Source organism: Carboxylicivirga longa, from assembly GCF_050589825.1.
GTDB lineage: Bacteria > Bacteroidota > Bacteroidia > Bacteroidales > Marinilabiliaceae > Carboxylicivirga > Carboxylicivirga longa.
Genome location: NZ_JBNGOZ010000009.1, coordinates 1 through 57,671 on the forward strand (window position 1 = coordinate 1; position 57,671 = coordinate 57,671).

Below are 57,671 nucleotides of genomic sequence, written 5' to 3' on the forward strand. Positions count from 1 at the left end.
GATAGGCTGCAGGTGTAAGCGTGGTGACACGTTAGCCGAGCAGTACTAATTACCCGAAACTTTCAAGAGAGTTTTCTCTTCGAGAAATACTTGACACACATTTACGTTAGGTGATATGATTTTGATTTGCGCTGATATGTTATTAGCTATCAGGTGTTAGGTATTAGTTATTAGGAAAACTAAGTGCTAAGAACTAACGGCTAACAGCTAAATACAATATTCAGGTGGTTATTGCATCGGGGTTCCACCTCTTCCCATTCCGAACAGAGAAGTTAAGCCCGATAGCGCCGATGGTACTGCGTAGAAGTGGGAGAGTAGGTCGCCGCCTTTTTTTTTAGAGAAACCTCTTATTCAGAAATGAGTAAGAGGTTTTTTGCGTTTAGGGCCTCTTTCCTTTCCTTCATTTTTATTTGCCCCTGAATAGCACTACTTTTGGCGGAAAATATAAACGATGCGTTACCTTTTTTGCCTTTTTCTGCTTTTGAGCACCGCCGCGTTTGCCCGCAACGACTCCACACTTACCCTTGTTTTTATGGGCGATATAATGGGGCACGATGCCCAGATTGAAGGGGCTCGTATAAGCAATGCCGACCGCTATGATTTTAAATCCTGTTTTCAATATATCAGGGACGATATTGAAAGTGCAGATATTGCAATTGCCAACCTTGAAGTGACCCTGGCAGGAGCACCTTACCGTGGTTATCCATCTTTTTCGTCACCCGACACACTGGTTGACGCATTGCAATACGCCGGTATCGATGCCGTGGTAATGGCCAATAATCACTGTCTCGATCGACGCCGAAAGGGCTTGATACGTACCTGCGATATCCTTGATGAGAAGGGAATGCCCCGTACGGGTGTGTTTAAAAACGCGGATGACCGGAATAAACACAATCCTTTGATTATTGCGTCTAAAGGTTTTCGTCTGGCCATTCTTAACTACACCTACGGTACCAATGGCATTCCTGTTCAATCACCCAACATCGTTAATCAGCTGGATACGGCACTTATGGCGCGCGACATTGCCAAAGCACGAAGCAAGGGTGTGGATGAGATTGTCATGTGTCTGCACTGGGGGCTGGAATATCAAACCAAGGCCAATGGTACTCAAAGAGATCTTGCTCATTGGCTTCAGAATAAGGGCGTCCGCATTATTATTGGTTCGCATCCGCATGTGTTGCAGCCCATGGAGATGACAAAAGATCACCAGCCCACACTGGTGGCCTATAGCATGGGTAACTTTATCTCCAATCAGCGACCGGCACCGCGTGATGGCGCCGCCCTTTTATTTGTTACATTAAGTAAAGAAATGGGACTTACACGGGTTAAGAATGCCAGCTATCAGCTGACATGGGTGTATCGCGACGAAAAGGGCGAAAAAATGGCGTATTATGTATTGCCGGCACAACGATATAAAGATGCAGATTGGCTTCAGAATTCTGCGTGTGAACGCCTCAATGCTTTTATTGATGAAGCCCATGGCATACTAAAGCACAACAAGGGTGTTCATGAGCGCTGCTTTCAGCAGCCAACAGAGCCGTTAAAAGGCTTAACAATAGTATCACGTAAGCTGCGTGTGCCCGTTGAGTTAAAAGTACCCAACTAAAACAAGGTCTTGGTTCGGGCATAATTTTTTACCTTTGCAGTCATCAAAAATAGAGCTATGCAGACTAAAAAATCAATAATTGCCATCGATGGGCATTCGTCGTGTGGGAAAAGCACGCTTGCTAAAGATTTGGCCAAAGCATTGGGCTATGTGTATATCGATACCGGAGCCATGTACCGATCGGTAACACTATTTGCCATGAGGGAAGGCTTAATCGCAGATGGTAAAATTGATGAAGAAGAGCTTAAGCGACGTTTAAATGATGTCATCATTACCTTTGAGTACTGCGCACAGGAAAAGAAAAATGAAACCTTCTTAAATGGGGAGAGTGTTGAAGAGGAGATCCGTGGCCTGGAAGTGAGTAACCATGTAAGTGCCATCAGCGCTATTGGTTTTGTTCGCAGGCGATTGGTAGAGTTGCAACAGGCAATGGGGCAACAAGGCGGCATCGTGATGGATGGCCGAGATATTGGTACTGTAGTGTTTCCGGCAGCCGATTTAAAACTATTTATGACTGCATCGCCTGAAATACGTGCACAGCGCCGTTATGATGAGTTAACAGCCAAAGGTGAGTTTGTGGAGTTTGAGGCTATCCTCGATAATGTAAAAAAACGCGATCATCTGGATAGCACGCGTGTCGAGAGTCCCCTGGTAAAGGCTGACGATGCCGTGGTGCTCGATAACAGCCACTTGAATAAGGAGGAGCAGCTTCGGTGGATCATGGACGTGATGCAACAACGCAAGCTTTTATAGGCCATGATTCAGGTAGATATTGATAAGTATTCCGGATTTTGTTTCGGGGTTAAAAAAGCCATTGCAACAGCAAGTGGACTGCTCGAAGAGGGGCATCAGGTATATTGCGTGGGCGATATTGTGCATAACGAAGCTGAAGCCGAACGTCTGAAGGCCTTGGGCATGCACGTTATTACAAAAGAAGATTTGAGCACTGTCGACAGTGATGCCACTGTTTTGTTTCGTGCTCATGGCGAACCCCCGGCTTCCTATGCTAAAGTAAATAATACTGGTTCCAAGCTTACTGATGCTACTTGTCCTGTAGTGCTAAAACTGCAGGAACGTATTAGAAAGGCCTATGCCCTACAAAAAAAGCAAAACGGTCAGCTCGTAATCTATGGGCAACGAGGTCATGCCGAGGTGGTGGGTCTTAGCGGGCAAACCAACAATGAGGCTATCGTCATTGAGGATGAAAGTGAGATTGAGCAGCTCGATTTCGCCAGACCCATTGAGGTGTTTGCTCAAACAACGAAGAATCCAGAAGCCTTTCAGCAACTTGTTAAGGCAATTAAAGTACGCAGTAAGGCCGATGTGCAATGGCACAATACCACCTGCAAGCAGGTTACCGGTCGTGTGCCGCGGATTAAAGGCTTTGCCGCCAACTATCCTTTGCTCATTTTTGTAGGAGGGAAAAAGAGTAGCAACGCCAGAGTTTTGTTTGCTGCCTGCAAAGAGATGAATGCCAACGCATATTTTGTTTCTTCTGAAGATGATGTAAAGGCAGAATGGCTTCACGGCTCTGTTTCAAAAGTGGGTGTGTGCGGGGCTACTTCAACACCCCATTGGTTAATGGAAAGGGTGGCGGCACGGGTGCGCGAGTTATCCACTCGGTAGTTATTTTATTCTGTGACATTATTCTGCTGATTTTAATGCTCAAAGTGAACTCGAAAAATTAGTAGAGCTACCTGTTTCATTATTACCAGCTTTGCTTATGAAAGGTGCGTTTTGTACTATCTTAGGGCATTTTGAACACGATTATCCCGTTAAAAATTCAAAGTATCTGTTAAATTTGTGAATCGCCTTTATCACAAATCCATTTAGCACTTTTTATAACTAACTAAGTCGCATGAATCATCTAAAAATCCATCGAAGCAACTTGTCTGTCATAATTATGGTCTGCCTGCTTGTTGCTTCCTGCAAAACAAAGACGCGTCAGGGTACTTATGAAACTTATGTGGTTGATAAGGGTAATATTGAGACCTGGGAGACTACAGAAGGATTTGTTGAGCCTGCCAATGAAGTATTGTTACTGAGTCCTGCAGCAAGTATTATCACTGATATATTGAAGGAACCCGGCCAACAGGTAAAAGAAGGGGAAACGATTGTTGTGCTTAACACGAAGGCTGTTGAGAAAAGGATTGATGAGCTAACAGATCAGTTGGCGGTGCAGCAGAATAACCTGGAGAAAACCCAACTGGCAGCACGTAGCACCAAAGCCGATTTGGCGCATAGCATTGAGACAAAAAAACTAAAAATATCATCTATTAAATCCGTGTTGGCCGATCAGGAGCAGTTGCTTGAGGTAGGAGGTATATCGCCGGCAAGATTTGATAAGACCAAGCAGGAGCTGGTATTGGCTGAGAAAGAGCTGCATTTGGTACAGCAGAAAAATGCCATTCGATTGCAGCAATTGGCAGCCGATGAAAAAGGTTTATTGCTGCAAATAGAGATGCAGCAGAAGGCGCTGGTGCAGCAAAAGGATCTGCTGGAACGTATGGAGGTCAAGGCACCTTCCGATGGCATTGTGCTGGGTATTCATGGTAAGAAAGGTGAGAAGATACAGGGCGATAAACTATTGGTGAACTTGTCGGATCTGACGCGATTTAAGGTGAACGCCACCATTGATGCCCGCCATAAAAACATGATTAAAGCTGGACGTAAAGCATATGTGATGGTGGATACTGCCCGATTGGAAGGACGTATTGCCAGTATATTACCCAAGCTGGAAGATGGCAACCTACAGTTTTCGGTTTATCTTAATGATCAGCAAAGTACTAAGCTGATACCCAATCAAAAAGTGAATATTAAGGTGGTGAAAAATGCGCGTTACAATGTGCTGCGCCTCAAAAGAGGAGCGATGTTGAGCACAAAAGAAAATCAAAATGCCTATGTGGTGCGCGGTGATTCTGCTGTGAAGCAAGCTTTAACACTGGGGATGATAAGCGATGAGTATGTAGAGGTAAAAGATGGATTGAAGGAAGGTGATGAAGTAATTATCTCTACCGTTTCGCCGGTGGGTAATGATGCAGTAATAAGTATTAATCGGCTAAAGAATTAAAAATGGTGAGGCAAGGAAATTATGTTTTACTCGCCATTCTTATATCCCTCGGTATGCAGGCGGGTGCTCAAAAAACCGAAGAGGGATCCATAAATCTATCGCTTCAGAACGTTATTGATCTGGCTATTCACCAATCATCGTCGGTGCGTTATGCACAAAACCGATATGAGAATTATTTCTGGCGTTTTAAGAATTTTCAGGCGCAGTTTAGACCACAATTGGTGGTGGCGGGTAACTTGCCCAATTACTACGAGGGTACTGAGCCGGTGAAGCAGGGCGATGGTAGTATTGAATTCCGGGAAGTGGGACGTTTTAATAATAATGTTGATCTGTCGGTGAAACAATCCATACCGCAAACGGGAACAAAAATATATGTCAGTAGTTCTGTGATACGCAACCAGGATTTGCTAAAAGATGAGATCAGCTTCTCGGGTGATCCTTATAAGATAGGATTTACTCAACCTGTGTTTGCCTATAACTGGATGAAATGGTCGTTAAAAACAGAACCCCTTGTATATGACGAGGCACGCAAAGATTTTGTCGAGACTATTGAAGAGATATCCCGGAATGCCACCTGGCATTTTTTTGAGTATCTGAAGGTGCAAACAAACTACAAGTTGGCCGAAAATAACCTGGCCAACAGCGAGGATAACCTGCGTATTGCAGAGACCAAACGCGCCCTGGGTACCATCTCCGAGAATGACTATTCGCGTATTCGCTTGTCGGTACTTACGGCGCAAAAGTCATTATCACAGGCCAGTATGGATCTTAAAAATGCCGACTTTGAATTGAAATCATACATTGGCCTCGATCAGAACACCAAAATTGACCTTGTGATGCCTTTGAATATGTATTTGTTTAAGGTGGATCCGGAAAAGGCATTGAGCGAGGCACTTGAAAACCGGAAGGAAACCACACAGTATAAACGCCGTTTAATTGAGGCTGATCGTAACCTAACCAAGGCCAAGCGGGGCAATGGCTTATCGGCCACTTTGCACGGGAGCTATGGTACTTCTAACATCGCTTATGATTGGCCCGGTATTTATGACGAACCTGCCAAGCAGAAGTATTTGCGCTTGTCGTTCTCTATTCCCATACTCGACTGGGGTAAATCATCATCTAACGTAAAGCTGGCTGAGAGTAAACGCGACTTGGTGGTGTTTGATGTTGAACGCGACCGCGAGGACTTTGAACGTACGGTGATCGTTCAGGTGGAGCAGTTCGGCCTGCTCAAAGAACAGCTGGAGATTGCCCGTGAGGCTGATAATGTGGCAGGTAATGGCTATCAGATTGCCCTAAAGAAATTTCAGAATGGCGAGATTAGCATCACTGATCTTAACATATCCCTGTCGGAGCGAGAAAAGGCCAAGCGCGATTATATCCATTCTCTGGAGACCTATTGGATGGCTTATTACCGGCTGCGCGAGCTAACGCTCTACGATTTTGAGAAGGATCAAAAAATAATGTATGACAACCCCTTGCTGCACGGACTGATTAAAGACCGAAAGGAGCCTGACGCATAGTAGCTAATTTTGTTTCTTTTTGAAAGTGCTTGAGATGGAATAAATGAAATGTTTATTAGCAGGTGGGTGCAAATGAGTAAAAATAACTATGGACGGAAGACAACGCAATAATATTCAACCGGGTGTGCAGGTGCAGATTGTGCTTAAGCAGCACCAACGAAGTGGGCAGTTAACGGCCGGCGTGGTAAAAGATATTCTTACAAAAAGTGCTTATCATCCACACGGTATTAAGGTTCGCCTGAGTGATGGGCAGGTAGGTCGCGTAAAAGAAATTGATGAATAGGTTTTATAGGAGCGCAGCCTTGTAGGCAAGCTGCACATCCTGATGTGTTCCTGATTTTCACCTTTGCTGTGTGTTTTAATTGGGCGACTGTTGAAAATTATAGCTAACTTGAAAAGAAAAAATCAAGGTCAGCGATTCTCTTTTCAAAACAGTTGTAGATTCCATGCGTTTAAGTCTGAGCATATTATTTCTTGTCGCCTTGCTATTAGTGGCCTGTACCGATATTGATAGCGATCGGATATCTGATTCTTTCCATTATCGGCCATCGCTTTCTGTGCCACTGGGTAAGCTAAGTCTTCAATACGATGATATGGGGGAGCTGCCTGTGCCACCTTCTGAAACCGATACAAGCTTAACCTGGCAGGAGCGAGACACCTTGTATTTTGATATGAGCGGATCATTGGGTGAGCGTCAGCATATTCTCGATCTCCTCTTGCAGTTTGATATTACCAACGGCTATCCGGCTATCATTGATGTTGACCTGTATTTCATTGACGACAACGGATGGGATGTGTACCTTATTCCATCACCCATTGAGGTTAAAGCGGCTGCTATTGCCGAAGATGGGCGGCTGGTTAAGGAGCAGCATAGTATTCCATATCCCTACCAGGTTCCTCTAAGTAGCGGTCAGATCGATGCCTTGCTTTTGGCTCGTCAACTGGTAATTGTTGCGCGTGTTAATGATCTGCCACTTAGCAGTGATATCGTAAATAACTTTCCTGATTACAATTTGTATGCTGCCCTGGGGATTCAGGCTCGTTTGGAAATACCTGTTAACGACGATTAAATGAGCAAACAGCGATCTCATATCATCATACTGATGTTGTTAATGAGCAGGCTGCTTGTGGCGCAACAAAATCTTACACTCTTTTTGATGCACGACGTGCCGCAAGCCGGCTTTGTTAATCCGGCGGTGAGTGGTTCCATGCCCTGGATTATTGGAGTTCCGGCGCTGGCATCTATACATGCTAGTTATGCTAACAGTGCTTTTTCAATGGATGAAGGGCTTCGATACGATGCCGCTGTGGATTCTTTTTATCTCAATTTTGATGCTGTTGTTAATGGTTTCAATTCCACGGAGACTGTGATGTCATCGATTCATTACACCCCCCTTTTTGTTGGTTTTTGGGTGAAGGAGAATTGGGTGAGCATTTCGTTAAGCGAGAAGGTGACATCGTTTAATACGATACCGCGTGAGGCTGCCCGGCTGGCCTGGTATGGCAACACACCTTTTGTGGGACGCGAAGCCTCGCTGGATGGTTTGCGTGCCAATGCGTATCATTATCGCGATTATGCCCTGGGTCTTGCACGCAATATGTCGGCGCGTTGGAGTATTGGACTGCGTGCCCACCTTTTATGGGGTAAAGGAGCCGTATATACGCCCCGCACTCAAGGTGGCATAAGCACCAATGCCAACAACTTTGGTCTTTTGATTAATCTGGATAGCCGGGTGCACTCCTCTTTACCCATAGAGGTTGGAATGGATGCAGAGGGTTATGTTGATCATATTGATTGGAAAGAGGATATTGATTGGAAGGATTACCTTATGAACCGACGCAATATGGGGGTATCTTTTGATCTGGGTTTCATCTATCGTTATGACGATAAAACCACTTTTTCGGGTAGCTTGCTTAACCTTGGCTTCATTGCCTGGAAGACTTCACTAAACACCTTTGTTTCGTCGGGTACCTTTGCCTTCACCGGCACCGATTCTTCCACTGATTTTAATGGAGGCGATTATGCCGAGGCGCTGGCCGACAGTCTGCGGGGTCAATTTTTACCATCGCCCAATAGTGAGCGCTTTACTACACGGCTCGCACCAGAAATATATTTGGGAGCCACGCGTAAACTAAGGCCTCACTTAAATGCCGGCACTGTATTTTATGGGCGTATATTGCGTAATAAGTTGGTGCCTGCCTTTACGCTCTCAGTCAATACCTTGGAGTATAAAACCCTGAATGCCTCGCTTTCTTACACGGCCATTAATGGCGATTATTTGAATATTGGAGCGGGAATTGGACTAGCACTCGGTATGTTTCATCTGCATGCCGTGGCCGATAACGTGCCAGGCCTCTTTAGACTGGAGAAGCAGCGCAACCTAAGCCTTCGCTTGGGTTTGAGTATTGTGCCAGTGCGTAATGGAGAAAAAGAAGAAAAGGCAATGAGGCAGAAAGGTGTTGGTGCTATACCTTGTTACCATAGTCCGTACAAAGGAGAAAGGAAGAAGAGGAAACGCTGATACCTGAAAGGTTGAGTTAATGACAGAGTAAGATTTTCATGTAAAAAAACTGCCGGAAATTTCATAATCCGGCAGTTTTAGTTCTTTTTTTATTTGAGCAGCTTATCCATTTGTGCAGCTTCCTTATTCTGATCGAGGCGCAGATATACGTTCTTGAGGTATTTCATGTAAGCGCGATTCGACGGATCCATCTCGTGCAGCTTAATAAAAGTATCACGGGCAATACGATAGTGTACCGAAATCTTTTTTAAATCACGACGCAGATAAGCGTAGGAAGTGGCATTCTTATTTTTGTTGTATTTTGCCATCTCGTATTTATATCGTTCTTCGGCTTTGTTATAGTAGTATTTGGCTTTCCACTCAAGGGCATCCTGGTAGTTGGGGTGTGTTTTCAGTAAATCATTACAAGCTTTGGCGGCTTCCACTTCTTTTTCAATACCGGACAAGGCGTTTACATAGGCCAGGTGTGCTTCTTTAGTCACGCTTACATCGCCTTTGTTTTCAAAAACCTCAATCACTGCATTGTGGTTCTCTTGAATGGCATTTAAGGCGATCAATCGCTCTGTTTTTAAGCTTTGCAGCTTTGCCTCTTTTATCTTATCAGCTTGCTCATTCCACAGCTTTAATTCGGCATCCTCACGTCCAGCATCTTGTAGCATCTGAGCATAGTCGATTAGTAGGTCGATGTTATTCTCGTCTTGCAGCAGCTGATCGTAAAGGGATGCTGCTTCGTCTATTTTGTCCAACTTTGCACAAGTGTGGGCCTGATTAATAAGTATGGATTCATCAAGGATGGCATTATTGTCATTGGCCAGGTTGATGTATTCGGCATATAGCGTGTATGCTTTCTCGTAGTTTCCATTGTCAAAAGCATTGGTAGCATTTTCCTGAAGGCCGGGCAGTTTTGCCAGGGGGTTACAGGCTGTAAGTACTGCTGCTGAAAGGAGTATTAATAACTTCTTCATTTCAATCGTTTTTTGGAGTTTATGCAGCGAAGATACAATCAATGCTGAACTATCGAAAATGGGAAACAGGTATCCTGTCCTTTTTAATTATTTAAAGATGACCGCACTTGCATTCGGATCAGTGCCGCTATACCCGGATAGTCGCTTATTTTGATGTATGCTTTTCTTGTTTTTTAGGCAGGGTTATATGTGGGGATATTTTATGATTTTCCAGTGTAGCATCCTTTGACTTGAGTTTGTTGGGAGGAGCTGTCTTTTTGTTCTCAGACATTACTTTTTCAATGCGCACCCTGCAAAGGCCGGCCTGCAGGAAGCCCAACTCCCGTGCGGCTCGCTGGCTAAGGTCGATGATGCGGTTTTTCACGAAGGGCCCCCGGTCGTTAATGGTTACCACTACTGTTTTTTGATTGCTTAGATTGGTCACTTTCAGACGGGTGCCAAAGGGCAGGGTAGGGTGTGCTGCCGTTAGCTTATGGTTGCTAAAAGGTTCTCCGCTGGCTGTTGGCCGTCCCTCAAATTTATTGGCGTAGTAGGAGGCCAATCCCTCTTGCTGAAATTTTTGAGCGGAGGCCTCACAGAAAACGATCGTGAGCATTAGTAAACAGTAGCGAATCATCTTATTTGATTTTGGCAACGCCACCGGAGACGATAAATTTCATCACGTCGGCCGGATGGGCATCGATGAGTTGAACATGTTTGGCCGGAACCACATATAATTCGCCCAAAATACCGTAAGAACTGGGCAGGTAAACAGCTATTTTATCGTGGATACCCAAGGATTTTAGTTCTGTGGCCGTTATAAAACCAAAGCGTTGCATTACACCGGCCTCGTCGAGGGTGACCAGTACAGGCTTTTCAAATTTACGTTCCTTGCCCACAAAGGCCGATAGCAGATCCTTCACCGCACTGTAGATCACTTTGATTAGCGGAGCCTTCTTTAGGCCGCGTTCAAAACGGTTTTCAATGGGCGAGGTGATTAGTTTTTGCCCGATAAAGCCGATGAAGGTAATAATGATTAGGATGGCCAGCAGTCCCAGTCCGGGAAAGTTAAAGTCCACAAACGGTGCCCTTTGAAAGATGGATAAATCGCGTAGGAGACCATCCAGCCAAAGGAAGGCAAACACGATTACATAAAGAGTTACAGCCAGGGGTACCACATACAGTAGTCCCTGAAAAAAGTATTTGGCGAGTTTCTTCATTTTTTCGTATCACGATTAAAGTATCAGGATTTTTTTGTCTTGTCTCCTTCCACTTGTGTTATAGTCCATTTTCTGCTCTGGCCTTCTTTGTAAGGCTGTTAACAATCAGATTGTAGGAGTGGTCAATTAGTTCTTTTAAAAGATCTTCGTCAATGGAACCATCCACATTTATGGTGTTCCAGTGTGTTTTATTCATGTGATAACCCGGTTGTATGGCCGGATAGGTTTCGCGAAGTGTTATGGCTCGCTCGGGATCGCATTTTAAGTTAATGGCAAAATCCTTGTCCAGACTGGTAAGGGCAAATATCTTTCCGGCCACTTTAAATACAAGTGTTACCTCGTCGAAAGGGAAGCATTCCGTTACGACAGGTTTGCTTATGCAGTAGTCTCTAAATTCTTCAATGTTCATAATTTGATGATATAGTGAGTTGGTAAGATAGTGATTTAGTATATAAGTAAGTTAGTTTTAAGGCAGAAGGTGTAAGAAGAAAGCCGTGGGGAAGGAGGATGAAGCTGTTGTATGCTTTTCTTATGAATGCCATTGTTTTAACATATAGTGCTAACAGTAATAAGTCATTAGCTTTATTTTACAAGGTCGGATGAAATGCTTCATCAATATGCTCAATAACCCAGTCATCACCGTTGGGTATCAGGGTCACCACATCAAAGCGCACCTCGTTCTCAATATCCATTTCATTGATATAGGCCTCGGTGGCTTCCACAATAAAGCGTATCTTACTTTTGGTAATGGCCTCCTTGGGATTTTCCCAGCCATCCGTAGTGCGTGTTTTTACCTCTATCACCACCAGATAATTGCCATGCATGGCAATTAAATCAATTTCTTTGTGATTGTATAGCCAGTTGCGCTCCAATATCTCAAATCCCTTTTTCTCAAGATAATCTGCTGCGATTGCTTCGCCGGTTTTGCCCAATTCATTATGTTGTGCCATCGTTAAAATATTAATTGGCAAACATCGTCAGTTACCTGCAGGTTAACATTGTGTCCCATAATAAGGGGTTGGTTAAGGTGGCTATGACCTGCCGGAAAACCAAATAATACCGGATAATCATAGTCGTCCACAGCTGCCTTAATAATGTCATATGCCGATTGCCCAAAAGGTTCGTCGTTATCTTTCATCTCGGTAAAGTCGCCCACTACCATGCCGCTTAAGTCGGCTAAAAATCCACTGATCTTCAGGTTGTGCATCATGCGATCCAGATGGTAAAGATGTTCGCCCACATCTTCGATAAACAGAATTTTACCCTGCGGATCCGTATCGTAAGGAGTGGCGCGCAGCCCATAGAGCAAAGCAAGGTTTCCTCCCGATAGTACACCTTCTGCTTCCCCTATCCGGTTATGATCATGCGGCCTTATGGTGTAGGCTGGCCGATGACCGTGCAGCACCTTAAAAAGATTGACCAGGTCTTCGTCTTCTTTACTTTTATCACAGAAATTCTTCGGCATAGGGCCATGTAAAGAAGCTATTCCCAGGCAGTTTTGCAAGGCGGCATGCAGTACGGTAATATCACTGAAGCCCACCAGCCACTTGGGTTGCTTACGGTAGTGTGTAAAGTCAATTTTATCGATGATGCGCAAGGTGCCGTAGCCACCGCGTGCACACAGAATGGTATCAATATCGGTGCGGTTAAGCATTTCCTGCAAGTCGGCCGCACGGTGGGCATCGTTGCCGGCAAAACGGTGAAAAGTATTGAACACATTTTTACCCAGCACCACTTGATAGCCCATGCTATGCAGTAGCTTCTCGGCATAATGGATGGCTTCGGCAGCTATTTTACCGGCCGGTGCAACTATGCCTATGGTGTCGCCTTTCTTCAGTGGTTTTGGGAGTATCATCTTATAAGTTTGATATTTAACAGGCTTTAGCCGGTAACGATTTTCATGACTTATTTATTTGCTGCACATTCCGTGTATAAACGCATAGTATATAGCTGTAAAAAGTTTTATCTGCGAATACCTGCATTATCGGCGGGAGCTTTCTGCAATAATACGGATACATATACGGAGACGCAAAAGCAAGTCGTTTTTTTTCTTTGTCTTGTTGATATTCAAATTTATAGGAAATAAACTATCGACTACTGACCAAAAAACTAGTCGACTATTGTATCTTTGCGCAGTTAAAGCATTAGCATGGATCATCAGGTTGGAAACGACCTATAAAATATTGCAAGCAGAATGAAACAAGCGGGAGATTTCAAAAGAACCTTGGTAACCACAGCGTTACCTTATGCCAATGGACCTGTTCACATTGGTCATTTAGCAGGAGTTTATGTGCCAGCTGATATATATGTGCGCTACCTGCGTTTAAAAAATGAAGATGTTTTGTTAATCGGTGGTTCCGATGAGCATGGAGTGCCCATTACACTGAAGGCAAAAAATGAAGGTATCACACCTCAGGATGTGGTGGATAAGTTTCACGGTATCATCAAGGATTCTTTTGAGAAGTTTGGTATTTCATTCGACGTGTATTCGCGCACAACGAGTAAAACTCATTACGAAACGGCTTCCGAATTTTTTAAGACACTTTACGACAAAGGCGAGTTTGTTGAAAAGGAGTCCGAGCAGTATTACGATGAGGAAGCCGGTCAGTTTTTGGCCGATCGCTACATCACAGGTACTTGTCCGCAGTGTAAGAGCGAAGGTGCTTATGGCGATCAGTGTGAGAGCTGTGGTACTTCGTTGAATGCCACCGACCTGATTGATCCACGATCGGTAGTGTCAGGCAGCAAACCAGTGATTAGAACCACCAAGCATTGGTACCTGCCACTGGATAAGCACGAGCCTTTTTTAAAAGAGTGGATACTGGAAGGGCACAAAGAATGGAAATCAAATGTATATGGGCAGTGTAAGTCTTGGATTGACTTAGGCCTGCAGCCTCGCGCCGTAAGCCGAGATTTGGATTGGGGTGTGCCTGTGCCTGTTGAAGGAGCCGATGGTAAAGTGCTGTATGTGTGGTTTGATGCACCTATTGGTTATATCTCGGCCACCAAAGAGCTGACGCCTGAGTGGGAAAAATACTGGAAGAGTGAAGACTCGCGCATGTTACACTTTATTGGTAAGGATAACATCGTATTTCACTGCATCGTGTTCCCGTCCATGCTAAAAGCAGAGGGTAGTTATATACTGCCCGAGAATGTGCCGGCCAATGAGTTCCTTAACCTGGAAGGTGATAAGATTTCCACATCGCGTAATTGGGCGGTATGGTTGCACGAGTATTTGGTTGATTTCAAAGATAAGCAGGATGTGTTGCGTTATACACTAACGGCCAATGCCCCTGAAACCAAGGATAACGACTTTACCTGGAAGGATTTTCAGGCACGTAATAACAACGAATTGGTAGCCATCCTGGGTAATTTTGTTAACCGTGCTATTGTGTTAACGCATAAGTACTACGATGGTGCGGTGCCCGCACAAGGCGAATTGACAGACTATGATAAGGAAACTTTAAATGAGATTCCTGTTTTGGTGAAGAAGGTGGAAGATGCTCTGGATCACTTCAAGTTCCGCGAGGCAGTGAAAGAAGCCATCAATCTGGCACGTTTAGGAAATAAATACCTGGCCGATACCGAGCCCTGGAAACTTATTAAGAGCGATGCAGAGCGTGTGAAAACCATCATGAATATTGCGCTTCAGATTACGGCCAATGTGTCCATTTTGATTGAGCCATTCTTGCCGTTTACGGCTAAGAAAATGCAAAGCATGCTGAACCTTGAAAGTTTAACATGGGCCGATTGTGGAAAACTAGATTTCGTGGCAACAGGGCATAAAATTAACAAGCCGGAGTTGTTGTTCGAAAAGATAGAGGATGAAACCATACAGGCACAGCTTGATAAATTGGCACAGACTAAAATTGACAATGAGGCAGCTAATAAAACCGCCACGCCTGCTAAAGAGAACATCGAATTTGATGATTTTGTGAAGATGGACATTCGTGTGGGTACCATCCTCGAGGCCGAGAAGGTGGCCAAGACAAAGAAATTATTGCAATTAAAAGTTGATACCGGCATCGACCAGCGAACAGTTGTTTCAGGTATTGCTGAGTTCTTCAAGCCTGAAGACATCATTGGTAAGCAGGTGAGCATACTGGTAAATCTGGCACCCCGTAAGATCCGTGGTATCGAGTCGCAGGGTATGATTCTGATGGCCGAAGATGCTACCGGCAAGCTGGAATTTGTGGCGCCTGCTAACGCAGTGAAGGAAGGTTCGGAAGTAAGATAAAGGAGTCCGAAGAACAAAGTCCGTTGTCCGGATGATCATATAGAATCGCATCATTTTTTGGTGCGATTTTTTTATGCTCAAAGGGATCAGGTTATGCAGGATCGTAGCTTAAAAATGGAGTTGTTCATCAAAGATACGATCCTTAAAGTGTTTATTTTTGGATCGTAATGATAAGTGCTTTGCATAAAGTCCGCAGTCCGCAGGATCGTAGCTTAAATATGTGAGCTGTTCATCAAAGATACCATCCTTAAATCAATCAGGTCTTGGGTTCGCATCTTGATTCGCATAATGACGAGTAAGCTTCGATCCCTGTTATTCTCTTCTTCATTAAGCTTTGCGTCTCTGTATTTATTCCCTTAACTTGCACATCGCAATTTCCGACTTTTCTGCAAGTCGGTTTATCAACCTGGATTTTATGTATTTAAAATATATACTTACTGGTATTGCTTTGTTAATTGGTGGCCTGATGGCAGTGCAAGGAAGCATCAATTCGCAATTGGGAGGCTTTCTTAAAAGTCCTTTTCAGGCGGCTTTCATTAATTTTTTTGTAGGCACATTGGTGTTGTTGGCCATCAATATTATGGCAAAGACAGAATTGCCGGCCCGGGAAAGCATAAGAGCAATTCCACTTTATTTGTTCATTGGGGGAGCCATGGGCGCTATTTACGTTAGTTCCGCCATTATCCTGATTCCTAAGATTGGTGTGGCCACCATGTTGGGAGCTTCTATTGGAGGGCAGATGATTGTGGCTTCTATTATTGATCACTACGGTATGTTTAATGTTAGTATTCATGCTATTTCGCCAGGGCGTATCTTTGGTATTATCCTGCTGATTATCGGCGTGGTTTTAATTCAACGCTTTTAGTTAAAAGGTATGTGTAGTGGTGTTGTCTTAATTATTAAAGAATTTTAACCTTAATAACTTGCTGATTGATTATGAGTTGGAGAGATTATGTAGGCAGCTAAAGTATGAAGTTAATGGTATATATTATTGATAATCATGCTATATAACAGTATTAAAAACACTTAAAAGTTCTATTTAATATCAACAAAAGGCTTATTTTTGCGGCTTGGAAAAAACAAACAGTTATATTATGGCAGATAAAACAAAACAACTGTTATTTAGTGATTTTCCACAAATATCCACACAAGAGTGGATGGATAAAATCACGGCAGACCTGAAAGGGGCAGATTTTGAAAAGAAGCTGGTATGGCGAACCAATGAAGGGTTCAACGTTCAGCCTTTCTATCGTTCTGAGGACCTTACATCAATCAACTATCTTGAGAGCCAGCCTGGCGAGTTCCCGTATGTACGCGGTAACAATGCAAAGTCGAACAAATGGTTCGTGCGTCAGGATATTGTGGTAAAAGATGTGAAGGCGGCGAACGAGAAAGCTTTAAAAGTCCTGACTAAGGGTGTTGACAGTATCGGTTTCGTAATCGAAGACAAAGGGCTTATCACAGAAGCCAACATCGAAGTATTATTGAAGAACATCATCTCTGACGATGTGGAAATCAACTTCAACGCATGCTGCGGTAATAAGGAGTTGGTAACTGCCGTGGTGGCTGTTCTGAACAAGATGAACCGTACCCACGCTGAAGTGAAGGGTTCGATTAATTTTGACCCGCTGGGCGACCTGACTATTAAAGGTAAGGCCTGCTGTGCTACCGACAAGGCTTTGGATGCGGTTAAAGAAGTGGCCGAAGTGGCTAAAAACTTCCCGCAATTTAAGACCATTGGTGTTAACTCACGTCATTTTAACAATGCCGGTGCATCTATCGTGCAGGAGTTGGCCTTTGGCTTGTCCATGGGTAACGAATACCTGTCGCAGCTTACCGAGCGGGGCATGAGCATTAACGAGGCAGCTGCCAACATCAAGTTCAACATGGGTGTTAGCGGTAACTACTTTATGGAAATTGCCAAGTTGCGTGCCGGTCGTCTGTTGTGGGCGAAGATTGTTGAGGCCTACAAGCCAACAGGCGTTGAGGTGTGCAAGATGCATGTTCATAGCGAGACTTCAGAGTGGAACAAAACCATCTTTGATCCTAACGTAAACATGTTGCGTACCCAAACAGAAGCTATGTCAGCCACACTGGGTGGGACGCAGTCATTAACGGTTCTTCCATTCAACGCACTTTATCAGGATCCTACCGATCTATCGGAGCGTGTAGCTCGTAACCAGCAGTTGTTATTGAAGGAGGAGTCACATTTCTCTAAGATTGTTGACCCATCAGCCGGTTCGTACTACATCGAAAACCTGACCAATAGCATTGCTGAGCAAGCTTGGGCTTTGTTTGTTGAGGTTGAGGAAAAAGGTGGTTTCATTGCTGCTATGAAGGCCGGATTCATTCAGGGTCTTGTTAATGAGACAGCTGATAAGCGTCGTAAGGCAGTAGCTACCCGTCGTGAGAACTTGTTAGGTACCAACCAGTATCCTAATACAGGTGAGGTCATCTCAAACAACATCGATTTCTCTAAACTGGAGAAGGTGTGCACCTCGTGTGAAGGCGACAAAGAAGTGGAGCCCATTACCTTGTTCCGCGCTGCCGATGAGTTTGAAGCATTGCGTTTAGCTACCGAAAAGGCTGCCAAGCGTCCTAAAGTATTTATGCTTACTTACGGAAACCTGGCGATGCGCTTAGCACGCTCACAGTTCTCGGGTAACTTCTTCGGATGCGCTGGTTACGAAATTCAGGATAACCTGGGCTTCAAAACCATTGAGGAAGGTGTGGAAGCCGCCAAAGCCGCCAAAGCTGACATTGTAGTGCTTTGTAGCGCTGATGATGAATACGCCGAAGCTGCACCAAAAGCATTCGAATTGCTGGGTGATACGCCATTGGTAATTGCCGGTGCACCTGCTTGTGCCGACGAGCTAAAAGCCAAAGGCATTAAGCACTTTGTTAATGTACGTTCAAATGTGCTTGAGACATTGCAAGGCTTCAACGAGATGGTTTTAAATAAATAGATATTAGTACAGAGTAATCAGTACAGAGTAATGAGTACAAAGTAATAAAATCATGCATAAGTTTAAGGAATTGAAAGTTTGGCAGAAATCAAGGGTATTAGTTAAAGAAGTATATTTTTTAACTAAAGGTTTGCCATCTTCGGAGCAGTTTGGGATTACTTCTCAATTGCGAGGAGCTAGTGTTTCAATTCCGGCTAATATTGCTGAAGGAGCAGGTCGAAATTCAAATAAGGATTTCTCTCGATTTTTAGATATTGCAAATGGTTCCTCTTTTGAAGTTGAAACATTGTTTTATTTGTGTCTTGATTTAGATTACATTTCTGCAGATACTTTTTCGGATATTCACTTTAAAATTCTTGAGATTCAAAAGATGATTTATTCGTTAAAAAGTAAAATAAAGTAGGTAAGTACTCATATCTCATTACTCACTACTCACTACTTAATACTAAAATTCTAAAAAATTATGCGACCAAAATTTAATAACATAGATATCAAAACCAAGCCTTGCGGAACGACCGATGCAAAGGCCTGGGAAGAAAAGCACGGGGTGAAGAAGGACTGGGTAACACCGGAACAGATACCTGTGAAACCTGTTTACAGTAAGGATGACTTGGAGGGTATGGAGCATTTGAATTATGCGGCCGGTTTACCTCCTTATCTGCGTGGTCCTTATTCCATGATGTATGCCATGCGTCCATGGACTGTGCGTCAGTATGCCGGATTCTCTACGGCGGAAGAGTCGAATGCTTTCTATCGTCGTAACCTGGCAGCTGGTCAGAAGGGTTTATCTGTAGCCTTTGACCTGGCAACACACCGTGGTTACGATTCGGATCACAAACGTGTAGAAGGTGATGTGGGTAAGGCCGGTGTGGCCATCGACTCCATCCTTGATATGAACGTTTTGTTCGATGGTATTCCATTGGATAAGATGTCAGTATCGATGACCATGAACGGTGCTGTACTGCCTGTTATGGCTTTCTATATTGTTGCCGGTTTGGAGCAAGGCGTTAAGCTGGAGCAGATGGCTGGTACAATTCAGAACGATATTCTGAAGGAGTTTATGGTGCGTAACACTTATATCTACCCACCGGAGTTCTCCATGAAGATTATTGCCGACATCTTTGAATACACATCGCAGAAGATGCCTAAGTTTAACTCAATCTCTATCTCGGGATACCACATGCAAGAAGCTGGTGCTACCGCTGATATTGAGTTGGCTTACACCCTGGCCGATGGTTTAGAATACCTACGTGCTGGTACCAAGGCAGGACTGGATATCGATGCTTTTGCACCGCGTCTGTCTTTCTTCTGGGCCATTGGTATGAACCACTTTATGGAGATCGCCAAGATGCGTGCCGGACGTATGTTGTGGGCGAAGATCGTGAAGCAGTTCAATCCTAAGAATCCTAAGTCGCTGGCCTTGCGTACGCACTCGCAGACTTCAGGTTGGTCACTGACTGAGCAGGATCCGTTTAACAACGTGGGTCGTACTTGTATTGAGGCCATGGGTGCTGCTTTGGGTCACACACAGTCGTTACACACCAACGCTTTGGATGAGGCTATTGCACTGCCAACTGACTTCTCAGCGCGTATCGCCCGTAATACTCAGATCTTCATCCAGGATGAGACACAAATCTGTAAGGCCGTTGACCCATGGGCCGGTTCTTACTACGTTGAGTCATTAACCAATGAGTTGGTTGAAAAAGCCTGGGCGCATATTCAGGAGATTGAGTCGCTGGGTGGTATGGCAAAAGCCATTGAGTCGGGTATTCCTAAGATGCGTATTGAAGAGGCTGCTGCCCGTACGCAGGCTAAGATCGATGCCAAGACACAGACCATTGTAGGTACCAACAAGTACCGTCTGGAGAAAGAAGATCCAATCGATATCCTGGATATTGATAACGCTGAGGTTCGTAAGTCGCAGATTGAGCGTCTGGCTAAGCTGCGTGCCAACCGTAACGAAGCGGAAGTGCAAGCTGCCTTGGAGGCAATTACCAAAGCCGTTGAGACAGGTAAAGGTAACCTGCTTGAATTGGCTGTTGATGCCGCACAAAAGCGTGCTTCATTGGGTGAGATATCTGACGCTTGCGAAAAAATTGCAGGACGTTATAATGCAGTAATCAGATCAATTTCAGGAGTGTATAGCGCAGAAGCAGCAGACGACAAAGAGTTTGCAAAAGCACAGGAGCTGGCCAAGCAATTTGCTGAGAAAGAAGGTCGCCAGCCTCGTATAATGATTGCCAAAATGGGTCAGGATGGTCACGACCGCGGTGCTAAAGTAGTAGCCACCGGTTATGCTGATATTGGTTTCGATGTGGATATGGGACCATTGTTCCAGACGCCCGAAGAAGCAGCTAAGCAGGCTGTTGAAAACGATGTGCATGTAGTGGGTGTGTCATCACTGGCTGCCGGTCACAAGACCTTGGTGCCTCAGATTATTGCCGAGCTGAAGAAGCTGGGTCGTGAGGATATTCTGGTAATCTGTGGTGGTGTTATTCCTGCACAGGACTATCAATTCCTGTACGATGCGGGTGCTGTGGCCATCTTTGGTCCGGGTACATCGGTTGCCAAAGCTGGTTCCGATATTCTGGAAATGTTGATTGAGCAAGCTGGAGAATAATTAGTCAATAATGCGCAGTGCTTTGTGCACCGTGCTGACAGATATAGGAAAGCCACCTCGCAATGGGGTGGCTTTTTTGCAATTTGTTGTCACGTTAAATGACACTCATTGCTAGTTGTTTACTGTGAAATATTGTTGCTTAGTCACATGAACTATCACATAAAGATATTATTTGTTGTATCAGTCTAAGGAAACAACATTATTGCCCGCATCCATATCCGGCACCTTTTTCGTGTCAACGCTAATTGATTTTATTTTTTTCCTGTCTTTCAGTTTAATGCGGTATTCTTTTCTTCCACTTTCCCACACCTTGGCCGACTTTGATAGGGTGGTTATACTGCCGTCTATGTATTCAATATTTAGCTTAATGGGCACCGGAAGAGATCCGGCACCTTCTCTTCTAACAATTAATACATTCCCTTCAATCTTCAGTCCCAAATCAGGATAGCCGACATCAAAGAACCAGGCTTTCCAAAACCAATTGAAATTTTCATCCAAAACATCATTCATGGTATAAAAAAAGTCGTAAGCTGTTGGGTGCTTCCCCTTCCACCTTGCGGCAAACTCCTTAAATGCCAACGTAAAATTTTTCTCTCCAACCATTTCGGCAAAGAAGCGATAGGCTATATTTGGCTTTATATAATAGTAATAGAATAAATTGTATTGGTTCAAACTGTAAGATGATTGAAATATAGGGACATCGTTGTTTGCTGCAAAGCGAGTATATACCTCCATAATATTTCCAGTACCGGCCATACTATCATCATCATATTTGTGTAATAAAAAATGGTCGGTGAAATATTGGGCAAGGCCCTCGTCCATAAAGGGATATCTTTTCTCATTAAGCCCTAACATAAAAGGTGCATAGTTGTGGAATAGCTCATGAAATGTAATCAGGTAGCATATTGCTGTATCTGTATCAGCGTTATTTGCAATCATTGGGAACTCCATTCCGCCAATATGCATTCCATTGAACACGGTTACATGGGGATAAGGAAACGCTATACCGGGATATATCTCAGAAGCATATTTTAGTGTTTCCTTTGTGGTATTCATAACCAGTGGAAAGCGAGCAGATTCCTGATGATAGGCGACATCGATTGCAATTCGTTTGTTGCCTGCCATTACGCTTGAGGCTTCCCACACATGGTTCATTGCCGTGCCAAATGCAAAATCGGGGATCCCCCTGGCTTTATAGCACCACTTGTTTCCTGTTAGCTTGCCTCTGTTTTGTTCTCCTCCAGCCAGTAGTTGCACATTATCTTCTGAACGGTGGGCAAGTTCGATGCGATTTAGCAGGGTGTCGCTGTACACTTCATCCTTATTAACCAGTTTCCCTGTTGCCCAAACATAAAACTCATCCGGAACCTCAATTTCAACGGTGTAGTTATTAAAATCATTATAGAATTCTTGTAAGCCCAGGTGCGATAAAGCAATATCCCAGCCTTTGATGCCGAAAAAATATTCCAAATCATCATAGACAGCAATTTGAGGGTAAAAATAGCCAATGAACCAAGTGTTATCTTTATAATAACCTGTTCGTCTGAAATCTATAAATGTGGCTAATTCGTAGTTCCAATGGCACACCAAGTCCATTTCTTTATTGGGTGGAAGCGGTTTGATATTTCTGACCAAAAGGTTGGTACCATTGAACCAGCATGATTTGGCATTCAAGTCTATAGCTTGGCCATTGATGATTAAGGTATCCAATATCATCCCTTCATTGATATTACCGGCATCAAATTTCATATTTCTGATAGCTCCCTTTTTTAAGAGATTAGGATAGAGTCGCAATACGATGGATTGAATTGTGTCAGGACTTTCATTGTAGTAAGTGACGGTTTCTTTGCCAATGATTTTCTTTTCTGTGGTGTCCAGTTTAATTACCATGTTGTAATCCGCATGATTTTGCCAATAGTTAGGCCCAGGATGGCCATCGCGACTGCGCGTTTTATTCTCTACGGCATTTCGATAATGAATGGGTTCAAAGAGTTCTGTTTCCTGCGCGCTTATGGTGCTGTACGAAAAAAGCAAAATAACGAATAACTTATGTGCAGATGATTTCATAATTTTGTTTATTTAGGTGTAGTAAAAATATGCTGAAGAATAAAATTGACACAAAAGTTAAAGATCTGATAATTAATGATGTAAAATATGATTAGGATATGAAGAATGTAATTTTTTATCTCTTCCTTCTGTTTATTGCCGGGGCTTGCTGTCATCAGCCCGAATGGCAAATGGTCTGGGAAGAAGAATTTGAGGGCGATACGCTTGATAGTACCGTATGGAGCCGCATACCACGGGGCACTGCCGACTGGCAGAACACGCAGTCTTTCGATGATCGTTGCTTCGAGATGCGCAATGGCAGCCTTATTTTGAAGGGCATTGTTAATGATGATTTGACACAGGACAGTGCCGCTTACCTGACGGGTGGTGTTTGGACCAAAGGGAAGCATGCTTTTACCGGGGGACGCATCGAGGTGAAGGCGCGGCTGCAGGGTGCTCAGGGTGCATGGCCGGCAATATGGATGCTGCCCTTTGAGAGCGAGAAGTATCCATGGCCTTATGGTGGTGAGATCGATATTATGGAACGGCTTAATTTTGATACCATCGCTTATCAGACCGTGCACTCGCATTATACTTATAACCTGGGTATCAAAGATAATCCCCGCCCGGGTAGCGTGATGGCCATTAGCCCCGATGAGTTTAATGTTTACGGTGTTGACCTTTGGCCTGATAGCCTTGTTTTTCATATCAATCATCAACGTCATTTTGCTTATCCACGCATTGAAACACAAGAAGAAGGACAGTTTCCCTTTGACATATCTCAGTTTTTGCTAATCGATATGCAGCTGGGGGGCTCATGGGTGGGTGCGGTAAACCCCGAGGATCTGCCGGTAGAGATGGAGATTGATTGGGTGCGGCATTATCAGATGCGATAATAAACCATACTTAAAAATGGCTGCTGTGGCCATGTAAGATGACCCAGCCGCCTTTTTTATTCTCCATAATCAGGGTACTTACCCAATGCGAGGTAACAGATGCCTGCCCTTTCATAGTATATCGCTCAGCACCGCGCCATATGCAGTAGGCCTTGTACTTGCCAAGCGGCCATACTTCTACCGAGTGCTTGATTACTTCGTGGTGCTCAAGGCTATTAAAAAAATCGTGATAAAATGCCTTCAGCGCCTCTATGTCCATTTCTTCGCCATCAGCAATAAAAACAAAGTCCTTGCTGTTGCTCCAGTAGGCCATGCAGCCTTCAATATCTTTTTCAGCGGCACACTTCATCATTGCTTTAATGCTAGCCTCAATTTCTCTTTGCATTTGTGTGTTCTGAGCTGTCCCTTTGAGTGGGAATATGAGTACGAACAACATTCCAAAAAAACATACTGATTTCATGATTGTTAGTTTGTATGGGTGTAGAGGCAAAGTTACATTGATGCGCCTGCACTTGTCAATATCACCTGTTTCGCATACTTTATTTTAGCCTTGTGAAAAGTAGTGTTAGGATCGGATGTTATGGGTTCTGCCGCTTAGGAAGAGCTTTTACCGGGTGAATTTTTAACGCTGCTGTTATTAAATCGTTAAGATTGAGAAAAATCTCAACCGACCGCTTGGTCTAATGTTAGGAATTGTATTACTTTGTTAAGCATTGATAAATGTTGTCAATTAGGAGGCTTTTGCGAATAACCTAACCTTCAATTCTCTTTGTTATTCAGCCAATAAGGACTCGTTGTAATTGATGAGATGTGCCATTAATCAGTACATGATAAAACTAAATTATAAAGAGATGAAGAATTCAATCCGTCAGTTATTACTTGTGATGCTTGTCGCCGGTATTTATGCCTGTGATAAGGATGGGCTTAAAGATGCTGCCCGTATTCACCCGGTTTCTGTTGACCTTAATCTGAAAGGTGCTGAGGCCGCCGCCTTGGCTAATCATAGTATGGAGATAAGAACAACGGGAGGTGAGGTGGTTAGGAGCTATACCGATTTACAGAACCTGCCGGCACAGATGGAGTTGCCGGAAGGCACCTATCAGGCCGAGGTGTTTACGAGTCTTACCATGCCGGCCTTCGATCAACCTTTATACGGAGGACAGAGTGACTTTAGTGTTGTAGATCAGCAAACAACCAATCTGAACCTGAGTATTTCACAGACTAACTTCAGTGTGGCGGTTGCTTATGCCACCGATTTTACTTCGGCCTACACCAACTATTCTACTGCCATCTCAAATGCTCATGGTACTTTGGAATACCCCACCACAGAAACACGTTTCGGATATTTTACCGAAGGCCCGATTACGGTTACCTTAACTTATACCGATGGCGATAATGTGGAGCAGACAGTTGAAAAAGTACTGGCGGCTGATGATCCTGCCATTGCAGCCGGTACGGCTTTAACCATTCGTTTTAAAGCGAGTGAGGGCGATGTTTATACCGGATACTACGCTACAGCCACCGGCAAAACAGGCCTTGCGCTCAAAACAGAATTGGGTAACATTATATCGGCTAACTATACTGAGCGCAGTTACGGTGATCTATGGGAGATTTATAAACAATCAGATATTCGCAGCGACGGCACCATCTGGGATATGTATTCCGATAATCCCACCGGTCCGGAATCATACACCTACACACCGGGTGTTGATCAGTGCGGTAACTACTCGGGCGAGGGCAGTTGTTATAACCGCGAGCACTCAGTGCCCAAAAGCTGGTTTAATGATGCATCGCCCATGTATACCGACATGGTGCACCTGGTGCCAACCGATGGTTATGTCAATAACAAGCGAGGCAATCATCCCTTCGGTGAGGTAGGCAGTGCCTCCTGGACATCCTCGAACGGATGTATGGTGGGAAGTGCCAGCACAGGTTTGGGCTATACAGGTACTGTCTTTGAGCCTATTGATGAGTATAAGGGAGACTTCGCACGTATATACTTTTATTTTGTAACTCGATATGACGACCGTATTGCCAACTGGGATAATGCTGTCTTCAGCACTGATGGGTATGGACTCGATCCCTGGGCCATTGATATGTTTTTGCAGTGGAGTGCTAATGATCCGGTTAGTGAAAAGGAACGTAACCGCAATGAGTTTATACAGCAGTTTCAGAATAATCGCAACCCTTATGTAGATCATCCTGAGTTTATCGATCGCATCTGGGGTAGCACCACTTCAGCACAAAGCTTAAAGAATACCATACAAACTAGCGAAATTAACTGGTCCGTTAACTAATTCAGATAATGTAAATTAATCCGTTTATGAAATTACTAACACTCATCGCACTTTGTTGCCTCAGCTTTTCGCTGGCTGCACAAGACAGTGGCTTGAAAGGAGTCCTCGTGAATGCAGAAACAGGAAATGCGGTGCAAGGAGCTACGATTGCCGTAGAACGCAGTGGTCGTACAACCACCAGTGGTCAGGATGGTGCCTTTGAAATAAGATTAGCACCGGGTTCCGAAACCATAACCATTACTTCACCGGGACTGGAAACCACTACGCTGGAAGTACAGGTGGAAAGCAATGCTATACAAGACCTTGGAGAGATTCGTCTGAAGCCTACCGTGGCCTACGTTAATGCTTTTTTTATTGGCGAAGACGAAATTAACATTGAGGACGATAACGATCAGGTGATTTCCGGATTGCTGGTGTCGTCCGACGATGTGTATCTGCGTAATGTAGGTTTCACCTTTAGCCCCATGCGATTTAGGGTTAGGGGATACGATCAGGAATATACTTCTACTTTTATCAATGGAGTTAACTTTAACAGTGCAGAGCGCGGACGTTTTTACTACGGTAGCGTGGGAGGCCTCAACGATGTTGTGAAAAATAAAGACGTGGTGAACGGCCTTGAAATAGGATCCTATAACTTCGGAAATGTGGGTGGCGCCACCAATATTAACATGAAAGCAAGTTCCTATGCTAGGGGTGGCCGGATAAGCACAAGCCTGACCAACCGTTCATACAATTATCGTTTAATTGGTACCTATTCAACCGGCTTGATGGACAATGGATGGGCGGTTACCGTTTCGGGTTCGCGCCGCTATGCCAAAGAAGGTTATATCGACGGTACCTTCTACGATGCCTGGTCGTATATGCTCGCTGTGGAGAAGGTGTTTAATGATGAGCACCGTCTGGCCTTCACTACCTTTGGTGCACCCAGCAAAAGGGGTAGCTCTAGCGCTTCTTATCAGGAGGCCTATGATTTGGCCGATGATAACTTATACAACCCCAATTGGGGCTATCAGAATGGTAAGAAACGTAATGCCCGTGAGACCTCTTCTTACGAGCCGGTGGCCATCCTTTCCCACGAATGGAATATTGGTGAGACCAGCAAATTATCCACCGGACTGGCAGCCCGTTACAGTATGTATAAGAAAACAGCCCTGAACTGGTACAATGCCGCCGACCCGCGACCCGATTATTACCGTTACCTACCCAGCTATCAGGAGAGCCCTGAGATGGCCGCCCGATATGACAGCTTGTGGCGAAATGATGTGGCCATGCGACAGATAGATTGGCATCGCCTGTACGAAGTGAACCACCTGAATAAGCTGGATAACGAGCGTCTGGGGACTGATAAAGGTTCCAGCTATATGATTGAAGGGCGTAACAACGATTATTTCGAGGTGACCTTTAACTCCGTATTCTCTACTGCCCTGACCGATAACCTAAAGCTGACAGCCGGTGTGGAGGCTCGCCGTACCATTGGCATGCATTATAAAACGGTGGAAGATCTGCTGGGTGGAAGTCACTGGCTGGATATTGACCAGTTTGCAGAGCGTGACTTCGGGGGTGACTCGGATAAGTTACAAAATGACCTGAACAATCCCAATCGTAAAGTAACTGAGGATGACACCTTTGGTTATGACTACGATATGCATGTAACATCGGCCAATGCCTGGTTTAAAAACGACCATAGTTTGAATAAACTGGATGTGTACTACGGTGCCAAGTTTTCTTACACAGCATTTCATCGCGAAGGAAATATGCGCAACGGACGGTCGCCCAATAACTCTTATGGCAAGGGCAAGGTGCATCGCTTTGGCGATGTGGCAGCAAAAGTAGGGGGTCAGTACAAATTTACCGGTCGTCATCTTTTATCTCTTAATGCGGCCTACGAAACAAGGGCTCCACTGCCTTACAATGCCTACCTTTCACCCCGTATTAAAGATAATCAGGTGCCTAACCTTGAGAATGGTTTGATTACCTCGGGCGATATTGGTTACATCTTCAATCTGCCCCGATTTAAAGGACGCGTAACAGCTTATTATACCTTGCTCGATAACCAGATAGAGATTGATAACTATTACCATGATGCTTATCGTACCTTTATGAATGTGGCCATGACCGGCATTAAGAAAGAGTACATGGGTGTTGAGTTAGGGGCTGAAGCCAAGCTGACCGAACAGATCTCGCTGACGGCCATTGCCAATGTGGGTGATTACCGTTATATCAATCGTCCGGAGGCTACTTTCAGCTTCGATAATGGTAGTGCTCCTGACATTACCGAAACCATTTATCTCAAGAATTTCCACGTGGCCGGAACACCCAATATCGCCGCCAGTATAGGGCTCGATTATTTCCACCCTAAGATGTGGTTCTTTAATGTGAATGCCAACTATTACGATCGTACCTACCTGGACATTGCACCTACACGACGCACGGCTGATGCCATTGCATTCCCCAAGGATGACATGACAGAAGAAGAGATTGCGGCCAAGATTGATGAGATAACCCGGCAGGAAGAGCTGGGTGATAAGTTCACCCTTGATGTCTCGGTGGGTAAGCTCATTTATTTTGACAATCGCAATAGCTTAAGCATTAATGTAATGGTGCAAAACGTATTGAACGATCAGGGTATGCGTACGGGGGGCTTCGAGCAGGGACGCTTTGATTTTACCGATTATAATGTCAATAAATACGCATCGCGCTATTACTATACCCAAGGCATTAACTTCTTTGTGAATCTGGGCTATCGCTTTTAAATAAAAATAACCGCAACAAAAAAACTTAAGATAATGAAGCTAAGAAATTATAGTTTATTCGTTTTACTGATTGTGATGGGCTGTTTCAGCGCCTGTGATAATCGCGATTATGATACGCCGCCAATTTTAGCACCGGAGTATGGTGAAAAAGCCACTCATACCATCAAAGAATTTAAGGAGCAGTTTACCGGCGAATTCCTGGAAATAGAAGGCAATGTTATCATCACGGGTATTGTAACGGCCAATGATGAGTCGGGTAACCTCTATAAAAAAATGATCATTCAGGATGATGAGCAAGCCATTGAATTGTCCATCGATCAAAACAGTATTTACAATACCTTTCGTGTAGGACAGCAAGTTTTTGTTGAATGCGAAGGATTATACACCGGGACTTATGGTGAGAAACAGCTGATAGGATATAAGTATCAGAATAATTCAGGTGATTGGACCGTGGGACGTATGCCCGGCGAAATCTTCGAGGAGCATGTGTTTCGCCATGGTTTCCCGGGTGAAGATCCGGTGGCTGACACCGTGAAGATTGCCGACCTGAACGACACGATGAAAGATCGTTTGGTATGCCTTAAGAATGTGAAATTTAGCCTGGGAGGCAAAGAACCTTTTGCCGATGATGCTAACAGACCAACAGCTCGTAGTATTGTGGATGTAGAGGGTAAGAAGATTGTTGTTTATACCAGTAAATACGCCAATTTTGCTACACAAACCCTGCCTGCCGGATGGGGCAATTTAACCGGTATCATGTCAAAGTATATAGATACCTGGCAATTGATTATCCGCGACACCACCGATATTGAGAATTTTGTAGATGATGGTACCACGCCGGAGCCGGAGCCCGATGATCCGGTAACCGTTATTGATGAAGATTTCCAAAGTGGTAGTGATTATGATCCGGCATCCATCAATGGATGGTCGGTAGTGAGTGTAGCGGGTGATCGTGACTGGCAGATACGTGCCTTTAATGATAATTTGTATGCTCAGGCCTTGGCCCATAATGGATCTGCTGAGGATTATGAGTACTGGCTCATCACCCCATTGATTGATTTTGATGCGGCTACCCTGAAGGTAATGTCTTTCGAATCGGCACAAGCCCACTGGAAGGCCACTTCTTCTCTGGAAGTTTTTGTGATGGACAGTAAAAATCCGTCCACAGCGAATCTGGAGAAGTTAGACGTAAGATTGGCACAGGAGGGCGATGCAGAACATACATTTATTCCAACAGGTGATGTGGATCTGTCGGCACAGACCGGAATGAAATACATCGGCTTTAAGTATGTGGCCAAGGGCGGAGCCAGTAACTCTACCACCTTCCGCATCGATAACTTTAAGTTTGGTATAGAAGGCAATGGAGGCGGTGAAGAGCCTACCCCAGTCACTACCATTGATGAAGATTTTCAAAGTGGCAAAGATTACGATCCGGCCAATATCAACGGATGGTCTGTAGCCAAAGTGCAAGGCGAGAGAGATTGGCAGATACGTGCTTTTGATGGTAATCTGTATGCTCAGGCTTCGGCCCACAATGGCAATTCAGCCGATTATGAGTATTGGTTAATCACGCCGCCCATCGACATGGATGCTGCTACCAACAAAATTATGAATTTTGAAACAGCCAAAGCCTACTGGCAAAGTACTTCTTCATTAGAAGTGTTTGTGATGGATGGCGTGGATCCCACAACAGCAAACTTGGAGGCACTTACACCCACTTTGGCTCAGGAGAGTGATGCAGACCATACTTTTATTGCATCGGGAGATGTGGATTTATCTGCGCAAACAGGTGTTAAGTACATCGGCTTTAAGTATGTGGCCAAGGGTGGAGCCAGTAATTCAACCACCTTCCGCATTGATAACTTTAAGTTTGGTGTAAATCAATAAATTAAAATAGTTTTTAACTAAAACCTTATAACGATGAAGACAAAATTGCTTTCGATAGCGCTGGGTTTGGCCGTTTTTACAGCCTGCTCTAATGTGGAGGACGAAGTGACCGATACCGGTATGCTGGAGCTTAAGTGTGGTGTGAACACTTCTGTTGATCTTAAAGCAACAGCTGCTGCTCCCAATGTGGACGACTTTGTGGTGACCATCAAAGATGGTCAGGAGGCCGTGGTGGAAACATTCGACCCTTTTTCCAGTGCTCCCGAGCAGGTGGAGTTAATGGCCGGAGCTTATACCGTCTCGGCCTATTCGGAAACTTTTACAGTGCCTGCCTTTGATATGCCCGTCTATGGTGCCGAGGTGCAGGTGGATGTATTGCCCGGTCAGCATCAAACTGCGGCATTGAATTGTTTGCAGACCAATGCCGGCGTGGCCATGCTATGGACCGATGAGTTTAAAGCGGCTTTTACAGATTTTGAAGCTGCGGTGAGTCAGGGTAGTAATGCCCTTACCTATTCCAAAACCGAAACACGCACAGGCTACTTTGCTCCCGGCGAAGTAACGGTGGCCATTACCCTGGGTACAGCGCCCGATCAGGCAACTTTTAGTAAAACCCTAACGGTGAATGCCCGCGAAAAGGTTACGGTTAAGCCTGTACAGTCCGATGCCGGATCGGGCACCTTAACCATTCAGATCACCGTGAATACCGACGTAACAGAACGCGAAGAGATATTTATCATTGGTGGAGGTAATGGCGGTGGTGAACCAACGGTGGTGACAAGCATCAACGAAGATTTTCAGAGTGGCAAAGATTACGATCCGGCCAATATTAATGGCTGGTCTGTAGCCAAAGTTCTAGGTGAGAGAGATTGGCAGATACGTGCTTTTGATGGTAATCTGTATGCCCAGGCTTCGGCTCACAATGGTGCTGCTGCCGATTATGAGTATTGGTTAATTACGCCAGCCATCGACATGGATGCCGCTACCAATAAAATATTGAATTTTGAAACGGCCAAAGCCTACTGGACAGCAACCTCTTCATTAGAAGTGTTTGTGATGGATGGTGTGGATCCGACAACAGCAAACTTGGAGGTGCTTGCGCCCATCCTGGCTCAGGAGAGCGATGCTGACCATACTTTCATTCCATCGGGAGATGTGGATTTATCAGCCCAAACAGGAGTTAAATATATTGGCTTTAAGTATGTGGCCAAGGGTGGAGCAAGTAATTCAACCACCTTCCGAATCGATAACTTTAAGTTTGGTGTTGAAAGCAGTGGTGGCGACAATGGTGGCGGCACGGGAACTGAACTTCTGTCGGAAGATTTTGCCTCGGCAGCAGGTGGTACCATTGTAGATGCCAGTGGTACGGTTTGGGCCGGTAACGAGAACTTCCCTGTGATTGATCGTGCATATGAAGCGAAAGGAAGTGTTAAATTGGCCTCCAGTAAAGCTGCCGGCTCAATGGTTTCCAAGGCGCTCGATTTATCGGGCAATGGTGGTGCTTTCACCGTTTCCATGAAGGCCAAAGGTTGGTATGCTGAGGATGTGGAAGTAATTATTGAAGTGGGAGGCATAGAAAAGGCGGCCACCTTTACCAGTACAGGTAAAGAAGGTGAGTTTGTAAGTACTTCCGTTAACTTCACCGGCGGACAGGCCAATTCCACCGTTACCATTAAAACCAGTACACGCATGTACAATGGTAATGAGGTTCCGCAACGTGTTTTTATCGATGACGTCGTTATTAGCGAAACCAAATAATTATTCAATCAAAGCATAAAGATGCTGTCTTGTAAATGGGTATTGCACTGTAAGGGTTAAGGATGCTAGGTAAGCGCTGAGGGAAAAAACACCTGGCCTTCTTAGCCCTAATAATAAGCGCGATATTACTTCATTTCAGGGCAGCATTTTTTTAATATTACAAGTATGATGAAGCGCATAATAAGTCTGTTCTTTTTTACTATTCTTTTTGTGGGGCTTTCGGCTCAGCAAAAGAAATCCTATGCCGTTTACGGAATGGCTTTTTACAATGTGGAAAATCTCTTTGATACAGAAGACTCGGAAGATACCAACGATGTAGAGTTTACACCTGAAGGGGGTTATCACTGGAATGAGATGAAGTACCAGAATAAGCTGGGAAATATCGCCGAGGTGCTGGATCAGTTGGGGGGTAAGTACTGTCCGGCAGGTCCGGCTATTATTGGCCTTTCTGAGGTGGAAAACCGACGCGTGCTGGAAGACCTGGTGCAACATGGTGATTTTGCCCGTAAGAACTATCAGATTGTACATGAGGAATCGCCCGATTGGCGCGGTATCGATGTGGCGCTGATTTATAATCCCGAGTTGTTTACGCTGGAATCATACAAGGCCGTGCCCTTTACTTTGCCAGACCGACCTGATTATGCTTCACGCGATCAGTTGCTGGTTACCGGCACCATGGCTGGCGAAACGGTTCATGTTATTGTGAATCACTGGCCCTCGCGACGCGCAAAATCCATTCGCAGAGAGCAGGCAGCTGCTGTAACACGGGGTATTGTTGATTCGCTGCTGTCGCTGGATGCACAGGCAAAAATAATGGTGATGGGCGACCTTAATGATGACCCTACTAACAATAGTGTGAAGAAGGTACTGAAGGCCAAACGTAAGAAAAGCGATGTGGATGCCGGAGATATGTATAATCCTTTTTGGGATTTTTATGCACAGGGCATTGGCACACTGGCCTATAAAGGTAGTTGGAACTTGTTTGATCAGATCATTTTAAGCCATGGACTTATTGGTAGCGATAAGTCGGAGCTGAGCTACTGGAAATCAGAGATCTTCAATAAGGAGTTTCTCATCAATCAGGAAGGACAGTTTAAAGGCTATCCCAAGCGCACGCACTCTAAAGGTATCTATTTGAATGGGTACAGCGACCATTTACCGGTTATCAGTTATCTACTCAAGGAATTATAAAATCATCTCATGTCGTTAAAAACCAATCAACTCACACGTCTTGTTATTGGAGTCTTTCTCGTCTTCATCAGCTTGCCGGGATGCTCCGAAAGTAATTCGGAGTCATCGCAACTGGATGCTGTGCTGGATTATGAGGGCGATCAGCTGCCGGTGGAAGGGGGACAGTATGTGCTGACCATACAGAGCAATGCGTACTGGACGGTCGAGGTGGATGCCGATTGGGTGAGTGCATCGCCTCGTTATGGCAGTGGAAATGATGAGGTGATGGTGACCGTGAACGCCAACGAAGGGAAGGAACGGAGTACTTACCTGAAGGTAGCCACCGTCGATAAAACTGAACAGATAAGGCTATTGCAGAAGTCTGCAGTGGAGGAAGGTGATAACGGTGGTAATACCGGACTGGGTGACATCACTAAACGCATTGAGGTGCCTCGCCTCAGCACTAGTGATGATGCGCAGTTCATCGCCCACAAAATTGAGTATAGTGGCAAAACCATTGCCAACCTGAGTCTTGAGTACAGTAAAAAGAGCAGGCATGCACGATGGGCGGCTTTTACTTATTATAACGAGACAGCTGCCAACCGTGTGCAGCGAACTGATGCCTGGGCTGACGACCCGGAGGTGGCACCTGAGCACCGCTCGCAGCGCAGCGATTTCTATGGTTATCATCGGGGACATATCGTAGCCTCGTCCGATCGGGTATATGATAAAAGGGCCAATGAGCAGACCTTCTACTATTCAAATATCTCGCCCATGATCGGTAACTTCAATGTTCATACCTGGACGCAGTTTGAGGGAGCCGTGCGTAACTGGGGACGAAGCAGCAGCTTTAGAGATACTTTGTATGTGGTAAAGGGGGGTACGCTGGACAAGGTGATCAGATATACTACTACGCCCGCTTATGTGCCCGTTCCTAAATACTACTTTATGGCATTGGTGAACTACAAAGGTGGTGAGTATTCAGGCCTGGCATTCTGGATTGAGCACCGCGATTATGGCGAAGCCACCCTGTCCATTGGCGACTATGCTATTACCATCGATGAGCTGGAGCAAAAAACCGGATTTGACTTCTTTCATAACTTGCCCGATGATATCGAGAACGAGATGGAAAAAACGCTTGAAAAATACAAATGGGAGGGATTGTAGCTCCAAGCGCCATACACACTCTTCCCTTTGCATTTGAAAGCAAGGGGAAGTACACCGCCAAGGGCGGTGGGATGGGGATTATTAACACCTGAGCTTTTATGCAAAATATTTAAAGCAAGGGATCGCAGCTTTATTTGCAAAATGGAAATCAGATGCGTTCCTTAAAATACTTATCGGATGACTAATAATACAAATGGATAGCTCAGTCATCCGATAAGTGATGCAATGTTGCGATCTTGAAAATGGCTGGTAAATAGTGGGTTCTTGAATTTCAGTCACTTCCTAGTCCTAAGCGCCATACACACTCTTCCCTTTGCATTTGAAAGCAAGGGGAAGTACAGCGCCAAAGGCGGTGGGATGGGGATGCTTAGGGTCTGTACTTTTCCTGCTTAAGCAAACAAAAACTTAAAAGCTTCCTCTATCTTGTTGGCTTTGATAATCTGAATATCGAACTTATTAAGTTCCACGCCTTTCACATAGCTGGGGATGATGATGCTTTTAAAACCCAATTTGGCAGCTTCACCAATGCGTTGATCGAGACGCGTAACCGGACGTATCTCACCCGACAGGCCTACCTCGCCCGTCATGCAGATATCGGGCGAAATAGTCATGTCCATATTGGACGATAGCACTGCCGTAATAACCGCCAGGTCAATGGCCGGATCGTTTACCTTTAGCCCACCGGCAATATTTAAAAATACATCCTTTTGTGCCAGTTTAAAGCCGGCACGTTTCTCCAGTACCGCCAGTAGCATATTAAGCCGGCGCAGGTCGAAGCCTGTTACCGAGCGCTGTGGATTTTGATAGGCCGCCGTGCTGGCCAGTGCCTGTACCTCAATTAGGAAGGGGCGAACGCCTTCCAAAGCTGCTGATATGGCCACGCCACTCATTTGCTTCTGTTGGGTGGCTAGCAGCAGTTCTGAGGGGTTGCTTACCTCACGTAAGCCGCTGCCCAGCATCTCAAAGATGCCAATCTCGTTGGTGGAGCCAAAGCGGTTTTTGATGGAGCGCAGGATGCGGTACATATGGTGACGATCGCCTTCAAACTGAAGCACCACATCCACCATGTGTTCCAATACCTTGGGGCCGGCCAGGCTGCCTTCTTTAGTGATATGGCCGATAAGAAAGACGGGGATGTGTTTCTCCTTACAAACGCGCAGCAGGGTAGCCGTGCATTCCCGTATCTGCGATACACTGCCCGGTGCTGACTCTATGCGCTCGGTTTCCAGGGTTTGCACCGAGTCAATAACCAGCACATCGGGTTGTTCGTTTTCGATGTATTTGAGCACATGCTCTACCGATACTTCGCTTACAACATGGCAGTTATCGGCCGATGATGACGAAATGCGATCGGCACGGCGCTTGATTTGTTGGGGGCTCTCTTCGCCCGACACATACAATACTTTAACATCCGGTAGGTTAAGGGCCGTCTGAAGCACCAGCGTTGATTTACCAATGCCGGGCTCACCACCAATAAGTATCATGGCTCCCGGCACCAGGCCACCACCCAGCACACGGTTTAGCTCTTCGTTGCCCGTGCTCATGCGTGGCTGTTCTTCCACCGATACCTTTGATACGGGCACCGGTCTGGTGCGCTCCGCCAGTACTGTGCCCGGCCGGCTGTTCCTGGTCTTTCCGGTTATCTTGGTTTCTTCCACAAAGGTGTTCCACTCGCCACAGGCATAGCATTTTCCTTCCCATTTGGGCGATTCATTGCCACAGCTCTGGCACACAAAAACAGATTTGGTCTTGGCCATTTTATTTATTTTATTTTCCCGCGGATAAGGCAGATTATCGCGGATTTATTTTTAATCAATGTCAGGAGAGAAACTATTCAGTTCAATGCAAGCGTACTTCTTGCAATTGCCCTTTAAACACTGTCTTCATCCAGCTGCTCAATCTGCGAAAACTGATTACATCGACGCTTTAATTTTCTCAACAATGGAAGTAGTGGAGAAGCCCTCCACAAAATCGATGGTTTCCACCTTGCCACCTTTGGCCATGAGTATATCATAGCCCACTATGTCTTCCGCATTATAATCACTTCCTTTTACCAATATATCGGGCTGCAATGCTTTGATTAACTCATAAGGTGTGTCTTCGTCGAATAGAACTACCAGGTCGATAAACTGAAGGGCGGCCATTAAAATGGCACGGCTCTGCTCATCAACCACGGGCCGCTTCGGACCCTTGAGGCGTTGTACGGATGCATCGGTATTGAGTCCCAGTATTAGTTTGGTGCCCAGGTCGCGGGCTTTCGATAAATAGTCGATGTGGCCGCGGTGAACTATATCGAAGCAGCCGTTGGTAAAAACGATGGTCTCGTCCTTTTCTGCCCATTGCTTTACGGTGCTTTGTGCCGTCTTTCGGCTTTGAATTTTCGCCTGTATTGTATCGAGTTGAGTCATTGATATGGTGAATTGTTAAATCCTTAATTTGTTGAATCGAAATTGAAACCAATTGTAGGCTTTCGTACTTTCTCAAAAATAATAAAACCCCGACATCTGTCGAGGTTCTACTATTATATTTTACTGTTGCCTGTTAACTAATGCTCGTCTTAAACCAATGCATTGGTGGCTGTGTCCGGAAATATGAAGGTAGGTTTAAACTGCTTAGCTTCTTCCAGCTCCATGTGACAATAGGTAATGATAATGATTACATCGCCCACGGCTACCTTACGGGCAGCGGCTCCGTTGAGGCAGATAACGCCCGAGCCTCTTTCGCCTTTGATTACATAGGTTTCCAGACGTTCCCCGTTGTTGTTGTTCACCACCTGTACCTTTTCATTTTCAATGATGTTGGCGGCATCCATCAGGTCTTCGTCAATGGTGATGCTTCCCACATAATTCAGGTTGGCTTCTGTAACAGAAACATTGTGTAATTTCGATTTTACAACCTCAATATTCATGATACTATTTTTTGTATGTCACGTTATCAATTAATCTAACCTCTCCGGCAAACACTGCGATACATCCAACAATGTAATCACTCTCTTCCCAGTTGTCAACCGATTGTAGGGTATTGCCATCCACAATCTCAAAATATTCCACCTCCAATTGGTCGTTGGCATTGATGGTGTCTGTCACTTTTTTCTTCACCGCAGCTAAGGTGGTGTCGGGGACAAAGTTACAAGATTCGGATAAAGTACTGGCAATTAAGGGTGCATTTTTTCGCTGCTCCTCGTTCAGCAGCATGTTGCGCGAGCTCATGGCCAGGCCATCTTCCTCACGCACTATATCGCAGTCTACAATCCTTACGGGCAGTTGCAACTGTTGGGTCATGGCACGTATAATGGCCAGCTGCTGAAAATCTTTCAGACCAAAAAAGGCTTTGTCGGGCTGCACCATGTCAAATAAGCGACTGACCACTTGCGCTACTCCATTGAAGTGGCCGGGTCGGTACTTACCTTCCATCACGGTTTCCAGTGAGCCAAAGTTAAACTGTCGGGTGTCTTCTTGTGGGTACACCTCGCTTACCGATGGAGAAAACACCAGTTGGCAGTGTCCTGACAAACGTTCGAGGTCGCTGTTTAAGTCGCGTGGATAGCGCTCCAGATCTTTGGCGTTGTTAAACTGGGTGGGGTTAACGAAAATGCTAACGACCACAAAGTCGGTTTCGGCGGCCGCTCTTTTTACGAGCGACAAATGACCATCGTGCAAAGCACCCATAGTGGGCACAAAACCAACGGTCTTCTGTTTTCCTTTTTGGTCACCAATAATTGATTTCAATTGGGTAACCGTATGAACTACCTGCATGGCTAATGTTTATTTTAAATGACACATAAACAGGGACTAGGAGTGCCTGAATGGGTCAGAAAAAAATTGCGGGGCAAAGTAATAAAATACTTGTCACATTTGCAGCTAATATTATTAAAAAAGGGCTTTAAAAAATGTTATTTATCCTCCTTTTTGGGGCTTAAAAGCATTATATATTACTATGCTAATAAGGCCTTTGTTTGTCAGGTGGTTTATTTTTCGTACTTTTGCGTTTGCTAAAATATTCTACTACAATAATGGAAAAAGCTAAAGTCTTATTCATTTCTCAAGAGATAACACCCTACCTCCCCGAGACGGAAATGTCTAAAATTGGTCGTTATTTACCACAAGGCATTCAGGAATTAGGAAAAGAAATCAGAACGTTCATGCCTCGCTTTGGCTGTATTAACGAACGTCGTAACCAACTTCACGAAGTGATTCGTTTGTCGGGTATGAACCTGATTATTGACGACACAGATCACCCGCTAATTATTAAAGTAGCCTCCATTCAGGCAGCCCGTATGCAGGTTTACTTCATTGATAATGAGGATTATTTTCAGCGCAAGGCTATGCTTGTGGACGCTGATGGAAATGAATTCGATGATAATGACGAGCGGACTATCTTTTTTGCCAGAGGCGTGCTTGAAACAACGAAAAAGCTCCGATGGGCACCCGATGTAGTGCATTGCAATGGCTGGTTTACAGCATTGGCACCGCTTTACATTAAAAAGGTCATGAACGAAGATCCGCACTTTGCCAATTCAAAAGTGGTGTATACCGTTTATGATAATGATTTTGAAAAAACCTGGAGCGATAATTTTAAGGAAAAGCTAAAGCTGGAAGGTGTTGAAGATAGTGACCTTGATGTGATGGAGGCCAATGATTATGTGAACTTAACCAAGCTGGCTATTTCCATGTCAGACGGTGTGATTCAGGGAAGTGAAAATATCCATCCTGAAATTAGCGCCTTTATTAAGGAATCGGGTAAGCCATTTTTAGGATTTCACGATGAAGAAAGCTATGTTAGCGCCTACAATGGTTTTTACGATTCATTGCTCGATTAACAACGAATACTTATGAAGAAATTTTCTTTAAAAAAGATATCATTCAGAGCAGGCCAATTATTTGTTATTGGCCTTCTTTCTTTCACGGTGGCTTGTCAGGATGACCCGGCACGTCTCAGTGGCGATGTGCTACCAGAAGGTGAGATGATTAAAGGACATGTGCACGATGAGCATGTTTTAACAACACAAAATACGGCGCGGGAAAGTGTGCGAACCAGCGATGCCAGCTTTGGCATACTGGGTAGCCTGCTCGATCCCGAATTTGGCCGTTCCAATGCAGCTTTTGCGGTGGATTTCTCCATTGGTAATGAGGTGAAATTTAATGTGGATATACTGGAGTTAAGCGAGAGCAATGACACCATTATTTATGAAAATCACATCTTTGAGAAGTTCAACAACAACATTGATACAGTGAGTGATGTGTGGCGTGTGGACAGCCTCGTGTTTAACCTGAATTATCAGTTTAACAATTGGTACGGGAATATGACGCATAAGCAGCAGGTGAATATTTATGAGCTGAACACCTCCTTGGGCAATTCCACACAGGAGTACTACAGTGATCATGATGTTACCGGCATGTATAACCAGGTACCAGTGGGCTCACGATCGGTCCATCCTAACGATGAAGTGCCCGACACCCTGCGCTCTCTTAATTGGATGAGTCTGTATGAGCACCCCGATAGTCTATGGAATCATCCGCAGTACCTGTGGGACAATGTGAAGGTACAGGAAGCGATTGATACGGCCTGGCTTGCTGAAGACTTTAAGGGCAATACCAGAACTATGAAATCATGGGGCTTTAAGCTGAGTGATGAGCTGGCCAATGAGTTTTTTAACCTGAGCGAATCGCAGTTAAAATCATCCGCCGCTTTCAAGGATTTCTTCAAAGGGGTATATGTAGCCCTCGATGAGTCTTCGTTAAGTAACGGAGGGGGCTGGTTACTAAAAACTCACCTGCTTAGCGGTAGTCAATCCATTGCTACGAATTTAACCATTCACTTGTCGCGCGACCATAAATACCTGGGTAAGGATACGGTGATTCGCGATACCACCTCTTTATATGCTTATCAGTTCCCTATTAACCTGGAGAATGTGCGCTTCAATACTTATGAGCATGAGTTAAGTAGCAATATTGATGTGGAGGATGAAACGCCTGAGCGCGTGTATATCCAGGGAATGGCCGGTAGCTATATGAAGATGCAGCTACCCGATGAAATGATATACTGGGTAGATTCCATCGGAAATCCTGAAAGAGAACAGAAGGAGCATTATAATCTGGTTTCTAACATTGAATTTTTTCTGGAGATTGACACGATAGCATCTGACCTGGATCGTTATCCGGCACCGGAGAAACTAACCATTAAGTGGATGAATGATGAGGGAGAACTGGAGGAACCGCTTTATACCGCTCTTGTAAATGGCAACACAATATCGTCACCCATATTTGGTACCAATGCCAATAGCAGTGGTCAGCGAAGTGGTGTTGGAGAGCGCGTAGTACGCTACAGCAGTGAGGGTAATCCTGAGTTTTTGTATCGCTTTATCATGCGCGCCGATTACTTTAACTATGTGATGAGAGACTTATATGACAAGAAAATAAGGGGGCAATATGAACTAACAGATCCCGAGTTTATTAAGATATTCAATGATGCTTTTAAGTCAAGTTTCCTAGTTGGACCAGAGAATACGACTTCTACTTTTAGGCGCGTGGTTCTGCATGGTGCAGCTCACGAGGAGCGACCACTGAAGATGAATATTAAGTATTATCAATATCGTCCTAGATAGTAAAAGATATTTTTAGCATAGTAAAAGGGCTGCTCATTGGGCAGCCCTTTTTACATCCATATAATGACATCAGTATTGTGTGTCAAAGCACTGTTTTGCCAAATGGCACCAGCGCAATGTGTGCCAGCTTAAAATGCTGACGAGCAAAGGGAATACCGATGATGGTAATGGCCAGCAGCATACCAAACAAGAGGTGTGAAAGAGCTATCCAGATGCCACCGATAAATATCCATAGTACATTCATAAGGGTGTTTAAGCAGCCGCTCGCCTGTGGTTTATTAACTACGCGGCTACCAAAGGGCCATAGTGCCAAGGCTCCCAGTTTCAGTGTTTGTAAGCCAAAGGGAATACCTATGATGGTGATCATTAATATCAGGCTTGCAACAAAGTACTCGATGGCAGTAATTAAGCCGCCAAATAGCAGCCAAATGATGTTTCCTAGAATGGACATAGTGTTGATGTTTAAGGCCTGTAAGGGCGGTGATAATTATCAAAATTACGAAACATTTTTTAATTTCACAGTTGCAACAATACCGTGTTTATGTACAGAGTAAAGTTCTTCCTGATAGGTGTTTTAATGAGTCATGGGCTCTTGGCCCAGTCGGTGTTGGTGGGCGGTAAGTTAGGCGTTTCCTTTCCGACCAACCTTGGGCCTTCTGGCGAGCGTTTTGGTTTTAAGGATCTGTCAAAACCAGGTATGCAGGCGGCTATTATGGCCAAGTGGTTTTATAACGAAAGACTGTCTCTCGGAGCCGATTTTGGGTATCAGTATCAGGGTTCGTCCGATGTGTGGGATGTGGGTGACCGGGGGGATATTGATGTGTCGTATCAAACGCTTCGCCTATTGTTGAATGGCACCTATTATTTTAGTGATGATGTGCTGCGTCCCTATCTGGGTATGTCCTTTGGGGCTTATTACTTGGTGAATACAATGGATTATCAATCAGATGATCTGTCCAACCCATCCACGGCCTATACAACCCGTCAGTGGAAGCCTGGGGTAGCGCCTCAGCTCGGTTTTTTATACGCCTTATCCCGCATTGTATGGCTCGATTGTCATATTCAGTTTGACCTGATACAGGATACCAAGCCCAGTGTAGTTTATATCCCCGGTTATGGCAATGCAGCGCAGAACTCACATAAGAGTCAAAATCAGTTTAGCGTAAATGTAGGTTTGCTTATTGACCTTTAACATTGTAAGGGGCTCGAATAACTGTGTTAAAACAGGCCGTGTAACTCAGCATTTACCTTGTCAATAATCATGCTCAGGTCTGTTTTGTTCTTAATAAAATCAATATTGTTGGCATCTATAATCAGTAATTTACCTTTGGTGTATTGGTCAATCCAGGCCTCATAGCGTTCATTCAGGCGCTTGAGGTAGTCCAGGCGTATATTATTTTCGTAATCGCGTCCCCGCATCTGTATTTGATTTACCAGGGTGGGGATGGAGGCCCGCAGATAAATAAGCAGGTCGGGCGCCTTCACCATGCTGCTCATCACCTCGAATAAAGATTCGTAATTTTCATAGTCACGTCGGCCCATCAGTCCCATGTCGTATAGGTTGGGGGCAAAAATATAGGCATCTTCATAAATGGTGCGATCCTGAATAACAGTGGCACCTGACTGCCGTATCTCTTGCACCGATGAAAAGCGGCTTTTCAGAAAATAGATCTGTAGGTTGAAGGACCATCGTGTCATATCCTCATAAAAATCAGGCAGGTAAGGATTGTCCTCCACATCTTCAAAGTGTGCTTCCCATCCAAAGTGATGTGCTAACAGTTCGGTTAGCGATGTTTTCCCGGAACCGATGTTCCCTGCTACGGCTATGTGCATAGTGCTTGTTTCTAATGATTCATTTTTAATAGCTCATCGATATATTCACGGTTGTTGGCGAGGCGAGGTATTTTATTCTGTCCTCCCAGTTTATCCTTACTCTTTAACCAGTCCATAAACAAATGATGGCGTGCCTCCACTATTTCAGGGGCATCGAGGGTGATGTTTTTATAGCGCTTGGCTTCGTAGTCGCTATTCACCTGCTGTAGGGTTGTATCCAGTATTTCCTTAAAATGCGTAAGTGAAGCCGGTGCTTTGTCAAACTCAATGAGCCATTGATGTGCACCTTTGGTATCTTCATCCATAAAAATAGGAGCAGCCGTATATTCCTTAATTATGGCATGGGTGTCGGCGCAGGCTTTCTCCAGGGCGCGCTCGGCATTCTCAATCATCACTTCTTCGCCAAAAGCATTTATATAGTGCTTAGTACGGCCGGTAATAATGATGCGGTGGGGGCGCAAGGATGTGAAACGCACCGTATCGCCTATCATATAACGCCATAGTCCGCTATTCGTACTAATCACCATGGCATAGTCAACACCCAGCTCCACGTTCTCCAGAGTTTTGGCATTGGGGTAGGGATGGGTGATCTCACTCAAGGGGATAAACTCATAAAAGACACCATAATCGAGCATCAGCAGCATGCCCGGATCTGATAAGTCGTCCTGAATCCCAAAAAATCCCTCTGAGGCATTGTAGGTCTCCTGATAATGCATCTTATCGGTTGGTATGAGCTCCTTGTATTGCTTACGATAAGGCGTGAAGTTAATACCGCCGTGTATAAAAAGCTCCAGGTTGGGCCATATCTCCAGCAGGTTGGATTTACCACTTTGCTTTAATATGTGTTTGATGAGCACCAGAAACCAGCTGGGAACACCCGCCAGTGAGGTTACGTTGTCCTTGATGGTGGTGGCAGTTATCTTTTCCAGTTTGGCCTCCCACTCATCCATCAGGGCGATAGACTGCTCCGGTGTGCGGGCAAAATGTGTCCAAAAGGGCAGGTTTTCAATTAATATGGCAGATAAGTCGCCGTAGTAGCTGGCATTGCTAAAGTTATTAATTTGATGGCTGCCGCCAAGGGTAAGACATTTGCCACTAAACATATCCGAGTCGGGGTTGTTTTGAAGATAGAGTGCCAGTACATCTTTACCACCCCTGAAATGACAATCTTCCAGTGTTTCTTTGCTTACCGGTATAAATTTACTTTTTGTAGAAGTGGTACCCGAGCTTTTGGCAAACCATTTTATATCGCCCGGCCACAGTAAGTTGCGTTCTCCTTTGCGCAGGCGTTCTACATACGGACGAACTCCTTCGTAATCGCGCACAGGAACCCGTTCGGCAAAGGTACTGTAGTTATGAATATTTTTAAAATCAAATTCTTTGCCAAAAGCGGTGTTGCGAGCCGTACTCAGTAGTTCTCGCAGCTCGTTTTGCTGCACCGACTCGGGGTGTTGCTTAAAGTGCTCAATTTGCGCAAGACGGCGTGTATTCACCAATGATATAATGGAACTCAGTATAGGCATTGTAGTATTGTTGGTTATTTGATTAATTGTTTAAGGCCTGTTCGCCAGATTCAGCATCAGTTATTACTGAGTAGCTTGTGGTTTGGCCTTGGGCAATAAAGATAAATAAAAATCATATTTATAAAAGCGACAAATGACAGCTTGTTGTCAATTGCTATAATTAACTGGTAATGTGAGGCTATAAATTATAACTATGATAGCAGTAGATATTATCTATTTGATTGATGATGTTGCTTATTGTAGTTTCGCTGCTGTTAAAAATAAAACGAACAAGATTACTAACAATAAAAAACAAATAATTATGTCACAGATTGGAAAACAGATTGTAGATTTTAATGTACAGGCTTTTGTAAACAATGATTTTAAAGCGGTAAGCAAGGATGATGTGTTGGGCAAGTGGTCCGTATTCTTCTTCTATCCGGCCGATTTTACTTTTGTGTGCCCAACAGAGTTGGAAGATTTGGCCAATTCCTATGATGAGTTTAAAGCCACCGGTGCCGAGATCTACTCTGTATCAACCGACACGCATTTTGTGCATAAAGCATGGCACGATACTTCCGATACTATTAAAAAGATTAAATATCCCATGTTGGCTGATCCAACCGGGGTACTGTCACGTGGTTTTGATGTGATGATTGAAGAGGTGGGACTAGCCGAGCGTGGTACTTTTATTGTTAACCCCGAGGGAGAAATTGTTTCCTACGAGGTGGTGGCCGGTAATGTGGGCCGTAATGCCGATGAGCTTCTGCGCAAATTAAAAGCATTGCAATTTGTAGCCAAGCACCCATCGGAGGTATGTCCGGCCAAGTGGAAGGAAGGAAAAGAAACTCTGAAGCCAAGCATCGACCTGGTAGGGGTAATTTAATCAATACCATACTATTGAGGAAGCGGAGGTAGGCATAGTCTGCCCTCCGCCCTCTTTGTCGCTTATCCGAATCTCTACTCTCCTTGATACTTAACGCCCAAAACAGACAATGATGTTAGAACAAGCTATGAAAGATCAGTTGGTCAATGTTTTTGCCAACCTGAAAAACGATTATATACTTAAGATGGTAGTGGCCGATATGCATCCCAACAAAAGTGAGTTGGTGACCTTACTGAATGAAGTGGCGGAATGCAGTCCGCACATCACAACCCAGGTAAGTAATGGCGATGCACTTTCGTTTACCATTTTAAAGAATGGCGAGGACAGTGGTGTCCGTTTTAGGGCTGTGCCCACCGGGCATGAATTTACTACCTTATTACTCGCCATACTTAACCTGGATGGTATTGGTAAAAACCTGCCTGACGAATTTATTATCAGTCGCATAAAAAATATTAAAAAGCAGCTTGTGCTGAAAAGCTACATTTCGCTTACCTGTACCAACTGTCCCAATGTTGTGCAGGCCCTTAATGTCATGGCCTTTCTCAATCCCAATATCAGCCACGAGATTATTGACGGGGGCATCAATAAGGGAGAGGTAGAAGCCTTAAATATTCAGGCTGTGCCCAGCGTTTATCTGAATGATGAACTTTTGCATGTGGGACGCGCATCGTTGGGCGAGCTGTTAGCAGCCATGGAAGAGAAAACCGGTACCGTTGCGGATACCACAAATACGGTGAGCAAAGAGTATGATGTGATCGTAGTGGGAGGTGGGCCGGCCGGTGTATCAGCTGCTGTGTATGCAGCCCGTAAAGGTTTTTCAACCGCCATAGTGGCCGAAAAGATTGGGGGGCAGGTCACCGAAACTGTTTCGATAGAGAATATGATATCGGTACCGCAAACAACGGGTGCTGAGCTATCGGCTAATCTGGTGAAGCACCTTAATGATTATCCCATTGATGTACTGGAGAATCGATGGGTGGAGAAAACAGACCTCGTGCAAGGAAAGAAGCAGTTGACTACTTCGCTGGGAGAGGTACTGACTACTCCGGCACTGATAATTGCCACCGGTGCCAGCTGGCGTAAGCTGGGCGTGCCGGGCGAGAACGATTATATTGGATCCGGCGTGGCTTTTTGTACCCATTGCGACGGGCCTTTTTACAAGGATAAGAAGGTAGTGGTGGTGGGAGGTGGTAACTCCGGCCTGGAAGCTGCCATCGATCTTTCATCCATTGCTTCTGAGGTTACCGTGTTAGAGTTTTTGGATACGCTTAAAGGCGACCAGGTGCTGCAGGACAAGCTGGCTCAACTGCCCAATGTGAAAGTGATTACCAACGCACAAACCCTGCAGGTGGAGGGTGATGGAACCAAGGTAAAGGGCTTACAGTTCAAGCATCGTGGCAGTGGCGATACTGAACAGTTAAGCACTGATGGGGTGTTTGTGCAGATAGGTCTTCAGGCTAACAGTGCCGTGTTTGCGGATGTGGTGGAGACCAACCGCATGGGTGAAATCGAAATTGATGCTCATTGCCGCACTAAAGTACCCGGTGTGTATGCTGCCGGTGATGTGTCGGTAGTGCCCTACAAACAAATTGTAATTGCCATGGGCGAAGGTTCCAAAGCAGCGCTTTCTGCTTTTGAAGACAGCATTAAAGGCAAGCTGCTCGCCAATTAAAACCTGGCTTCCTGACTAAAAATTGGTAAAAGAAAGGGTGATCTGCCCAAACAGCAAGTTCATGGATATTTATTTGCTTTTAAAAATGGTATAAAGATAGATGAGAAGCTTCTTTTTTGGGGATTTGTTAAAATAAGGTCGTAACTTGATTAATTGTTACAGTGTTGATCTTTAAATATATAGTCCTATGAAAATATTCATTAAAATAACATTTGCTATTTTGTTTCTTTGGATATCACAGCTTCAATCACAAGTTAAAAATTCGGATACTAATTTGCATTTGGCAGTCCTTCAGGGAAACTTGGAAAAGGTAAGTGAAATCTTGAAATCCGGATCAAATATAAATGAGAAGGATCAGTACGGATCCACCCCACTCATTATAGCAACAACATTTGGTAAGCAGCAAATAGCAAAGTTATTGATTGAAAGCGGAGCCGATTTAAGTATAGCTAATAGTCAAGGTTCTACACCACTGCATATTGCTGCTTTCTTTTGCCATAAAGACATTGTTAGGATGCTTCTTCTAAAAGGAGCAGATAAGTATATTAGAAACAATGATGGAGCCACAGCCTTTGATATTGTTACGGCACCATACGGTATTGATCGAGAAGTGTATAGACAATTAGAGGGTGCATTAGGGCCAATGGGCCTTAAAGTTGATTCGAATTATATTAAGACTACCAGGCCAAGTATCGCCGAGATACTTAACGAAGATGCTTCCCACTACAAAAGGGTTAATTATAAACCTGTAAACCGGAAAGGCTGGCCTATTTCAAATCCCTCAGAACAGGTATTGGATAAAAATCTTGTTGCTGACCTATACTCCGATGCCTCCCATCTAGAAACATTGTACAGTTTACTTATTGTTAAAAACGGTTATCTTATCGGAGAAGGGTATTTTAATAAGGGATCTATAGATCAGTTATCACAGCGTGCGTCGGTAACTAAAAGTTATGTTTCGGCATTGCTTGGTATAGCCATTGAAGAAGGGTGCCTTGCAGGTATTGATCAGAAGATGCTTGATTTTTTCTCAGAAATGGAAGATAAAATAGCAGACCCACGAAAAAGACAAATTACTATCAAGCAAATGCTGCAAATGCGCGCGGGGTATCCATGGGAAGAAACGGAAGATAAATACTGGAATACCATATGGTCAGGAAAATATATTGATGCAATAGATGATATTCCATTGACACATGATCCAGGCAGTGCTTTTCAGTATAGTAATCTAAGCTCCAATTGGCTTGCCATGATCATTTCCCGTGCTTGTAACACTGACCTAAAGTCATTTGGCGAAAAATACTTGTTTACTCCTCTAAATGTAAAGATAGGGGATTGGCCTAAAGACCTGGACGGGTATCGTATTGGTTCCGGCGATATTCAATTTACGGCCCGTGATATGGCAAAGTTTGGATTGTTGTATTTGAATAAAGGTCAGATTGATGGACGTCAGATAATTCCATCAGACTGGGTGAAGGAGTCCACTCAACCTTACTCAACCAATATTAATTCAGTTGGTGTAAAATCGGGTCGTTTAGGTCGCTATTTTAAGGATGTTGGATATGGCTATCAATGGTGGTCAGCAAGTGTTGGAGAACATCAATTTAATTACGCCTGGGGTCATGGTGGACAGTTAATCGTTATCTTGAGTGATTTAGATATGGTGATTGTTACTACTGCTGATCCGTTTTATGGAAAAGAGGCACATTTTAAAGCATGGAAACATGAACAGTCGATAATTAATTTGATTGGCAAATTTATCAACTCGTTACCACGTGCTGAATAATTACATCGCAATGGGAAAATCACATCAGTATTATTCGGATCGCATTTTGAAGAGTTTAAAACTTCACTTTTAAATACAGCAAGGGCGTAAAGCCCAGAGCGGATGTGTTGACGTACACCGTGTTGACCTGGTCAAGCGGTACCACATTAAATTGGTTGTATTTAATGTTGTTGGTATCAAATACATTCATAAGCGATAAGCCTGCTTCACCTGTAAATTTGCGCCGTGATAAGCGATAAACCAAGGCGGCATCGAGGCGCTGATAATCCTTATTAACGTTTTCCTGCAAGAGGTAATTACGGTAATATGGAAACCCGGAACCATACACGTATGCCGCCGATAGATGAAAAGGACCGAAATTTAGCAGGCCGGCTATTTTCAGTTCATGCCGCTGATCCTGCGGTGTTCGCTGGTATTCTTCAGTGGTAAAAAACGGGTAATACTCTTCCGCTCTGCTTAAGGTATAGGAGGTCCAAAAGGTATGGTGTCCAAAATCCTTTTTCAGGTAAATATCCATGCCGTAACTTCGGCTGTCGCCATTGTATAAATTGCTGATCAGATCGGAACGAACAAAACGTGTTAAACCTTTATAGGATTTGTAAAAGGCTTCAATGCTTGCCAAAAAATCATCGGGTGTATAGGCTAAGCCAAGCACATAATGCTGCGATTCAATAACAGGTATTTCATCGTCATCGGCAATGGTCCACGAATAGCGATAATTACCGCTCTCATCTTCAATCGAGCTTTTTACTAAATACTGATGATAGAGTCCCCAGGATGCCTGCAGTTTTATCTTTGGCGCGGGCTGAACCGATAGTGCCAGGCGGGGGTTGATGTAATTTTTACTCAGGAAAAAAAAGTGCTTATAGCGCAGTCCGGCAATCAGCTTAATTTGCGGCGATAGCTGCACGGCATCCTCGATATAATACGACAGCCGGTTAGCCCTTTCCGATAAATCGATGTAGGTATTTGAGAACGTATCCTCGCGCAACACTACCTGGTTATGCACATACTCCAAACCGGTTGTTATTTCATGATGCGAGCCGGCCGGGATGCGATGCTCCCAGCTTACTGTTGATTCAATGATATCGTTGTGAGCCTCTTCATCCCTAATGTGTCTGTCGTTTTTGTTTTTTCCCCGCTCAATGGCTTGCTGTAAGTTGTAATACGATTGTAAAGTTGAATAACTAACTCGCAAGCTTGATGAATAGCCATTGCTCCAGCTTTTACTATAAGAGATAGTACCACCCATTTGCTGTTTATCCTGGACGACTTCCTGTTGCCAGCGGCCTCTGCCATATGTTTGAGCGGTGCGCATGACAAACTCATCATTACCCTTTAAAAGGCTGATGTAGAATAGTGTATTGCGGTCGCCCTGATAGGAGTATTTGAAATTGAAGTCGTGAAATTGATAGTCGGGAGTAACATCGACCTGATTGATATTGAAGGTTTGTGCTTCATTAATAACATCATCAGCCCTTAGCAAATTATGATAGCTCTGACGGAAGGCCAGCATCACAGACGATTTTTTAAGCAACGGCAGTTCAAGCATGCCGTTGATAGTTTGGTTATTGACAAACACATTGAAGCCCGGCTGTTTGGTGCTTCCATTTTTTCCGATGATATTAACAATGCCGCCCGTTACATCGGGTAGGCGAGCGCCATAGGCACCTTTGTATACTTCAATATGCTTGGCCATATATGGGTTGACAGCACTAATATTATCATTGAAATTATTTAGCCCCCAAATGGTAAAACCATCGAAAATAACCCGGCTTGTTCCTTCCGGACTTCCCCAAATAACCAAATCATTGGCTTGCTCTCCGGTGGCAAGAATGCCCGGCTGTAAACGCAGCAGGTTAAACACCGAATTATCGCCATTGCCGGGTAAATAGTGGGCGATATGATGGTTGAGGTGCAGCAAACCCGCTACCTGACCCAGTTGTGCTGCTTTTTCAACCATGTTGTTCGTAACAATAACTTCTTTCAGGCCCACCGCTGAAGGCTGTAGGCTGAGCACGTGCAGCTGCCCCGGCGTTAGGAGTGTGTCGAGTAGGTAACATCCCAAATGAGAGACGATTACATCTTGAGCACTGTCTGATTGAAAGCTAAGATTAAAGACGCCATTCTGGTCGGCCACGGTCTGCCTGCCCCCGGCACTAACATGCGAAAAAGGCAGGCTTTCGCCGCTTCCGTATTCAACTACTTTACCATACAGCATTGCGGGTGTATCCGCAGGCTTTCGCCGGTAAATAATATAAACTTCTCCATGTTTTTCGAAGCTCAGGGGGTAGGCTTTTAATAAAGTATTTAAGGCCTCGTCAACACTATCAAAATGCGCGGTGCAGGTGATGGCATATTGAGCAAGCTGTGCATCATTAAATGAAAACTGAAGTTTATATTCCCCGCGCCATTGGATTAATAACTCATTAAGGGGCATTGCCTGACAATTGACCTCAAGTGATTGCGCATTAACAGCTGCGACTGATGTGAGCCATAAATATACACTGATGGTAATTAATTTATTCACGCCGCTTATTTTTGCCCGGTTGCTATTGGTAATGGTCGTTTAGTTTTATTCAGAAAGCAGTATGCCTGTTCTAATTGTTTGATGTCTATAACTATAATGCTCAAATATCTATCGCTCGAATCAGCTAATAAACCCGATAGCCGTCTGCTGTTTTCTCAAATTGAAGTCCCATGGAACGGCAAATCAGATGCATCACCTCGTCGGCCGTATGGCTCCGTGTAAAATTACCGCTGTACAAACCTTCCAGCTTTTGTGGTGTTTGAATATGGATGCCATACTGTCGCTCCACTTCTTCGAACACCTGATATAAGGGACAGGCGGTAAAAGTGAACATGCCGTCGCGCCAGGATTTGGCCTCGTTCACATCTTTGTGTGTTTCACTCAGTACTTTACCATCGGGCTGTATGCAGGCCTGCATATTTGCTGTAATATCGGCAGTTTCGCCGCTAAGCACGCTCTCCACCCGCACCTTACCCGAATAGCAGCTAACCTTATATTGATTATAGCGTGTATAAATATTAAAGCGGGTGCCCAACACACGGGTGCGTCCTAGGTCTGATACCACCTCAAAGGTTTTGCTTTTGGCTACGCTGAAAAAGGCCTCGCCCCGCAGCTGAACCTGGCGGCGGAAAGGCCACCACAACGGATTATACTGAATTGATGAACCGGCGTTAAGCGAAATACTCGATCCATCGGGTAACAGGGTGATCAAATGTTGGCCGGGCACTGCTTCAACCGTTTTAGTATAGTAACGGAAAAAAGCCGAGGTGCCTAATAACACCATAAAAGCGGCCGCCACAGCCATGTAAAATGAAAGAAAACGCTTGGGCGCTTTATTTATCCTTGGTGAGGCAGGCTGCTTATTAATCATTGTTTCCATCTGTTGCCATACCTCTTCTTTTGCGCGCGAATAGGGTATTTCAAGCTTAGGTAACGAGCTTGAAGATTGTTGTTCGTCCCACCATTTGTTCCTATTCAAACCATTCTGTTTCATTGTACTGTTAATGCTAGTCTTAAATAATGTAAGGCTTTTTGCATGCGTTTTTCAACAGCTTTTACACTGATATCCAAACGTGCGGCTATCTCATGGTATTTTAAGGCATCCATCCGGCTCATTAAAAATACTTCTCTTTGTGTATCCGGCATCGCTTTCAGAGCCTTTTCGTACATTGTTTTTAGCTCTTTATAAAACAACGCCTCATCGGCCGAGGATTCATCGCCGTTGGTAAATGGCCTGGCCATAAAGGCCAGTTCTACCTGGCGGTGGCGATACTCACTAATTATGGCATCGCGAGCCATTTTGTACAACAGAGCCAGCTGTTCATTTTGTGGTTTGTGAAGTTGCTTTTCCCATAACTTCATAAATACCTCCTGCGCAATGTCGGTGGCCTGCTCGGCCTGCCCGCAACGGTAATAAATGTAATTGCGTAAGGCATCAAAATGCTTATCAAACAACTCTTTAAACTCTTCCCGTTTCACGATACGAAGGCTTAGTAAACAACATAAGCTAAGTTAACACGAAAAAGTGTAATTTGTCTTATGCCATGCTTGTAATATTTTTCAACCCCAAAGGTGCTTAGCCTTTGGGGTTTAACAGGATTTGAGGAGGCTTATTGACCCTTATGGTTTTGGTTGTTTACCTGCCGGCGCTCGCGCACACAATTACCAATGGTAAAACGATGACCACCTTCAGCACTGTTCATCCATGCTTGGTTGTCGCAGGTGCCATTACCGTAATTAATTTTGGCAAACTCTACACCATTTTTCATAAAGGCAACTTCACCGGCTACAATGTATCGGCAATCACCGCGTTTAACCAGTCGGTTTCGGATCTGACGCTGATACATATTGCCATCTGAATCCTCGCAGCTCATCGATCCGGTAATTTCGAATACATCATCCAAATGATTCAGCGCTGTGCCCATGCCTTCTACCCACACCCGGGTGCACTCACAGTCGCGCTCAATAACAGTCCCATCTTCTAGTGTGAAGGTTAAATCACGGGTAATTACTACTTTCTGTTCGTCGATTAGGAAAGTTTTTACAATGATGCCTTCAATGCTTACGCCATCCACACTAAAATCGATAAAGGTAATGGTACAGGTGGCGCCATTTTCGGTGCGAGGGGCTGTTTGCACAATTTGAATAATGCCTGAAATGATGCGACCGTTGGCCAGCTCAGTGCTTTCGCCATAATCCAGGGTGATGGTGCGTGGCCATCCCTCTTCGCCATAATCAATCTGCACATCCGGACATTGATTCAGCTTGTAACGTTCGCGATAGCGATGGTGGTTTGGTCCCGAGCCACTTTTTAATTCATATTCCGTCTGATTGGAAAACAAGCCGGTGACTGCCTCATCGCTGCCGGTAAATAATTCTACTTCGTAGGCTGCGGCCTCTGCCACATCGTCTAATTTAGCTTCCGTTGTAACAACGGACTCGGTGGTTGACTTTAAGTCAAGCTCTGGCAACAGATTTTCATCAATCATGTTGTCATTTTTATCGCAGGCGGTCATTCCTGCAATAAGGGCTAGTGCGAATAATACTTTTTTCATGGGTCTGAACTTTAAGTGTTTTTAAATTATCGGATATAACTAGATTTTGGCATGCTTGCGCCTTCATCTATTTATATACCGCATTAAAAACCGCTTACCCTACCTGAAAATCTATTTTAATAGTTTACTTTTTGAACAACTAATTGTGTAGTTTGTACTTACACAAAGATTGTCAGATGTTTTTTAACAACTTAAGTTAAGCTATATTGGATAGAAAAACAGTGTTTGTTTAATGTTAGTTGTTTGCCTAAGAATTATCAGTGTCATAAATGGTATTTAAGGATGGGGGAAAATTTAAAAGAAGTCGCCTTACTGTTTTTCAAGTTAGGGAGCATCGCCTTTGGAGGACCAGCTGCGCATATCGCAATGATGGAAGAAGAAGTTGTGGAGAAGCGAAAATGGATGTCGCATCAGCATTTTCTTGATTTGGTAGGGGCCACCAACCTTATTCCGGGCCCAAACTCTACCGAAATGACAATGCATTGTGGAAATGAAAGAGCGGGTTGGAAAGGATTAATTGTTGCGGGTACATCTTTTGTTATTCCTGCGGTTACTATTACTATGGTTTTTGCGTGGCTCTATCAGCAGTATGGACAATTGCCAACGGTCGAACCTTTTATTTACGGCATAAAACCTGCCGTTATTGCCATTATTCTAGGGGCTGCTTATCGACTTGGGAAAAAGGCACTCAAAAATGTAGAACTTGGAGTATTGGGTGTATTGACATTGATCGCCTGCCTGCTTGGTGTTCATGAGATTTTAGCGCTTTTTACTTGTGCATTACTGGGTTTGATTTGGTATTTTGTTCGTAACTCCAAAAACAGTTTAAATAGTTTTGCTCCCTTGGTTTTTCTTCAGGTTACGGCATCAGCGGGTTCGCTAAAAGTTTTCTGGACTTTTTTAAAAGTTGGCGCCTTGCTCTATGGTAGCGGATATGTGCTATTTGCTTATTTAGATGCAGAATTGGTGAATACAGGTTTACTGTCGCGCCAAGAGCTGATTGATGCTGTGGCCGTTGGGCAATTTACGCCCGGTCCTGTTTTATCCACAGCAACATTTATCGGTTGGCAATTGGGAGGCTTTTGGGGAGCCGTTGCGGCTACTGTTGGAATCTTTCTTCCTTCCTTTATTTTTGTGTCTATTCTCAATCCACTTATTCCAAAGATGCGAAAGTCAAAAATTATGGCAGCATTTTTAGATGTTGTAAATGTTGCTGCAGTGGCTGTAATTGTATCTGTATGTGTTGAGATGGGAAAAGATACCTTAACGGATTGGCGTACTATTGTAATTGCTGTCTTCAGTATAATTTCTCTTTTTGTTTTTAAGAAAGTAAACAGTGCCTTTATAGTTATTGGCGGAGCTTTGGCAGGTTACCTTTTAGGTTTGCTATAAGGCTTTAATCAACTGCGTTAATTTGTCTTTCAAAGCATTTATATTATCTGCTCAACTAAAAAATACTGAAAGGAGGGAGTGAGCACTTCTGAACTTAAGTTGTTGCCATCCAGCGTTACTTTATTGGGAGTATTATCGAGATTATTTGACCAATCCCATTGTGTTTCAATTTCATGGCTCTCCTTATCATTGAATAGTTCCTCGCTAATTACATTAAAATATATTTTATCCATTCGCTCACTTTGGCTCGAAGTAGCGCTTACTTTTAAATAAAGTATCTTATTAATGTACTCACTTTCAACTATCAATTCAAGATCATTTTCTGATGCCGGAGCCAAGGAAAAATTGTTTTTAAGAAGATTCAAATCAATGTCTTCCAGGAGGTTATTATTATCCGCATCTACAAACTTTAAATGGTAGGTGTAGAGGTACGGAGGAAGCGAATCCAATTTGGAACGGGTGCAATTTGCAAAGATTAAGGTGCTGAATATTAGTGTAATAATGTAAGTTGTTTTCATGACTAAGTGGGTTTTATCGAAGGGTCACTCGTTTATAGCAATAATTATTTGAGGATGAAGTAACTTGTATAAAGATAAACTTACTGATATATATATATCCAATTTAAGGGCGCAATTTATTTCATTTTCTGAAGTTTACTGGTTTAACTATAATTTCTATTTTTGTTCTTAATAAATTAAACAGCGCCTTTATAGCAATTGGCGGGGCTTTGGCAGGTTACCTTTTAGGCTTGCCTTGAACCAGTCATGTTTTAATCAACTTAAAATCAAAATAATGTCTGATCTGAAAAAAGAGAAATTGAAGAGTAGATTAATCATATCCTTGGGGATGCTTTGTCTCGCACTGTACTTTGTGCTCGATCATTATACTAACACTCCGGATTTTTTCCTTGGCTTGTTTGTTGGTTTATCTGTCGGCTTAAATCTTGTAGGTGTATTTTTAATGGTGAAGTGGCTTCGGAGATTGACAGATAAAGCCGCTGGATTATGAACTAAGGCTTCGAGCTGCAGAAGCAAATTTAAAAATGTGACGTGCTTTGGCAGAGCGGGGAATTATATAAGCTCAAATTTTCAGGTCTTATCTTCCTTGTTGCGGTTCTCCAATTGTTTGTCAACGGGCAACAGCGCATAGTTGATAAGGAAAATGATCAGTGTGCCTGCCAGTGCTTCCAGATAATATCCTGCGGCTATTAAACATCCTATGGCCGAGCCACACCATACGGTTGCTGCGGTGGTGAGACCTTTTATATTTAGGCCTTCCTTAAAGATGATGCCGGCACCCAGAAAGCCAATACCGGTGACCACCTGTGCAATAATGCGGGTTACGTCACCTTCGTTTTGGGTGATCTTAATCGATAGCATCACGTAAAGAGCCGAGCCTACAACAACAAGAGTGTTAGTGCGTAAACCTGCTGCCTTGTGGTGCCAGCCCCTCTCAAATCCGATGATTAAACCGGCTGCCAGGGCGCACAGTAAGCGTATTATAAAATCCAGATAACTCATATTTGAGTAGTTTAAGGCATAACAGCTGTGGAGTCCCCCTAAAGGATTTTATTGGGGAGACTGTTTTGCTGTCGTGTCATCATTATTCTGGCTCTGGTCTTTTTCCTTTTTGAGCTCATGAGCCTGTTGTTTTTTCCAGCGCTGACGGGCATACTCCTGCATATCGGTGATGGTATCTTTCTCATCGAGTATTTCAAGACCAAGCAGCGTTTCTATCACATCTTCCATGGTAACAATGCCATCTACACCACCATATTCATCTACTACCACAGCGATGTGTTCTTTTTTAGCCATCAGCTGCTCCCACAGTTCGAACAGCACAATGCTGTTAGGAACAATCACTATCTGTCGCTTAATGTCTTTCAGCTTCAGTTCGTGTTGGTCTTCCGCCAGCTTCTCCATTACTTCCTGGCGAAATACATAGCCCGTAATATTTTCATCGTGTCCGGCATAAACCGGAATGCGCGAGAAGCGAGGGTAATTCTTATTAGAAAGGAAATCATGAAGCGGCATATTTTCATCAGCCAGCGTTACTACCACCCGGGGTGTGATAATGCGCTCTACTTTAATGTTACGCAGGCGCAGCAGGTTTTGTATAATTCGGTGCTCCTTACTGTTAAATATGCCTTCGTCAGCACCAATGGTGGCCAGGGCTGCGATCTCCTCACGGCTTGTAGTTTTCTCGTCGGTATTGCGTGCCAGTAGGCGT

The 57,671-nt window shown here is 44.3% G+C and carries 50 protein-coding genes and 1 rRNA gene (1 of these 51 running past the window's edge); 29 read left to right on the forward strand and 22 right to left on the reverse strand.

The annotated features are described in order from the left end of the window. The first annotated feature begins 220 nt into the window (after positions 1 to 220). From rrf to ACRD7A_RS09460, 9 genes are all read left to right on the forward strand, one after another. Positions 221 to 331, forward strand: a 5S ribosomal RNA gene (gene rrf, locus ACRD7A_RS09420). 120 nt (positions 332 to 451) lie between these two features. Next, positions 452 to 1,606 (forward strand): CapA family protein, encoded by a 1,155-nt coding sequence (locus ACRD7A_RS09425; protein WP_430812331.1) that lies wholly within the window; start codon positions 452 to 454, stop codon positions 1,604 to 1,606. A 57-nt stretch (positions 1,607 to 1,663) separates the two neighbouring features. Continuing rightward, on the forward strand, positions 1,664 to 2,359 hold the full coding sequence (cmk, locus tag ACRD7A_RS09430) for a (d)CMP kinase (RefSeq protein WP_430812332.1): 696 nt from the start codon (positions 1,664 to 1,666) through the stop codon (positions 2,357 to 2,359). A 3-nt stretch (positions 2,360 to 2,362) separates the two neighbouring features. Continuing rightward, the gene (locus ACRD7A_RS09435; RefSeq protein ID WP_430812333.1) at positions 2,363 to 3,232 is read left to right on the forward strand and encodes a 4-hydroxy-3-methylbut-2-enyl diphosphate reductase; all 870 of its coding nucleotides are present in this window, start codon (positions 2,363 to 2,365) and stop codon (positions 3,230 to 3,232) included. Positions 3,233 to 3,464: 232 nt separating this feature from the next. Further along, complete coding sequence (locus tag ACRD7A_RS09440; RefSeq protein WP_430812334.1) at positions 3,465 to 4,676, forward strand: efflux RND transporter periplasmic adaptor subunit; 1,212 nt, start codon at positions 3,465 to 3,467, stop codon at positions 4,674 to 4,676. Between the two features lie 2 nt (positions 4,677 to 4,678). Beyond that, positions 4,679 to 6,199 (forward strand): TolC family protein, encoded by a 1,521-nt coding sequence (locus ACRD7A_RS09445; RefSeq protein WP_430812335.1) that lies wholly within the window; start codon positions 4,679 to 4,681, stop codon positions 6,197 to 6,199. Between the two features lie 88 nt (positions 6,200 to 6,287). Then, positions 6,288 to 6,482, forward strand: a complete 195-nt coding sequence (locus ACRD7A_RS09450) for a YwbE family protein (RefSeq protein WP_430812336.1) — start codon at positions 6,288 to 6,290, stop codon at positions 6,480 to 6,482. Positions 6,483 to 6,645: 163 nt separating this feature from the next. After that, positions 6,646 to 7,269 carry a hypothetical protein gene (locus ACRD7A_RS09455; RefSeq protein WP_430812337.1) on the forward strand — a complete coding sequence of 208 codons (624 nt, stop codon included), beginning with the start codon at positions 6,646 to 6,648 and terminating at the stop codon, positions 7,267 to 7,269. After that, positions 7,270 to 8,721, forward strand: a complete 1,452-nt coding sequence (locus ACRD7A_RS09460; RefSeq protein ID WP_430812338.1) for a DUF5723 family protein — start codon at positions 7,270 to 7,272, stop codon at positions 8,719 to 8,721. Between the two features lie 89 nt (positions 8,722 to 8,810). Here ACRD7A_RS09460 and ACRD7A_RS09465 read toward each other — a convergent pair whose 3' ends face one another. From ACRD7A_RS09465 to ACRD7A_RS09490, 6 genes are all read right to left on the reverse strand, one after another. Further along, the gene (locus ACRD7A_RS09465) at positions 8,811 to 9,686 is read right to left on the reverse strand and encodes a tetratricopeptide repeat protein (protein ID WP_430812339.1); all 876 of its coding nucleotides are present in this window, start codon (positions 9,684 to 9,686) and stop codon (positions 8,811 to 8,813) included. A 145-nt stretch (positions 9,687 to 9,831) separates the two neighbouring features. Continuing rightward, positions 9,832 to 10,281 (reverse strand): septal ring lytic transglycosylase RlpA family protein, encoded by a 450-nt coding sequence (locus tag ACRD7A_RS09470; protein WP_430812340.1) that lies wholly within the window; start codon positions 10,279 to 10,281, stop codon positions 9,832 to 9,834. Positions 10,282 to 10,303: 22 nt separating this feature from the next. Further along, complete coding sequence (locus tag ACRD7A_RS09475; RefSeq protein WP_430812341.1) at positions 10,304 to 10,885, reverse strand: DUF502 domain-containing protein; 582 nt, start codon at positions 10,883 to 10,885, stop codon at positions 10,304 to 10,306. Between the two features lie 58 nt (positions 10,886 to 10,943). After that, a complete protein-coding gene (locus tag ACRD7A_RS09480; RefSeq protein ID WP_430812342.1) occupies positions 10,944 to 11,294 on the reverse strand; it encodes an MmcQ/YjbR family DNA-binding protein in 351 nt (116 codons plus the stop codon). Between the two features lie 178 nt (positions 11,295 to 11,472). Then, positions 11,473 to 11,835, reverse strand: a complete 363-nt coding sequence (locus tag ACRD7A_RS09485) for a YraN family protein (protein ID WP_430812343.1) — start codon at positions 11,833 to 11,835, stop codon at positions 11,473 to 11,475. 2 nt (positions 11,836 to 11,837) lie between these two features. Continuing rightward, positions 11,838 to 12,740 (reverse strand): S66 peptidase family protein, encoded by a 903-nt coding sequence (locus tag ACRD7A_RS09490; protein ID WP_430812344.1) that lies wholly within the window; start codon positions 12,738 to 12,740, stop codon positions 11,838 to 11,840. Between the two features lie 339 nt (positions 12,741 to 13,079). On the opposite strand from ACRD7A_RS09490, the gene metG reads away from it, so the two are divergent. The 5 genes from metG (at position 13,080) to scpA (ending at position 20,708) form a co-directional block, all read left to right on the forward strand. Then, positions 13,080 to 15,122, forward strand: coding sequence for a methionine--tRNA ligase (gene metG, locus ACRD7A_RS09495; RefSeq protein ID WP_430812345.1), 2,043 nt, complete (start codon positions 13,080 to 13,082; stop codon positions 15,120 to 15,122). Between the two features lie 415 nt (positions 15,123 to 15,537). Beyond that, positions 15,538 to 15,987, forward strand: coding sequence for a DMT family transporter (locus ACRD7A_RS09500; RefSeq protein WP_430812346.1), 450 nt, complete (start codon positions 15,538 to 15,540; stop codon positions 15,985 to 15,987). Between the two features lie 229 nt (positions 15,988 to 16,216). After that, positions 16,217 to 18,088, forward strand: a complete 1,872-nt coding sequence (gene mutA / locus ACRD7A_RS09505) for a methylmalonyl-CoA mutase small subunit (protein WP_430812347.1) — start codon at positions 16,217 to 16,219, stop codon at positions 18,086 to 18,088. A gap of 52 nt (positions 18,089 to 18,140) precedes the next feature. Next, positions 18,141 to 18,491, forward strand: a complete 351-nt coding sequence (locus ACRD7A_RS09510) for a four helix bundle protein (protein WP_430812348.1) — start codon at positions 18,141 to 18,143, stop codon at positions 18,489 to 18,491. Positions 18,492 to 18,551: 60 nt separating this feature from the next. After that, positions 18,552 to 20,708 carry a methylmalonyl-CoA mutase gene (scpA, locus tag ACRD7A_RS09515; protein WP_430812349.1) on the forward strand — a complete coding sequence of 719 codons (2,157 nt, stop codon included), beginning with the start codon at positions 18,552 to 18,554 and terminating at the stop codon, positions 20,706 to 20,708. Between the two features lie 180 nt (positions 20,709 to 20,888). Here scpA and ACRD7A_RS09520 read toward each other — a convergent pair whose 3' ends face one another. Further along, complete coding sequence (locus ACRD7A_RS09520; protein ID WP_430812350.1) at positions 20,889 to 22,775, reverse strand: M1 family metallopeptidase; 1,887 nt, start codon at positions 22,773 to 22,775, stop codon at positions 20,889 to 20,891. A gap of 98 nt (positions 22,776 to 22,873) precedes the next feature. Between ACRD7A_RS09520 and ACRD7A_RS09525 the strand changes: the two genes are divergently transcribed. Beyond that, positions 22,874 to 23,650 (forward strand): glycoside hydrolase family 16 protein, encoded by a 777-nt coding sequence (locus ACRD7A_RS09525; RefSeq protein ID WP_430812351.1) that lies wholly within the window; start codon positions 22,874 to 22,876, stop codon positions 23,648 to 23,650. Positions 23,651 to 23,660: 10 nt separating this feature from the next. On the opposite strand, the gene ACRD7A_RS09530 is transcribed toward ACRD7A_RS09525, so the two are convergent. Beyond that, entirely contained in the window at positions 23,661 to 24,035 is a 375-nt protein-coding gene (locus ACRD7A_RS09530; RefSeq protein WP_430817942.1) for a YybH family protein, read from the reverse strand. Positions 24,036 to 24,501: 466 nt separating this feature from the next. Between ACRD7A_RS09530 and ACRD7A_RS09535 the strand changes: the two genes are divergently transcribed. The 6 genes from ACRD7A_RS09535 to ACRD7A_RS09560 all read left to right on the forward strand — a co-directional run bounded on the left by ACRD7A_RS09535 (position 24,502) and on the right by ACRD7A_RS09560 (position 34,682). Next, positions 24,502 to 25,947 carry an endonuclease gene (locus ACRD7A_RS09535; RefSeq protein WP_430812353.1) on the forward strand — a complete coding sequence of 482 codons (1,446 nt, stop codon included), beginning with the start codon at positions 24,502 to 24,504 and terminating at the stop codon, positions 25,945 to 25,947. 26 nt (positions 25,948 to 25,973) lie between these two features. Next, positions 25,974 to 28,700: a carboxypeptidase regulatory-like domain-containing protein gene (locus ACRD7A_RS09540; protein ID WP_430812354.1), complete on the forward strand. Its 2,727-nt coding sequence runs from the start codon at positions 25,974 to 25,976 to the stop codon at positions 28,698 to 28,700. A gap of 33 nt (positions 28,701 to 28,733) precedes the next feature. Beyond that, complete coding sequence (locus ACRD7A_RS09545; protein ID WP_430812355.1) at positions 28,734 to 30,587, forward strand: DUF5689 domain-containing protein; 1,854 nt, start codon at positions 28,734 to 28,736, stop codon at positions 30,585 to 30,587. Between the two features lie 33 nt (positions 30,588 to 30,620). Beyond that, entirely contained in the window at positions 30,621 to 32,345 is a 1,725-nt protein-coding gene (locus ACRD7A_RS09550) for a DUF4493 domain-containing protein (protein ID WP_430812356.1), read from the forward strand. A gap of 165 nt (positions 32,346 to 32,510) precedes the next feature. Further along, positions 32,511 to 33,536 carry an endonuclease/exonuclease/phosphatase family protein gene (locus ACRD7A_RS09555; protein WP_430812357.1) on the forward strand — a complete coding sequence of 342 codons (1,026 nt, stop codon included), beginning with the start codon at positions 32,511 to 32,513 and terminating at the stop codon, positions 33,534 to 33,536. Between the two features lie 9 nt (positions 33,537 to 33,545). Beyond that, positions 33,546 to 34,682, forward strand: a complete 1,137-nt coding sequence (locus ACRD7A_RS09560) for a DNA/RNA non-specific endonuclease (protein ID WP_430812358.1) — start codon at positions 33,546 to 33,548, stop codon at positions 34,680 to 34,682. A 389-nt stretch (positions 34,683 to 35,071) separates the two neighbouring features. Here ACRD7A_RS09560 and radA read toward each other — a convergent pair whose 3' ends face one another. The 4 genes from radA to panC form a co-directional block, all read right to left on the reverse strand. Continuing rightward, entirely contained in the window at positions 35,072 to 36,439 is a 1,368-nt protein-coding gene (radA, locus tag ACRD7A_RS09565) for a DNA repair protein RadA (RefSeq protein WP_430812359.1), read from the reverse strand. Between the two features lie 156 nt (positions 36,440 to 36,595). Continuing rightward, on the reverse strand, positions 36,596 to 37,090 hold the full coding sequence (rfaE2, locus tag ACRD7A_RS09570) for a D-glycero-beta-D-manno-heptose 1-phosphate adenylyltransferase (protein WP_430812360.1): 495 nt from the start codon (positions 37,088 to 37,090) through the stop codon (positions 36,596 to 36,598). A gap of 149 nt (positions 37,091 to 37,239) precedes the next feature. After that, a complete protein-coding gene (gene panD, locus ACRD7A_RS09575) occupies positions 37,240 to 37,590 on the reverse strand; it encodes an aspartate 1-decarboxylase (RefSeq protein ID WP_430812361.1) in 351 nt (116 codons plus the stop codon). Between the two features lie 4 nt (positions 37,591 to 37,594). Further along, positions 37,595 to 38,437, reverse strand: a complete 843-nt coding sequence (gene panC / locus ACRD7A_RS09580; protein ID WP_430812362.1) for a pantoate--beta-alanine ligase — start codon at positions 38,435 to 38,437, stop codon at positions 37,595 to 37,597. A gap of 257 nt (positions 38,438 to 38,694) precedes the next feature. On the opposite strand from panC, the gene ACRD7A_RS09585 reads away from it, so the two are divergent. Further along, on the forward strand, positions 38,695 to 39,501 hold the full coding sequence (locus ACRD7A_RS09585) for a glycogen/starch synthase (protein WP_430812363.1): 807 nt from the start codon (positions 38,695 to 38,697) through the stop codon (positions 39,499 to 39,501). A gap of 12 nt (positions 39,502 to 39,513) precedes the next feature. Next, positions 39,514 to 41,286 carry a DUF4270 family protein gene (locus ACRD7A_RS09590; RefSeq protein ID WP_430812364.1) on the forward strand — a complete coding sequence of 591 codons (1,773 nt, stop codon included), beginning with the start codon at positions 39,514 to 39,516 and terminating at the stop codon, positions 41,284 to 41,286. Positions 41,287 to 41,368: 82 nt separating this feature from the next. On the opposite strand, the gene ACRD7A_RS09595 is transcribed toward ACRD7A_RS09590, so the two are convergent. Next, positions 41,369 to 41,737, reverse strand: a complete 369-nt coding sequence (locus ACRD7A_RS09595) for a YccF domain-containing protein (protein WP_430812365.1) — start codon at positions 41,735 to 41,737, stop codon at positions 41,369 to 41,371. Positions 41,738 to 41,827: 90 nt separating this feature from the next. Between ACRD7A_RS09595 and ACRD7A_RS09600 the strand changes: the two genes are divergently transcribed. Then, a complete protein-coding gene (locus tag ACRD7A_RS09600) occupies positions 41,828 to 42,478 on the forward strand; it encodes a hypothetical protein (protein WP_430812366.1) in 651 nt (216 codons plus the stop codon). Between the two features lie 26 nt (positions 42,479 to 42,504). Here ACRD7A_RS09600 and ACRD7A_RS09605 read toward each other — a convergent pair whose 3' ends face one another. Continuing rightward, positions 42,505 to 43,119 carry a deoxynucleoside kinase gene (locus tag ACRD7A_RS09605; RefSeq protein ID WP_430812367.1) on the reverse strand — a complete coding sequence of 205 codons (615 nt, stop codon included), beginning with the start codon at positions 43,117 to 43,119 and terminating at the stop codon, positions 42,505 to 42,507. Between the two features lie 11 nt (positions 43,120 to 43,130). Beyond that, positions 43,131 to 44,642, reverse strand: a complete 1,512-nt coding sequence (locus ACRD7A_RS09610) for a GH3 auxin-responsive promoter family protein (protein ID WP_430812368.1) — start codon at positions 44,640 to 44,642, stop codon at positions 43,131 to 43,133. Between the two features lie 301 nt (positions 44,643 to 44,943). On the opposite strand from ACRD7A_RS09610, the gene ahpC reads away from it, so the two are divergent. The 3 genes from ahpC to ACRD7A_RS09625 all read left to right on the forward strand — a co-directional run bounded on the left by ahpC (position 44,944) and on the right by ACRD7A_RS09625 (position 48,965). Then, on the forward strand, positions 44,944 to 45,507 hold the full coding sequence (ahpC, locus tag ACRD7A_RS09615; protein ID WP_430812369.1) for an alkyl hydroperoxide reductase subunit C: 564 nt from the start codon (positions 44,944 to 44,946) through the stop codon (positions 45,505 to 45,507). A 112-nt stretch (positions 45,508 to 45,619) separates the two neighbouring features. After that, positions 45,620 to 47,179: an alkyl hydroperoxide reductase subunit F gene (ahpF, locus tag ACRD7A_RS09620; protein ID WP_430812370.1), complete on the forward strand. Its 1,560-nt coding sequence runs from the start codon at positions 45,620 to 45,622 to the stop codon at positions 47,177 to 47,179. A gap of 187 nt (positions 47,180 to 47,366) precedes the next feature. Then, positions 47,367 to 48,965 (forward strand): serine hydrolase, encoded by a 1,599-nt coding sequence (locus ACRD7A_RS09625; protein ID WP_430812371.1) that lies wholly within the window; start codon positions 47,367 to 47,369, stop codon positions 48,963 to 48,965. A gap of 55 nt (positions 48,966 to 49,020) precedes the next feature. Here ACRD7A_RS09625 and ACRD7A_RS09630 read toward each other — a convergent pair whose 3' ends face one another. The 4 genes from ACRD7A_RS09630 to ACRD7A_RS09645 all read right to left on the reverse strand — a co-directional run bounded on the left by ACRD7A_RS09630 (position 49,021) and on the right by ACRD7A_RS09645 (position 54,050). Beyond that, complete coding sequence (locus tag ACRD7A_RS09630; protein WP_430812372.1) at positions 49,021 to 51,495, reverse strand: TonB-dependent receptor plug domain-containing protein; 2,475 nt, start codon at positions 51,493 to 51,495, stop codon at positions 49,021 to 49,023. Between the two features lie 124 nt (positions 51,496 to 51,619). After that, on the reverse strand, positions 51,620 to 52,474 hold the full coding sequence (locus ACRD7A_RS09635; RefSeq protein ID WP_430812373.1) for a FecR family protein: 855 nt from the start codon (positions 52,472 to 52,474) through the stop codon (positions 51,620 to 51,622). 11 nt (positions 52,475 to 52,485) lie between these two features. Further along, a complete protein-coding gene (locus ACRD7A_RS09640) occupies positions 52,486 to 52,974 on the reverse strand; it encodes a sigma-70 family RNA polymerase sigma factor (protein WP_430812374.1) in 489 nt (162 codons plus the stop codon). A 131-nt stretch (positions 52,975 to 53,105) separates the two neighbouring features. Continuing rightward, positions 53,106 to 54,050 carry a hypothetical protein gene (locus tag ACRD7A_RS09645; protein WP_430812375.1) on the reverse strand — a complete coding sequence of 315 codons (945 nt, stop codon included), beginning with the start codon at positions 54,048 to 54,050 and terminating at the stop codon, positions 53,106 to 53,108. Positions 54,051 to 54,332: 282 nt separating this feature from the next. On the opposite strand from ACRD7A_RS09645, the gene chrA reads away from it, so the two are divergent. After that, complete coding sequence (chrA, locus tag ACRD7A_RS09650) at positions 54,333 to 55,442, forward strand: chromate efflux transporter (RefSeq protein WP_430812376.1); 1,110 nt, start codon at positions 54,333 to 54,335, stop codon at positions 55,440 to 55,442. A gap of 38 nt (positions 55,443 to 55,480) precedes the next feature. Here the strand turns inward: chrA and ACRD7A_RS09655 are convergent, their stop codons facing one another. Further along, a complete protein-coding gene (locus ACRD7A_RS09655) occupies positions 55,481 to 55,960 on the reverse strand; it encodes a hypothetical protein (protein ID WP_430812377.1) in 480 nt (159 codons plus the stop codon). Between the two features lie 274 nt (positions 55,961 to 56,234). On the opposite strand from ACRD7A_RS09655, the gene ACRD7A_RS09660 reads away from it, so the two are divergent. Continuing rightward, positions 56,235 to 56,450 carry a hypothetical protein gene (locus tag ACRD7A_RS09660; protein ID WP_430812378.1) on the forward strand — a complete coding sequence of 72 codons (216 nt, stop codon included), beginning with the start codon at positions 56,235 to 56,237 and terminating at the stop codon, positions 56,448 to 56,450. Between the two features lie 80 nt (positions 56,451 to 56,530). On the opposite strand, the gene ACRD7A_RS09665 is transcribed toward ACRD7A_RS09660, so the two are convergent. Both ACRD7A_RS09665 and ACRD7A_RS09670 read right to left on the reverse strand, forming a co-directional pair. Next, positions 56,531 to 56,962, reverse strand: coding sequence for an MgtC/SapB family protein (locus tag ACRD7A_RS09665; RefSeq protein WP_430812379.1), 432 nt, complete (start codon positions 56,960 to 56,962; stop codon positions 56,531 to 56,533). A 48-nt stretch (positions 56,963 to 57,010) separates the two neighbouring features. After that, a protein-coding gene (locus tag ACRD7A_RS09670) for a CNNM domain-containing protein (protein WP_430812380.1) crosses the window boundary here: on the reverse strand, positions 57,011 to 57,671 show its 3' portion. 434 nt of this gene lie beyond the right edge of the window; only the last 661 of its 1,095 coding nucleotides appear in the window; its start codon lies beyond the right edge, outside the window; it ends in the stop codon at positions 57,011 to 57,013.

Excerpts from the sequence above, each read along its gene's own strand:
- ACRD7A_RS09545 (WP_430812355.1), top strand. The coding sequence starts at position 28,734 with ATGAAGCTAAGAAATTATAGTTTATTCGTTTTACTGATTGTGATGGGC.
- chrA (WP_430812376.1), top strand. The coding sequence starts at position 54,333 with ATGGGGGAAAATTTAAAAGAAGTCGCCTTACTGTTTTTCAAGTTAGGG.
- ACRD7A_RS09465 (WP_430812339.1), bottom strand. The coding sequence starts at position 9,686 with ATGAAGAAGTTATTAATACTCCTTTCAGCAGCAGTACTTACAGCCTGT.
- ACRD7A_RS09525 (WP_430812351.1), top strand. The coding sequence starts at position 22,874 with ATGAAGAATGTAATTTTTTATCTCTTCCTTCTGTTTATTGCCGGGGCT.
- panC (WP_430812362.1), bottom strand. The coding sequence starts at position 38,437 with ATGCAGGTAGTTCATACGGTTACCCAATTGAAATCAATTATTGGTGAC.
- panD (WP_430812361.1), bottom strand. The coding sequence starts at position 37,590 with ATGAATATTGAGGTTGTAAAATCGAAATTACACAATGTTTCTGTTACA.
- ACRD7A_RS09450 (WP_430812336.1), top strand. The coding sequence starts at position 6,288 with ATGGACGGAAGACAACGCAATAATATTCAACCGGGTGTGCAGGTGCAG.
- ACRD7A_RS09660 (WP_430812378.1), top strand. The coding sequence starts at position 56,235 with ATGTCTGATCTGAAAAAAGAGAAATTGAAGAGTAGATTAATCATATCC.
- ACRD7A_RS09445 (WP_430812335.1), top strand. The coding sequence starts at position 4,679 with ATGGTGAGGCAAGGAAATTATGTTTTACTCGCCATTCTTATATCCCTC.
- ahpF (WP_430812370.1), top strand. The coding sequence starts at position 45,620 with ATGTTAGAACAAGCTATGAAAGATCAGTTGGTCAATGTTTTTGCCAAC.
- ACRD7A_RS09470 (WP_430812340.1), bottom strand. The coding sequence starts at position 10,281 with ATGCTCACGATCGTTTTCTGTGAGGCCTCCGCTCAAAAATTTCAGCAA.
- cmk (WP_430812332.1), top strand. The coding sequence starts at position 1,664 with ATGCAGACTAAAAAATCAATAATTGCCATCGATGGGCATTCGTCGTGT.
- ACRD7A_RS09485 (WP_430812343.1), bottom strand. The coding sequence starts at position 11,835 with ATGGCACAACATAATGAATTGGGCAAAACCGGCGAAGCAATCGCAGCA.
- ACRD7A_RS09460 (WP_430812338.1), top strand. The coding sequence starts at position 7,270 with ATGAGCAAACAGCGATCTCATATCATCATACTGATGTTGTTAATGAGC.
- ACRD7A_RS09605 (WP_430812367.1), bottom strand. The coding sequence starts at position 43,119 with ATGCACATAGCCGTAGCAGGGAACATCGGTTCCGGGAAAACATCGCTA.
- ACRD7A_RS09625 (WP_430812371.1), top strand. The coding sequence starts at position 47,367 with ATGAAAATATTCATTAAAATAACATTTGCTATTTTGTTTCTTTGGATA.
- ACRD7A_RS09520 (WP_430812350.1), bottom strand. The coding sequence starts at position 22,775 with ATGAAATCATCTGCACATAAGTTATTCGTTATTTTGCTTTTTTCGTAC.
- ACRD7A_RS09595 (WP_430812365.1), bottom strand. The coding sequence starts at position 41,737 with ATGTCCATTCTAGGAAACATCATTTGGCTGCTATTTGGCGGCTTAATT.
- ACRD7A_RS09665 (WP_430812379.1), bottom strand. The coding sequence starts at position 56,962 with ATGAGTTATCTGGATTTTATAATACGCTTACTGTGCGCCCTGGCAGCC.
- ACRD7A_RS09530 (WP_430817942.1), bottom strand. The coding sequence starts at position 24,035 with ATGCAAAGAGAAATTGAGGCTAGCATTAAAGCAATGATGAAGTGTGCC.
- ACRD7A_RS09655 (WP_430812377.1), bottom strand. The coding sequence starts at position 55,960 with ATGAAAACAACTTACATTATTACACTAATATTCAGCACCTTAATCTTT.
- scpA (WP_430812349.1), top strand. The coding sequence starts at position 18,552 with ATGCGACCAAAATTTAATAACATAGATATCAAAACCAAGCCTTGCGGA.
- ACRD7A_RS09585 (WP_430812363.1), top strand. The coding sequence starts at position 38,695 with ATGGAAAAAGCTAAAGTCTTATTCATTTCTCAAGAGATAACACCCTAC.
- ACRD7A_RS09490 (WP_430812344.1), bottom strand. The coding sequence starts at position 12,740 with ATGATACTCCCAAAACCACTGAAGAAAGGCGACACCATAGGCATAGTT.
- ACRD7A_RS09550 (WP_430812356.1), top strand. The coding sequence starts at position 30,621 with ATGAAGACAAAATTGCTTTCGATAGCGCTGGGTTTGGCCGTTTTTACA.
- metG (WP_430812345.1), top strand. The coding sequence starts at position 13,080 with ATGAAACAAGCGGGAGATTTCAAAAGAACCTTGGTAACCACAGCGTTA.
- ACRD7A_RS09610 (WP_430812368.1), bottom strand. The coding sequence starts at position 44,642 with ATGCCTATACTGAGTTCCATTATATCATTGGTGAATACACGCCGTCTT.
- ACRD7A_RS09440 (WP_430812334.1), top strand. The coding sequence starts at position 3,465 with ATGAATCATCTAAAAATCCATCGAAGCAACTTGTCTGTCATAATTATG.
- rfaE2 (WP_430812360.1), bottom strand. The coding sequence starts at position 37,090 with ATGACTCAACTCGATACAATACAGGCGAAAATTCAAAGCCGAAAGACG.
- ACRD7A_RS09590 (WP_430812364.1), top strand. The coding sequence starts at position 39,514 with ATGAAGAAATTTTCTTTAAAAAAGATATCATTCAGAGCAGGCCAATTA.
- ACRD7A_RS09425 (WP_430812331.1), top strand. The coding sequence starts at position 452 with ATGCGTTACCTTTTTTGCCTTTTTCTGCTTTTGAGCACCGCCGCGTTT.
- ACRD7A_RS09645 (WP_430812375.1), bottom strand. The coding sequence starts at position 54,050 with ATGAAAAAAGTATTATTCGCACTAGCCCTTATTGCAGGAATGACCGCC.
- ACRD7A_RS09600 (WP_430812366.1), top strand. The coding sequence starts at position 41,828 with ATGTACAGAGTAAAGTTCTTCCTGATAGGTGTTTTAATGAGTCATGGG.
- ACRD7A_RS09480 (WP_430812342.1), bottom strand. The coding sequence starts at position 11,294 with ATGAACATTGAAGAATTTAGAGACTACTGCATAAGCAAACCTGTCGTA.
- ACRD7A_RS09540 (WP_430812354.1), top strand. The coding sequence starts at position 25,974 with ATGAAATTACTAACACTCATCGCACTTTGTTGCCTCAGCTTTTCGCTG.
- ACRD7A_RS09475 (WP_430812341.1), bottom strand. The coding sequence starts at position 10,885 with ATGAAGAAACTCGCCAAATACTTTTTTCAGGGACTACTGTATGTGGTA.
- ACRD7A_RS09510 (WP_430812348.1), top strand. The coding sequence starts at position 18,141 with ATGCATAAGTTTAAGGAATTGAAAGTTTGGCAGAAATCAAGGGTATTA.
- ACRD7A_RS09500 (WP_430812346.1), top strand. The coding sequence starts at position 15,538 with ATGTATTTAAAATATATACTTACTGGTATTGCTTTGTTAATTGGTGGC.
- ACRD7A_RS09535 (WP_430812353.1), top strand. The coding sequence starts at position 24,502 with ATGAAGAATTCAATCCGTCAGTTATTACTTGTGATGCTTGTCGCCGGT.
- ACRD7A_RS09455 (WP_430812337.1), top strand. The coding sequence starts at position 6,646 with ATGCGTTTAAGTCTGAGCATATTATTTCTTGTCGCCTTGCTATTAGTG.
- ACRD7A_RS09560 (WP_430812358.1), top strand. The coding sequence starts at position 33,546 with ATGTCGTTAAAAACCAATCAACTCACACGTCTTGTTATTGGAGTCTTT.
- radA (WP_430812359.1), bottom strand. The coding sequence starts at position 36,439 with ATGGCCAAGACCAAATCTGTTTTTGTGTGCCAGAGCTGTGGCAATGAA.
- ACRD7A_RS09435 (WP_430812333.1), top strand. The coding sequence starts at position 2,363 with ATGATTCAGGTAGATATTGATAAGTATTCCGGATTTTGTTTCGGGGTT.
- ahpC (WP_430812369.1), top strand. The coding sequence starts at position 44,944 with ATGTCACAGATTGGAAAACAGATTGTAGATTTTAATGTACAGGCTTTT.
- ACRD7A_RS09555 (WP_430812357.1), top strand. The coding sequence starts at position 32,511 with ATGATGAAGCGCATAATAAGTCTGTTCTTTTTTACTATTCTTTTTGTG.
- mutA (WP_430812347.1), top strand. The coding sequence starts at position 16,217 with ATGGCAGATAAAACAAAACAACTGTTATTTAGTGATTTTCCACAAATA.